The organism is Parafrankia discariae, from assembly GCF_000373365.1.
Taxonomy (GTDB): Bacteria; Actinomycetota; Actinomycetes; order Frankiales; family Frankiaceae; genus Parafrankia; species Parafrankia discariae.
On sequence record NZ_KB891148.1, the window covers coordinates 1 to 57,671 of the forward strand.

General features: G+C 73.5%; 44 protein-coding genes, 1 tRNA gene and 1 pseudogene (1 of these 46 running past the window's edge). 23 read left to right on the forward strand and 23 right to left on the reverse strand.

The features are described from left to right. Positions 1 to 354 precede the first annotated feature (354 nt). Positions 355 to 858: a group II intron maturase-specific domain-containing protein gene (locus B056_RS40385; protein WP_230202879.1), complete on the forward strand. Its 504-nt coding sequence runs from the start codon at positions 355 to 357 to the stop codon at positions 856 to 858. A gap of 135 nt (positions 859 to 993) precedes the next feature. Further along, on the forward strand, positions 994 to 1,866 hold the full coding sequence (locus B056_RS35690; protein ID WP_076784661.1) for a class I SAM-dependent methyltransferase: 873 nt from the start codon (positions 994 to 996) through the stop codon (positions 1,864 to 1,866). A 978-nt stretch (positions 1,867 to 2,844) separates the two neighbouring features. Here the strand turns inward: B056_RS35690 and B056_RS45325 are convergent. Together B056_RS45325 and B056_RS35700 are read right to left on the reverse strand one after the other, a co-directional pair. After that, positions 2,845 to 3,750, reverse strand: a complete 906-nt coding sequence (locus tag B056_RS45325) for a replication-relaxation family protein (RefSeq protein ID WP_268258357.1) — start codon at positions 3,748 to 3,750, stop codon at positions 2,845 to 2,847. Further along, positions 3,747 to 4,334 carry a hypothetical protein gene (locus B056_RS35700; protein ID WP_154676904.1) on the reverse strand — a complete coding sequence of 196 codons (588 nt, stop codon included), beginning with the start codon at positions 4,332 to 4,334 and terminating at the stop codon, positions 3,747 to 3,749. Before B056_RS35700 ends, B056_RS45325 begins: the two co-directional genes overlap by 4 nt. A 1,773-nt stretch (positions 4,335 to 6,107) precedes the next feature. On the opposite strand from B056_RS35700, the pseudogene B056_RS45970 reads away from it, so the two are divergent. Next, positions 6,108 to 7,106, forward strand: a pseudogene (locus B056_RS45970) (recombinase family protein); the annotation flags it as partial. Positions 7,107 to 7,124: 18 nt separating this feature from the next. Here the strand turns inward: B056_RS45970 and B056_RS42515 are convergent. From B056_RS42515 to B056_RS0107705, 9 genes are all read right to left on the reverse strand, one after another. Then, a complete protein-coding gene (locus B056_RS42515; protein ID WP_154676905.1) occupies positions 7,125 to 7,481 on the reverse strand; it encodes a hypothetical protein in 357 nt (118 codons plus the stop codon). A 172-nt stretch (positions 7,482 to 7,653) separates the two neighbouring features. Continuing rightward, positions 7,654 to 7,717: transfer RNA gene (locus B056_RS42520), tRNA-Phe, on the reverse strand. A 6-nt stretch (positions 7,718 to 7,723) separates the two neighbouring features. After that, complete coding sequence (locus B056_RS0107675) at positions 7,724 to 9,190, reverse strand: FAD-dependent oxidoreductase (RefSeq protein ID WP_020572375.1); 1,467 nt, start codon at positions 9,188 to 9,190, stop codon at positions 7,724 to 7,726. Continuing rightward, positions 9,187 to 10,146, reverse strand: coding sequence for an acyl-ACP desaturase (locus tag B056_RS0107680; protein ID WP_018501299.1), 960 nt, complete (start codon positions 10,144 to 10,146; stop codon positions 9,187 to 9,189). The genes B056_RS0107675 and B056_RS0107680 overlap by 4 nt, the downstream gene beginning before the upstream one ends. A 17-nt stretch (positions 10,147 to 10,163) precedes the next feature. Continuing rightward, positions 10,164 to 11,048 carry an SAM-dependent methyltransferase gene (locus tag B056_RS0107685; RefSeq protein ID WP_018501300.1) on the reverse strand — a complete coding sequence of 295 codons (885 nt, stop codon included), beginning with the start codon at positions 11,046 to 11,048 and terminating at the stop codon, positions 10,164 to 10,166. Beyond that, a complete protein-coding gene (locus tag B056_RS0107690; protein ID WP_018501301.1) occupies positions 11,045 to 11,308 on the reverse strand; it encodes an acyl carrier protein in 264 nt (87 codons plus the stop codon). Before B056_RS0107690 ends, B056_RS0107685 begins: the two co-directional genes overlap by 4 nt. Then, positions 11,308 to 11,964: a PaaI family thioesterase gene (locus B056_RS0107695; protein ID WP_018501302.1), complete on the reverse strand. Its 657-nt coding sequence runs from the start codon at positions 11,962 to 11,964 to the stop codon at positions 11,308 to 11,310. The genes B056_RS0107690 and B056_RS0107695 overlap by 1 nt, the downstream gene beginning before the upstream one ends. Further along, positions 11,961 to 12,749, reverse strand: coding sequence for a ferritin-like domain-containing protein (locus B056_RS0107700; RefSeq protein WP_018501303.1), 789 nt, complete (start codon positions 12,747 to 12,749; stop codon positions 11,961 to 11,963). The genes B056_RS0107695 and B056_RS0107700 overlap by 4 nt, the downstream gene beginning before the upstream one ends. A 34-nt stretch (positions 12,750 to 12,783) precedes the next feature. After that, positions 12,784 to 14,643, reverse strand: a complete 1,860-nt coding sequence (locus B056_RS0107705; RefSeq protein WP_018501304.1) for an AMP-binding protein — start codon at positions 14,641 to 14,643, stop codon at positions 12,784 to 12,786. Between the two features lie 280 nt (positions 14,644 to 14,923). Between B056_RS0107705 and B056_RS0107710 the strand changes: the two genes are divergently transcribed. The 16 genes from B056_RS0107710 (at position 14,924) to B056_RS0107785 (ending at position 40,981) form a co-directional block, all read left to right on the forward strand. Beyond that, positions 14,924 to 16,195 carry a cytochrome P450 gene (locus B056_RS0107710; RefSeq protein WP_020572376.1) on the forward strand — a complete coding sequence of 424 codons (1,272 nt, stop codon included), beginning with the start codon at positions 14,924 to 14,926 and terminating at the stop codon, positions 16,193 to 16,195. Between the two features lie 129 nt (positions 16,196 to 16,324). After that, entirely contained in the window at positions 16,325 to 17,278 is a 954-nt protein-coding gene (locus B056_RS0107715) for a LysR family transcriptional regulator (protein WP_018501306.1), read from the forward strand. Between the two features lie 230 nt (positions 17,279 to 17,508). Then, on the forward strand, positions 17,509 to 18,354 hold the full coding sequence (locus B056_RS0107720) for an MBL fold metallo-hydrolase (protein WP_035750671.1): 846 nt from the start codon (positions 17,509 to 17,511) through the stop codon (positions 18,352 to 18,354). Between the two features lie 88 nt (positions 18,355 to 18,442). After that, positions 18,443 to 19,072: an HAD-IA family hydrolase gene (locus B056_RS0107725; RefSeq protein WP_018501308.1), complete on the forward strand. Its 630-nt coding sequence runs from the start codon at positions 18,443 to 18,445 to the stop codon at positions 19,070 to 19,072. A gap of 238 nt (positions 19,073 to 19,310) precedes the next feature. Next, entirely contained in the window at positions 19,311 to 21,197 is a 1,887-nt protein-coding gene (locus B056_RS0107730; RefSeq protein WP_035750633.1) for an AMP-dependent synthetase/ligase, read from the forward strand. Positions 21,198 to 21,284: 87 nt separating this feature from the next. Next, on the forward strand, positions 21,285 to 22,520 hold the full coding sequence (locus B056_RS0107735) for an NAD(P)/FAD-dependent oxidoreductase (RefSeq protein ID WP_018501310.1): 1,236 nt from the start codon (positions 21,285 to 21,287) through the stop codon (positions 22,518 to 22,520). A 24-nt stretch (positions 22,521 to 22,544) separates the two neighbouring features. After that, positions 22,545 to 23,822 (forward strand): acyl-CoA dehydrogenase family protein, encoded by a 1,278-nt coding sequence (locus tag B056_RS0107740; protein WP_018501311.1) that lies wholly within the window; start codon positions 22,545 to 22,547, stop codon positions 23,820 to 23,822. Beyond that, the gene (locus B056_RS0107745; protein WP_018501312.1) at positions 23,819 to 24,394 is read left to right on the forward strand and encodes a DUF4442 domain-containing protein; all 576 of its coding nucleotides are present in this window, start codon (positions 23,819 to 23,821) and stop codon (positions 24,392 to 24,394) included. The genes B056_RS0107740 and B056_RS0107745 overlap by 4 nt, the downstream gene beginning before the upstream one ends. Positions 24,395 to 24,396: 2 nt before the next feature. Next, positions 24,397 to 25,410 (forward strand): alpha/beta hydrolase family protein, encoded by a 1,014-nt coding sequence (locus B056_RS0107750; RefSeq protein ID WP_018501313.1) that lies wholly within the window; start codon positions 24,397 to 24,399, stop codon positions 25,408 to 25,410. Then, complete coding sequence (locus B056_RS0107755; RefSeq protein WP_018501314.1) at positions 25,407 to 26,063, forward strand: SGNH/GDSL hydrolase family protein; 657 nt, start codon at positions 25,407 to 25,409, stop codon at positions 26,061 to 26,063. Before B056_RS0107750 ends, B056_RS0107755 begins: the two co-directional genes overlap by 4 nt. 175 nt (positions 26,064 to 26,238) lie before the next feature. Next, positions 26,239 to 33,198: a type I polyketide synthase gene (locus B056_RS0107760; protein ID WP_026239444.1), complete on the forward strand. Its 6,960-nt coding sequence runs from the start codon at positions 26,239 to 26,241 to the stop codon at positions 33,196 to 33,198. Beyond that, on the forward strand, positions 33,195 to 35,528 hold the full coding sequence (locus tag B056_RS0107765; RefSeq protein WP_018501316.1) for a hotdog family protein: 2,334 nt from the start codon (positions 33,195 to 33,197) through the stop codon (positions 35,526 to 35,528). Before B056_RS0107760 ends, B056_RS0107765 begins: the two co-directional genes overlap by 4 nt. Continuing rightward, entirely contained in the window at positions 35,522 to 37,213 is a 1,692-nt protein-coding gene (locus tag B056_RS0107770; protein ID WP_018501317.1) for a PfaD family polyunsaturated fatty acid/polyketide biosynthesis protein, read from the forward strand. Before B056_RS0107765 ends, B056_RS0107770 begins: the two co-directional genes overlap by 7 nt. Next, positions 37,210 to 39,015: an acetyl-CoA carboxylase carboxyl transferase subunit gene (locus tag B056_RS0107775; protein ID WP_018501318.1), complete on the forward strand. Its 1,806-nt coding sequence runs from the start codon at positions 37,210 to 37,212 to the stop codon at positions 39,013 to 39,015. The genes B056_RS0107770 and B056_RS0107775 overlap by 4 nt, the downstream gene beginning before the upstream one ends. Continuing rightward, positions 39,012 to 39,638 (forward strand): acetyl-CoA carboxylase biotin carboxyl carrier protein, encoded by a 627-nt coding sequence (locus B056_RS0107780; protein ID WP_018501319.1) that lies wholly within the window; start codon positions 39,012 to 39,014, stop codon positions 39,636 to 39,638. Before B056_RS0107775 ends, B056_RS0107780 begins: the two co-directional genes overlap by 4 nt. Then, entirely contained in the window at positions 39,635 to 40,981 is a 1,347-nt protein-coding gene (locus tag B056_RS0107785) for an acetyl-CoA carboxylase biotin carboxylase subunit (protein WP_018501320.1), read from the forward strand. The genes B056_RS0107780 and B056_RS0107785 overlap by 4 nt, the downstream gene beginning before the upstream one ends. Positions 40,982 to 41,009: 28 nt before the next feature. Here B056_RS0107785 and B056_RS0107790 read toward each other — a convergent pair whose 3' ends face one another. The 9 genes from B056_RS0107790 to B056_RS0107835 form a co-directional block, all read right to left on the reverse strand. After that, complete coding sequence (locus tag B056_RS0107790) at positions 41,010 to 41,966, reverse strand: TIGR03564 family F420-dependent LLM class oxidoreductase (RefSeq protein ID WP_018501321.1); 957 nt, start codon at positions 41,964 to 41,966, stop codon at positions 41,010 to 41,012. 104 nt (positions 41,967 to 42,070) lie between these two features. After that, positions 42,071 to 42,994: a carbohydrate ABC transporter permease gene (locus tag B056_RS0107795; RefSeq protein WP_018501322.1), complete on the reverse strand. Its 924-nt coding sequence runs from the start codon at positions 42,992 to 42,994 to the stop codon at positions 42,071 to 42,073. A 31-nt stretch (positions 42,995 to 43,025) separates the two neighbouring features. Then, positions 43,026 to 43,985 (reverse strand): carbohydrate ABC transporter permease, encoded by a 960-nt coding sequence (locus tag B056_RS0107800; RefSeq protein WP_018501323.1) that lies wholly within the window; start codon positions 43,983 to 43,985, stop codon positions 43,026 to 43,028. Positions 43,986 to 44,102: 117 nt separating this feature from the next. Next, positions 44,103 to 45,497 (reverse strand): ABC transporter substrate-binding protein, encoded by a 1,395-nt coding sequence (locus B056_RS0107805; RefSeq protein ID WP_026239445.1) that lies wholly within the window; start codon positions 45,495 to 45,497, stop codon positions 44,103 to 44,105. Beyond that, complete coding sequence (locus tag B056_RS0107810; RefSeq protein ID WP_018501325.1) at positions 45,494 to 46,717, reverse strand: ABC transporter ATP-binding protein; 1,224 nt, start codon at positions 46,715 to 46,717, stop codon at positions 45,494 to 45,496. The genes B056_RS0107805 and B056_RS0107810 overlap by 4 nt, the downstream gene beginning before the upstream one ends. A 246-nt stretch (positions 46,718 to 46,963) precedes the next feature. Then, on the reverse strand, positions 46,964 to 47,965 hold the full coding sequence (locus B056_RS0107815) for a PDR/VanB family oxidoreductase (protein ID WP_018501326.1): 1,002 nt from the start codon (positions 47,963 to 47,965) through the stop codon (positions 46,964 to 46,966). A 38-nt stretch (positions 47,966 to 48,003) separates the two neighbouring features. After that, positions 48,004 to 49,017, reverse strand: a complete 1,014-nt coding sequence (locus B056_RS0107820; protein ID WP_026239447.1) for a LysR family transcriptional regulator — start codon at positions 49,015 to 49,017, stop codon at positions 48,004 to 48,006. Between the two features lie 273 nt (positions 49,018 to 49,290). Continuing rightward, positions 49,291 to 50,568: a cytochrome P450 gene (locus B056_RS0107830; protein WP_018501329.1), complete on the reverse strand. Its 1,278-nt coding sequence runs from the start codon at positions 50,566 to 50,568 to the stop codon at positions 49,291 to 49,293. Positions 50,569 to 50,576: 8 nt separating this feature from the next. Beyond that, the gene (locus B056_RS0107835) at positions 50,577 to 51,140 is read right to left on the reverse strand and encodes a PaaI family thioesterase (protein ID WP_018501330.1); all 564 of its coding nucleotides are present in this window, start codon (positions 51,138 to 51,140) and stop codon (positions 50,577 to 50,579) included. A 334-nt stretch (positions 51,141 to 51,474) separates the two neighbouring features. Here B056_RS0107835 and B056_RS0107840 point away from each other — a divergent pair, with 334 nt between their 5' ends. From B056_RS0107840 to B056_RS0107850, 3 genes are all read left to right on the forward strand, one after another. Next, positions 51,475 to 52,716 carry a cytochrome P450 gene (locus tag B056_RS0107840; RefSeq protein WP_018501331.1) on the forward strand — a complete coding sequence of 414 codons (1,242 nt, stop codon included), beginning with the start codon at positions 51,475 to 51,477 and terminating at the stop codon, positions 52,714 to 52,716. A 169-nt stretch (positions 52,717 to 52,885) separates the two neighbouring features. Then, on the forward strand, positions 52,886 to 54,172 hold the full coding sequence (locus B056_RS0107845) for a cytochrome P450 (protein WP_018501332.1): 1,287 nt from the start codon (positions 52,886 to 52,888) through the stop codon (positions 54,170 to 54,172). Beyond that, the gene (locus B056_RS0107850; protein ID WP_018501333.1) at positions 54,172 to 54,360 is read left to right on the forward strand and encodes a ferredoxin; all 189 of its coding nucleotides are present in this window, start codon (positions 54,172 to 54,174) and stop codon (positions 54,358 to 54,360) included. The genes B056_RS0107845 and B056_RS0107850 overlap by 1 nt, the downstream gene beginning before the upstream one ends. Before the next feature lie 73 nt (positions 54,361 to 54,433). Here the strand turns inward: B056_RS0107850 and B056_RS0107855 are convergent, their stop codons facing one another. After that, positions 54,434 to 55,075, reverse strand: coding sequence for a TetR/AcrR family transcriptional regulator (locus B056_RS0107855; RefSeq protein WP_018501334.1), 642 nt, complete (start codon positions 55,073 to 55,075; stop codon positions 54,434 to 54,436). Between the two features lie 202 nt (positions 55,076 to 55,277). Here B056_RS0107855 and B056_RS0107860 point away from each other — a divergent pair, with 202 nt between their 5' ends. Beyond that, positions 55,278 to 56,141 (forward strand): alpha/beta fold hydrolase, encoded by an 864-nt coding sequence (locus B056_RS0107860; protein ID WP_018501335.1) that lies wholly within the window; start codon positions 55,278 to 55,280, stop codon positions 56,139 to 56,141. A 42-nt stretch (positions 56,142 to 56,183) separates the two neighbouring features. Here B056_RS0107860 and B056_RS35710 read toward each other — a convergent pair whose 3' ends face one another. Together B056_RS35710 and B056_RS0107870 are read right to left on the reverse strand one after the other, a co-directional pair. After that, on the reverse strand, positions 56,184 to 56,822 hold the full coding sequence (locus B056_RS35710) for a GntR family transcriptional regulator (protein WP_018501336.1): 639 nt from the start codon (positions 56,820 to 56,822) through the stop codon (positions 56,184 to 56,186). Positions 56,823 to 57,105: 283 nt separating this feature from the next. Further along, a protein-coding gene (locus B056_RS0107870) for an LLM class F420-dependent oxidoreductase (protein ID WP_018501337.1) crosses the window boundary here: on the reverse strand, positions 57,106 to 57,671 show its 3' portion. 295 nt of this gene lie beyond the right edge of the window; the window shows 566 of its 861 coding nt (coding positions 296-861); its start codon lies off the right edge, out of view — the gene reads right to left on this strand; the stop codon is at positions 57,106 to 57,108.

The window sequence follows — 57,671 nt, forward strand, 5'->3', positions numbered from 1 at the left end:
GCTTGCAATAGCAGCGCACCGACACCGGCGACAGACCCCGCTCTCGGTCCAGCCAGCCACCGAACTCCGCCAGCAGCGCCATATCCGGCTGCACGCAGCCCCGACCCGCACCCATCTCCATGATGATCTCCTCGCCTGGAGGAACACGACCACTCCAGACAGGCAGACCACCACCCGGTCCCGCAGGATTATGCCGAGATCAGGAAGCCGCTCATCGCCCTGACCAGGAAAACCAGAGCCAGGGCCGGCATAACCCGGACCTCGGCATAAGCCGACGACTGGTGTCTAATGGTGTCGGGCTCCCGGTCCGACGCCGAGGCCTTACGGGACGAGATCGCGGAAGTCCTCTCCGGAATGGGCCTGAGCCTGTCAGCGGAGAAGACGCTGATCACCCATATCGAGGAAGGCCTCGATTTCCTTGGGTGGCGCATTCAGCGCCATCACAAGAGAGGCACGAACCGGCACTACGTCTATACCTATCCGTCACGGAATGCGGTTCATACCGTGACGGGAAAGGTTAAGGATCAGTGTCGCCAGACAGGGCCAAATCTTCCGCTCGACGTCCTGCTGTTTAATATCAATAGGATGTTGCGAGGCTGGTGTACGTACTTCCGACCGGGGGTGTCCAGCAAAGCCTTCAACTACGTTGGCCACTATGCATGGGGCCGCGTGATCAGATGGTTGCGCAGGAAACACCGAAAGATGAACTGGAAGGAGCTGCGGCGCCGGTACTGCGGCGGCCGGTGGTGGCCATCGGGCGAAACAGTGGCGCTGTTTAACGCGGGGGCGGTGCATACAACACGCTACCGCTACCGGGGAGCAGCGATCCCAGCACCGTGGCCACTGGCCGGGCGATGAGGGACCGAGGCACGGCAGGACCTGTGGAGCGCCCGTTGCGGTGAGAGCCGCACGCCGGGTGCGGGAAGCGGCCCGGAGAAACGGACTGGCCGAAAGACCAGTACCGCGCTCCGGGCCGACTTTCACCTCGCGCACCTGGCCGGGCCCGGCGGGCACGTCACCACCATCGACATCGACCCCGACGTCACCAGCGGCGCGACCGCCGCCCTCGCCGCGACCGGCGTCGAGGCGGTCACGGTCCTCACCGGGGACGGTGTCTTCGGTGACCCGGACGGCCACGTTCACGATCGGCTGATCGCCACGGTGGGCGTCTGGGACATCTCCAGCGCCTGGTGGGACCAGCTCACCCCCGGCGGCCGGCTCGTCCTGCCCCTGCGCTGGCGGGGCCAGACCCGAGCGGTGGCCTTCCGCCGCGACGGCGACCGGATGATCAGCGAGTCGGTGGAGCTCTGCGGCTTTGTCCCCATGATCGGACAGGAAGGCGAGCGGACCGCCCCGATCCACCCCGGCGACCTCGTCGCGCTGCACTGGGATCAGGACCAGGCCATCGACCCCGACGCCCTCACCGGCGTACTCGCCCGGAAGCGGACGATCGCCTTGTCCGGCGTCGAGGTCGGACCCTACGACCCCTTCGACGGGATCTGGCTGCGCCTGACCGCCACCGAGCCCGGGTGCTGCCGCATCGCGGCCACCCCCGAGGCAGTGAAGTCCGCCCTGTGCGCGCCCGCGATACCCCAGCGCAGCCCGGCCCTCGTCGAGGGCGACTCACTCGCCTACCTCAGCCTCGCCCGCAACCACGCCGCGCCCGGCCGTCACATGCTCGGCGTCATCGGCCACGGCCCGAACCGCCACGACCTGGCCGACCAGCTGATCGAAGGTATCCACACCTGGAACAGCGACCGGGCAGCGATCCCCACCGTGACCGCCTACCGCAGCCTCGCCGGTCTCACGCACCAGGCATCCGGACTGATCCGCAAACCAGACAGCCCTCTCACAATCACATTCTGATACACGCGGCGGGCCAAAACTCGGCCATCGAACCGCCGGCGCCGCAGAACACTCCGACGACGCGAGCACATATCCGCGCAAGCCACGCGGGCTGACATCGCCCGGCCGGCAGCAGCCGGCGAATCCCCTGAAGACCTGAAGTTCGGCGCGGGCCGGACCCAAAACGGATAGCCGCCCGGAGGCGGAAAACCGCGAGGTGGGCCGGTGTCCGCCCCCCGGGCGGGCGCCGGGCCGCCGCACGAGTTTTCCAGCCTCCGGGCGGCGTAGCCTGGCCGACCATCAGAGGGGGCCACGGGCCACTGACCTGCTCTTTCACCGGCCAGCTCCCCCTCCACCCTTAATCGGAGGGAATACTGGAGGGAATATCCGCGGGAATAATGGAGGGTATAACGGAGGGTGGGGGTTTCGATTTAGCCTGCATGGCAGGAGGGGTTCCGGTGCATGCGGCTCGCCGGGTGGCCCGAGGCGAGGACGGTTTCTTGCGCGGCAGCGGGATGGGTAGCCTCGCGACAGGCGGTTTTGGCTTAAATTTCCACGCTAGGACTTTTCTCGCCCCGCATTAAATCATTCCACGCTACCAATGTAAATTTCGGCATGGGTAATGTCAATGGCCTACGGACCATAGAACGCGAGTATCCGATTTCCGGGGTTGTCCCTGGGGAGAGCCCATGGCCGGTCTCGACTTCGCCAACGGCGGCCAGCACGGTACGCGGCAACCCCGGCCAGGTCGCCGCCGCCGCGACCTACAGCCACGGGTAGTCGGCGGGAATCTCCTGCGCGGCGGGCCTGCGATGCTGACGGCAGCTGCTGCCGCAGTCGGCCCCGCCGCCGAGGAGCCCGGCCGCGACACCGCCAGCGAGGATCCGCAGGGCGAGCGGCAGCGCGCGCAGTCCGACGGCGCCGGCTCACGCGGGGCCGAGGGGGGACCGCGGCCCGAACTGCGGCGTGGGTGGGCGGGGTGTCGGTGCCGGGTCCGGCTCATGGCGGTGGTCGTGCGGGTCGGGGTTGTCGGCTGGGGGGCGGGTGCGGATCGGGGTGCCGTAGCGGGTGGTGAGTTCGTCGAGGTCGGTGCGGGTGGTGGTGTGCAGGGGCAGCCACACTTGCCGGGCGGGGGCGAGGTCGGGCGGGTCGGCCGCAGTCGTCGGGGCGGTCAGGGGGGCGGGGGCGGCGGTGACGATGACGACGCCGGCCGGGGTGGCGGCGAGCCGGGCGCGCAGTTCCCGTTCCCGGTAGGTGGACCGGCAGCCAGATCAGGACGGGGCTGGTCAGGCCGCTGGAGGCAGCGAGCCTCGTGTAGCCGGGGATCTTGCGCGCGATCTGAGAGAGGGATTCGGTGCCGGTGTCGAACTCGACGAAGAAGTCGAGCCGGCGCTGGCCGGCCTGCCAGGTGCCGTAGCCGTCCGGGCGGATCCACTGCCGCCACAGGGCGGCGGCACGCCGTTCGGACCACCAGACGGTCAGTCCTTCGTTGTCGGGGCGGGTGCGGCTGGCATACACCCAGGCGGTGAAGACCGCGTTGACGCCGACAAGGTGACCGAGGCGGGGCGAGCTCACCCAGGCGTGCAGTTTGTCGCGGCGGTAGCCGAGGTCGGCGACGCTCTGGCCGCGCCCGGCGGCGAGAATCGCCGCGCCGACCGGCCCGAGCATGTAGTGGTAGGGGCCGGTACCGCGGCCTTGGCCGTAGTAGGGGCGCATCCGGTCGACGGTCTGCAGCCGGTGCAGGGTCGCCAGTCGCATCCGGGCCATCCGGTCGCCGTCGAACGCGAGGCGGGTCAGATGGTGGCTGGTCAGGACCCGGTGCTCGTGCAGCATCGCGAACATCCACCGGTCCCGGCTGGTCATCCGCCCGGCCACTTCCAGCAGTCTCTGCTCGGCGCCGCTCACTGGCTGCCTCCCAGCAGGGCGGGTCGGAGATCGCGCCCGGCTTCGAGCACGCGGGTGTGCCGGCCTGCGGCGACCCGCAACGCGGCGGTGTCGGCCTGATCGATCACGAGGCGGGCCGCCGCCGCCGTCCACGCCGTGCCCTGCTCCGGAGCGCCTTCGGAGCCCTTGGGGGAGGGGCCGTCGGAGGGAGCGCGCGCATCCCCGCCGGAGGGGGACGGCACGGATGTAGATGGCTGGGCCAACTTCACGCTCTGCAGGCGGTTCACCTGCAGCAGATGGGCGTCCTCCGGGATGGTCACCTCTCGTTCGGTCGCCTGTGCCAGCAACCGCTGGGCTTCCGTCCACGGCCACGGCGTCAGCACTGCCAGCACCGGCAGGTCCATCGCAGCCCTGCGGTAGGAGGCCGCCTGCACCAGGCCCGCCCGGTGCCCGCCGAGCACCACTCGGGCCCCGATTCCCCGCACCCCGGCCGGCAGCCCGACGAAAACATCGATAAAGCCGGGCAGCGCCTCCGCGTCGAGGTCGGCGATATCCCCGCGGTAGACAGGGGCCAGCGCTGCGGCGCTATGACGCAGCACCAGCATTGCCATCCCCACTGCCGCGGCATTCCACGTGTCCGACTCCCGTGAACACGGAAGAGACGCCCGCGCAGCGGGCCGGGCCGCCAACGGTGTCTGCGGCCCAGTCATCTCCATCCGCAACTCCCGCAGGCTGAACCACCGGTCGGCCTGCCTCGGGACATCAGCGCCGTTCACCCCCGATCCACCCGGGGATTCCAGCAGCGTCAGGAAGATCTCGGACCGATCCAACGATGATTCCGCAGCGTTATCAGAGTCGCGCAGCACGATGGATGTCTCCCGTCCTTGGAGCCAGCGTTCCGTCGACTCCAAGGACGCCACACCACATCTGACGGTGATCTGACACTCGTCCACGCCCAGGTAGATGAGGCGAAGGGGCGTCCGGAAGCGACCTGACGGTGATCTGACGGTGATCTGACACATCGCCTCGGAGGACGGGAATGATCAGGTGTCAGATCTGTGTCAGATCACCGTCAGACACCCTGGAGTTCACTCGGACCCGAACAGCTACCCCGGCTGCCAGCTGCCGTTCACCAAGCGGTATCCACCGAGATCCTGTTGCGGAGAAACCGAGCTCCCCGGCCTCCGTCCCGCCCGACCCGAGGTGCCGCGGGATCAATCCATTCACCGTCCAGCCCACAACCACCCCGAAGCCCAAGGGCTCTACCCAGAAGCCACAGCCCGCCCGCACCGTTTCCCACCTCCGCCAAGATCGAAAATCTCGCTATCTGCCCAACCATAGTGAAATTCCCACCAACGCTACCGGGAACCTCGACCGTGCTATATCGCGGTCCACCGCACTCCATGGTCAGCCGCCGCCTCGGTTGTCCCGCGCTACCGGAACACGACGCCAGAGTCATCATCGACCATCCGCCCTACCGCCACGCCGCACACGTTTCTCCGCAATCTCAGTGCGCTCGCGGGGCAACCTGCCGCCCCGGGAGGGAAGCCTCCTCGCTGTCCATTTCCACCGGCGCGGCGGACGACCCGCTCGTGGACACCGTCACCGCCGCCCGCATCGTCGGCCTGGGCGGCAACCGTCTGATCCCCTCTCGGGCTCGTCGCCCTGCACAGCGCTCGCGCTGCCCAAGCGTCCGGCGCTCCCTCCACGTCACCGCCCCCGTAGACATCCCTCTTCGCGCGCCCGCCACGTAGCCCACCCGCCGCCCCTACCTGCGCCCGGCCAGCAGGCCCGACAACAGGCCTGACCTGGGAGAACGTGATCTGACGGTGATCTGACACAAGTTGCAGACGCAACAACAGTCAGATCACCGTCAGGTTCCTTCGCTCACCATAGGAGCGCAGCGCGGACCCGGCAGATCTCTCCGAGGAGTCCGGCACGGAACCCACCCAGCCCCGTAGGTCCACCCGTCACGCGGAGCAGGTCCGCCAAGACCCCGCTCCCCACCAACCGGCGGCGCCCAGTACACCGCCGCCGCCAAAAGCGGCCAGGTCGATCTCTGGGCTACCTCCCCTGCGCCCGGCTCTCCTCACCACGATGACTCCCCAGCAATTCGCCGATGCCGTTCAAGCACTCGCCGACCTCATCGCACTGCATTTCCCTCCCGACGGGCCCATTCCTCATCAAGGAAGCCCTCCGGAAATTGAGACAATTTGACACCACCGATACGGAGAGCGACAATCACCGTCGCCGATCCGACGGCGTCAATCCACAGAATGGGACCGAGAGAAGCCGATGTTCCACATACTCCCCCTGCAACTGGCGGGGGAACGCCACCCACAGGACACCCCCGCAACCGGCGACAGCCGGGACGACGAATGACCACGCCGAACTCCGGCACCCTCTGGGGATCGACCATTCCGCAACCGACTATCCGGGTGGCGCTTTCTCTTCGGGCCTCGACCGATGAGGAAAACCAGCCCTACTCCCTGGACGGGCAGGAAGCCGGGCTGAGGAAGTTCGTCGCGAGTCAGCCAGGCTGGACTATCGTCAAGATCTATCGCGACCGTAAGTCCGGTGCCACGATGGACCGGCCTGGGCTGCTCCAGGCCATATCGGATGCCCGAGCCCACCGCTACGACGTCCTTCTTGTCTACCGGGTCGACCGCATCGCCCGCTCGCTGCGGGTTCTCTGCCAGATCGTCGACGAGCTCGACAAGACAGGCGTCACGTTCAGATCGGCCACCGAGCCGTTCGATACATCCACCCACATCGGGCGCATGCTGATGCAGATCCTGGGCATGTTCGCCGAGTTCGAACGCGCCGCCATGATCGACCGCATCCGCAAGGCGCTGCGCGCGAAGTCCGCCAAGGGCGGATGGCATGCCGGCAGGACCCCATACGGCTACACCGTGGACGAGAACAAACTCTTCCTCGTCCCCGTACCCGACCACGCACTCATCATCGAGGAAATCTTCCAGCTATACACCCGACGCCATCTCGGCAGCAAAGCAATTGCGAACCACCTCAACGAGAAGGGACTGCGGACCCGCGACGGAGGACTCTGGTCCGACCGCTACATCACGACCCTGCTCCGCAACCGCGTCTACACCGGTGAGATCTACTACGACGATTCCTGGCACCCAGCCCCGCACACACCGCTGGTCGACAGCGAGACCTTCGCCAAGGCCACGAAGATCCTCGATGCCCGATCCAGAGATCACAGCTTGCGCGCCTCGAACCCCGCCGAGTACGAACTCACCGGCCGCGTCGTCTGCGACCGCTGCAACGCCGCCTACACCGGAGCCCTCGCCCACGGACGATCCCGCGAGTACCGCTACTACCTCTGCCACAACCGGCAACGCTTCGGCAAGAGCCGCTGCGACAACGACCGGCTACCCGCGGACGCCCTCGAGGACGCCGTCCTCAACGCCCTCATCAAGACCTACAGCACTTCGACGATCTTCGACGCCGCCATCGCCGCCCACCAGACCAGAACCGCGGAACCCCAGCAAGACCACAGCGAACACCTCGCCCGGCTGGAAAACCAGATCAACGCGATCCGCGGCAAGATCCGCAAATACCAGACCGCGTTCGAAGAGGGCACCATGCCTGAGGACGCCTGCGGAGAACGCATCCGAGACCTCGCGACACAGCTCACCCAGGTCCAGGACGAACACGACAAGATCAAAATCGAGATGGTGGAGGAACCACCCGATCCCGTGCCCCTCGCGAAGATCGGCGACATCCAAGGTCTCATCTTGACCTTGCTGGCGGAAGCTCCGGCGAAAGAGGGCGGCAAGCCCCTGCGCAGGGCAGTCCTACACACGCTGATCGAAGAAATCCGTGTAAGATCAAGGTCGGACATCACGCCGACGTTCCGCATTCCCGACCAGGACGCGGTTCGGGTTGTCCCAGATCCTGTGGGCAGGGGCGGGGTCGAACCGCCGACCTTCCGCTTTTCAGGTGGACGACACAAGCCGTCCACGACGGGTCATGACTGTCCATGACGGGTCAGGGCATGGCGGGCGGTCCGCAGCAGGGCCGCGGGGGTGAGCAGGATCGTCGGAGGGTCGACGAGGTTGACCACACGGATCAGGTTGCGGGCGAGGACGGGGTCGGAGCGGGTCGCCGCCTGGACCCGGGGGATGTAGGCGTTGGTGATCCTGGTCCGGGGCCCGCGGCGGCCCTCGACCTCGCGGTAGCGCAGGTCGGAGTCGGTGGCGATCGACCAGGCCCGCGAGGTCGGCTGGGCGGCCGCGGCGAAGTACCGGGCGGCGAGGTTGTCCAGGCCGCCCGAGCGCAGGCATCCGCGCAGTTCCAGGGCCTGCTGCGCGGCGACGGTCATGCCCTGCGCGTAGAGCGGGTTGAGGGTGCACAGGGCGTCGCCGATCGCGACGAAACCGGCCGCCGGGGAACGCAGCAGGTCGTAGCGCAGCCGCCGCGACGCCCGGAACCGGTAGCGGACCGGGTCGTCGAGCGGCTCGGCGCCCTGGATGAGGCGGTGGATGTCGGGGGCGGGCAGGGAGGCCGCGAAGCGTTCGTAGCCGGGAGCGTCGACCGGTGGGTGGTCGCCGAGCATGCCGGCGAGGGTCACGATCCAGCGGTCGCCCTCCTGCGCGACGGCGCCACCGCCGCGGGTGCCGGGCAGCGTCGAGATGATGACGCCGAGGTCGCCACCGAGATCCGTGGGCCGGCGGCGGTAGGTGCGGGAGGCGTAGGCGAGGTCGACGCCGACAGTCTCCGCCCGCGGGACGTCGAAGCCCAGGTCGGTGAGCCACTCCACGGCGCGGGACCCGCGCCCGGTGGCGTCGACGACGAGGTCGGCCTCGAGGGCGCGGGCCGGGGTGTCCCCGGCGAGCGGCTCGACCCGCACCCCGGCGACGCGCCCCCCCACAGCCCGCCCCCGGACAGCGCCGTCCCGCGCGGCCGGCTCGGCGTCCCGGACGAGGCCGACCGCGCGGAGTTCGGGGAGCCACCGGATCCGGTCGTGGCCGAGCGTCGCGGCTCGCAGCGCCGCCTCCAGGGCCGGCCGGCTGGCGAGTACCGAGGTGAGGCCGGTCGGCACCGGGGTGACGCGGGCGCCGTCGAAGTACCAGCGGGTGCCGACGAGGGTCTCCGCCGTCGGCACCCCGTCGGCGGCGATCTTGGCGGTGAAGTCCGGGTAGAGCTCGTCGAGGATCTGGCGGCCCCGTTCCATCAGGGCGTGCAGGTGCCGGCCCTGCGCCGCCCCGCCGCGGGCGCCGCCGGTCCCGGTGGCGGTGGGGGTGGCCGTGGCGGTGACGTCGTCGCGGTCGATGATCGTCACCTGGCCGACGTGCTCGGCCAGTACCCGGGCCGCCAGCAGGCCCGCGACGCTGGCACCGAGCACGACGGCGTGCCCCCGCCTGCCCGGGCCCGCTCCCCCGCCGGCCGTCCCGCCGCCGGCCCCGGGCACGCTTCCGCCGCCGGGCGCGGTCACGCCGAGGCCGCGGCCGGTGGCGCCGCCGCGGGGGTGGCGGGTGGGGGCGGGGCGGCCGTGCGGCAGGCCGCCACGAAGCGGTTCAGCTCGTCGACCCGGTCGGAGGGGGCGTCGACGGCGCGGTTCACGATCCGGATCAGGTGCTCGTAGGCGTCGGTGTGGTCGTAGCGGGCCGCGTCGGCGATCCGCAGTGCCCAGCGCCAGTAGCCGCGCATCGTGTCCGCCAGCGGCATCCGGAAGCGGGCGATCACGTCCCGGATCGGTTCGACCACCGCGTCGCCGTACACCCGCAGGTACCGCTCCAGGATGTCGGCCATGAACGCGAAGTGGCGGGCCTCGTCCCGGCTGAGCCGGTTGAGCAGCTCGGCGAGCACCGGGTCCCCGACGACCGCGCGCAGCTGCTGGTAGTAGATCTGGGTGGCCTTCTCCTGCACGAGCGCGTAGGCGAACAGCGCCACCGACTCGTCGTGCGGGAGCTCGAAGGGCTTGCGGCCCTCGGCGGCGAGCTCGCGGCGCAGCTCGTCGGGACGGGCGATGCCCGAGTCGGTCTGGTAGCGGAACAGGGCGCGGGCGTGGCTGTCCTCCTCGACCGCCCAGCGGACGGTGAAGTGGTACAGCTCGCGGTGGTGGGCGAAGTCCTCCGGGCTGACCTCGTCGGTCAGCGGGAACCGCCGGGTGTAGACGGCGAAGTAGCCCGGTAGGTGATCCTCGATCAGGGTGATGAAGCGGACGGCGGAACGCTGGCCGTCGGTGAGCCGGCCGGCGTCGGCCGCGGCCCAGTCGACGGCGGTCTCGACGTCCCAGCGACGCTCGGCGGCGCCGGCGCGGTGGAAGTCGGTCACGGCCTCGGCCAGGTCGCCCGCGGGCAGGAAGGGCCCGTCTACCGGGCCGCGCAGCACGGGGGCCCGGGTGGCCGTGGTGGTCGTGGTGGTCCCAGTAGTCGTGGTGGTCATCATTCGTCTCCCGCGGCTCGTCAGCGCGACTTCTGGCAGACCAGCGCGTAGTGCTTCGTGGTGAAGCCCCAGCCGGCGTTGGCGACCTGGAGGTATCGGGTGAGGGTGGCCGCCAGGCCGGGGGTGATCGCGTCGAGCCGGTCGGCCCGGTCGGCAACGTTGACCAGCCAGTCCTCGATGGTGCGGCGGTAGTCCTCGGTCAGGTCGTCCACGGAGATGATCGAGAACCCGGCGTCCTCGGCGGCGCGGACCAGCTCGGACAGTGGGCGCATGTCCCCCCAGCCGAAGATCGAGTCGCGGACGAACTCGGTGCCGCCGCGCCGGTCGAACTCCGTGTGCGCGGCCGCGTTGCGGAAGCAGGACTCGGAGACGTACAGCCGCCCGTTGCGGCGCAGCGCCGCCCGCGCCCGGCGGAACACCAGGTCGAGGTCGGGCATGTGCACGATGGACCCGAGCAGCGACACCGCGTCGAACGACGCCGGTTCGACGTCGAGGGTCTCGAAGTGGCCCTGGCGGGTCTCGACCAGCTCGGCGACGCCCAGCTCGGCGGCCCGGGCGGCGATGTAGGCGTGCTGGCGGCCGGCCGGGCTGATCCCGACGGCGCGGCAGCCGAGCTCGCCGGCCAGGTACAGCACGACCGAGCCCCAGCCGCAGCCCACATCGAGGGTCCGCTCGCCGCCGCGCAGCCCGAGCCGGTCGGCGACGAAACGCAGCTTGGCGAGCTGGGCGTCCTCCAGCGTCAGACCCTCGGAGCGGTAGAGACCGCTGGAGTACTTGCGGCGCGGGTCCAGGAACAGGCCGAAGATCTCCGGGTCGAGGTCGTAGTGCTGGTTCGTGTCCGCGACCCCGGCCGCGGCTGTCCCGGTCCTCGCCGGGCCGGCCGGGGTGGTGGCGGTGACTGTCATGCCGCCGCGCCCTCGGCCAGCGCCCGCTCGACGACGTCGGTCACCTCACGGACGGTGGTCACCGTGAAGACGTCCTCGTCGTCGAGCTCGATGTCGTAGGCCCGCTCGATACGGGCGATCATGCGCAGCACCTTCACCGAGTCGGCGCCGGCGACGGTGCGCAGGTCGAGGTCGGGGTCGATGGCGTCCGCGGTGGTCGCCAGCTCGGTGGCGACGATCTGGGTGACGGTGACGAGCACCGGCTCGGCGGTCGTGGACATCAGGACTCCTCGGAGGCGGTCGCGGGAAGGGAGGTCGTCGCGGGAACGGCGGCGGTCGCGGGAACGGAGGTCGTCGCGGGAACGGCGGCGAGGGTCGACGTACGCAGGACGTCCGCCAGCAGGCCGGCATCGCCGTCGCTGAGCGTGATGCGGTCACGGGCCGCCTCGAGGGCGACCGGGCGGTAGGTGGCGCGGGCGGTGGCGACGACCCCGCCGGTCGCGTCGAGGATGTCCGCCTCGGCGTTGATCAGGCCGGTGTCCCCGGTGCTGACGATCCGCGCCCGGCACTCGTGCGGGGCGCCGACCGGAATCGGCGCCAGGTAGCGCAGCCGCATGGCGGTGGTGAACGCCGGCGTCCCGGTGCGCAGCACGATGAGGTTGCCCATCGTCTCGTCGCAGATCACCCCGGCCAGGCCGCCGTGCACGACGCCCGGGTACGACTCGTGCGCGGAACCCAGCCGGAAGACGGTGCCGAGCCCGTCCGGGAGCACCCGGAACCGCAGCTGCAGGCCCGTGGCGTTGTGCGGGGAGCAGCCGAAGCACTGGTAGTCGTCCAGGACGGCCCACGGGGTGACCATGAGCTCCTGCTCGCCGGCGGACGCCCCGGGCTCAGCGACGGTCGTCGGTTCGACGGTGGTCGTCGGCTCGGCGGTCATCCAAGGACCTCGGCGAGGTTGCGGCGGACCCGGGCGTTGGTGGTCAGGTCCAGGCCGGTCAGCGCGCCGAAGGCCCGCCGGATCTTGTCCTGCAGATGGGCCAGCTCGCCCTCCGTCGCCACCTGGGTGAGGAAGTAGGTGAACCCGGTGTCAATGGTGTCGTGGTCCTGCAGAGCCTCCAGCTCGCCCTTGAACACGCCCACCGGGTGCTTGATGCGCTGCTCGGCGGTGTAGATGAACAGCGTCTCCAGCACGGAGGCGAGCTCGTCGGGGTGATCGGCCAGCCGGCGCCGCGTGTAGTGGATGAACTCGCGGGCGTGCGCGGCCTCGTCCAGGCTCGCCTTCGTCATGATCGCGGCCAGCACCGGCTCCTGCACCCAGGCGGCGACCGCGCGGTAGACGTGGTTGACCGTCAGCTCGGAGATGATGTTCGTCGCCAGGGTGGCCGCCGGGGTGGTGCCCGGCGCGTAGGGCTCCCGCATCGCGGCGACCGCGCCCGGCGCCACCTGGGCGTCGATCTGGTCCAGCCAGGCCCGGAACGCGAAGTGGTGCTGGAGCTCCTGGGAGCCCCACAGCGCGATGAACGCGGAGAAGTCGTAGTCGTCGACGAACTCGTCGAAGAAGCCGTGCTGGGCGGCGATCGAGTTCGCCTCGCCCATCACCGCGCCGCGCGCGATCCGGACGTACTCGGGGCGGACCAGTTCGGGCCGCACCTCGTCGAAGGGGATGTCGGCGAGCCGCCACACGTGGCGCTCGTATCGGCGGAAGACGTCGTAGCTGTGCATGGGCCTCCACCTGCCTGGGAAACGGGCCTGGGACTCAGGTCGGTACGCACGCCGCGCGCGCGGCGAGGCGCTGGAACTTCCCACTGGACGTCCGCGGCAGCGCGTCGGGCCCGACGAGGCCGACGGTGACCTCGGCGAGGCCGACCGCGGCGGTCACCGCCACCCGGATCGCGGTGGCCAGGGCCGCGCGCCCGGCGTCGTCGGTCAGCGGGGTCTCGGCGAGGACGGCCATCGTCTCGGTGCCCTCGGGGGTGCGGTCGGCGTAGGCGACGCAGCGGCGGCGGTGCACCCCGGGGACGTCCCGGGCGGCCTCCTCGGCGTCGTGCGGGTAGTAGTTCACCCCGCGGACGATCACCATCTCCTTGTCCCGGCCGGTGACGAACAGCTCGCCGTCGCGCAGCAGGCCGAGGTCGCCGGTGCGCAGCCAGCCGTCCGCGGTGAACGCGCCGGCCGGCTGCGCCCCGGTGTCGGTCAGGTAGCCGCCCGTCACCGCGTCGCCGCTGATCTGGATCTCGCCGACCTGGTCGTCGGCGAGCACACCGGTGCCGTCCCGGCCGCCGATCCGCACCCGCATGGCGCGCACCGGCCGGCCCACCCCGGCCAGCCCGCGGGCGGACGGCGCGCCGGCCGGCACGTCCCGCGCGACGCCGTCGCGGGCGAGCAGGTCACGGTCGACCCAGCGGTGCACCGGGGCGCGGCCCAGCGGCGGGAAGGTGACCGCCAGCGTGGCCTCGGCCATCCCGTAGACGGGCATCAGCGCCGCCGGCGGGAAGCCGGCCGGGGTGAAGATGGCGAGGAAGCGCTCGACCGAGGCGGGCTCGACCGGCTCAGCGCCGTTGAAGGCGACCCGCCAGCCGCTCAGGTCCAGGCCGGCCTCCCGCGGCGCCGGGACGGCCTCCGCCAGGTGGTCGTAGGCGAAGTTCGGCATGGGCGCGACGCTTCCGCCACGGCCGAGGAAGTCGGCCAGCCAGCCGGCCGGGTCCTTCACGAAGGCGGCCGGCGACCAGACGGTCATCGGCATGCCGGCGAAGATGCCGGCGAGCGTGCCGAACAGACCCATGTCGTGGAACAGCGGCAGCCAGATGCCACCGCCGTCGGCCTCGGTCAGCGCGACACCGTCGATGATCGCGGCCAGCCCGGCGAGGATGTTGCGGTGCGTCAACACGACCCCCTTGGGGGCGGCGGTGCTGCCGGAGGTGAACTGGACCAGCGCGGCCTCGTCGGGGGACACGTCCGCCGCCGGGCCGGCCGGGGCGGTGCCGGCTGGAGCGGTGCCGGCCGGAGCGGTGCCGGCTGGAGCGGTGCCGGCCGGAGCCGGGCCGCCGTCGGTGTCCGGCGCCGTGAGGTCGGCGACCCGGACGAGGCGGACGCCGTCGAAGGCCCCGGCGAAGCGGTCGGCCATCCGGGCCGTCCGGCCACCGACCAGCACGAGCCGGATCCCGGCGACGGCCACCGCGCGGGCCAGCCGGGCGGCGTAGCCGGGCAGGTCACGGGTGGAGGCGGGCAGCGGCAGGGGGCACGCGGCGGCCCCCGCCCGGCTCACCCCGGCCAGGGCGACCAGGAAGTCGGGCGCGTTGTCGCTGAGCACGCCGACCCGGTCACCGGCGACGACCCCGACCCCGGTGCCGGTGCCGGTCAGGGCAGCCGCCAGGACGTCCGCGCGGGCGACGAGCTCGCCCAGCGTCAGCGACGCCCCGGCGGAGGGGAAGTCGAGGGGCAGCCCGGGATGGCGGGCCGCGACCGCGGCCAGGCCGCCGTGCAGGGTGCCCGCCGCCAGCGCGACGGCGGCCGTCGAGCACACGGGCAGGTCACCGGCGGGCGGGGAGACGGCAGGCGGGGAGACGGGGACGGCGCGGGGCACGGGGATCGCCACCTCCGCCGGAGCGTCGTGCATCGTGGGCCCTCCATCTGCATCCGGCCGACCGGCTCACAGCGGCGCGCGGCGCGCTCGGCGCCGGTCCCGCCCGACACATTCGTGCCGCCGTTCACCGGCGGCGGTTCGTCCACACATTTCCGCGAGAATGCTTGCGCCGCCGCCCGGCGCCGTCAAACACGGATACCGGGCCGCTATTGATCCATCGGGGGCGTTAATCGTCCCGCCGGGGAACGGAAGGAAAGCGGACGATACATCGAGGCGTTATCGCGGTAACAACCGTGCGGCAATGGGAGAATCGATGACCACGTCCACCGCCGTCCCGGCGGCCGGCACCGGATCATCCGGACCGACCGGCGAGGAGTCGACCGCACTGCTGGCCGAACTGTTCGACCCGGCGACCAGACCCGACCCCTACCCCGTCTACAGCCGGCTGCGCGAGGCGGGCGCGCTGCACACGACTCCGTTCGGGCTGCCCGTCGCGACCCGGCACGCCGACTGCGTGGCCGTCCTGGCGAACCAGGACTGGGGGCACGACCTGGAAGCGCACCAGATGCACCCGACGCTGCCGGCGGAGTCGTTCCCCACCACGTTCCTGTGGATGGAACCGCCGGACCACACCCGGCTGCGCGGCCTGGTCAGCAAGGGCTTCACCCCGCGCAGCGTGCAGCTGCTGCGGCCGCGGATCACCGCGCTGGTCGACGAGCTCCTCGACAACGCGCTCGCCGCCGGTGAGTTCGACCTCGTCGAGACGATCGCCTACCCGCTGCCGCTGACGGTCATCTGCGAGATCCTCGGCGTGCCCGCCGCCGACCACCCGGCCGTCCAGGTCTGGTCGCAGGCGCTGGCCCGGGCGTTCGACCCCGACGCGCTGATGTCACCGGAGGCCCTCGCGGAGCGCAACCGGGCCATCCCCGAGTTCCTGGAGTACTTCGGCGCGCTGGTCGAGCGGCACCGGCACGAGCCCGGCGACAACCTGATCTCCGCGCTGGCCCAGGTCGAGGATGCCGGTGACCGGCTCACCGCCGACGAGCTGCTCGGCACCTGCGTCACACTGATCATCGCCGGCCACGAGACGACGGTGAACCTGGTCGGCAACGGGATGCTCGCGCTGCTGCGCAACCCCGACCAGCTCGCCCTGCTGCGCGCCGAGCCCGAGCTGATCGGGCCGGCCGTCGAGGAGCTGCTGCGCTACGACTCGCCGATTCACCTCAACACCCGCGCGGCGAAGCGGGAGCTCGAGGTGGCCGGGCGGCTGTTCGCGCCCGGCGAGGGCGTCGTCGCGCTGATCGCCTGCGCGAACCGGGACCCGCGGGCCTACCCCGACCCGGACCGGCTCGACCTGCGGCGGTTCACCTCGTCGGCGGGCGGCCCGCCGGCCCGGCACCTGTCGTTCAGCCTCGGCCACCACTACTGCCTCGGCGCGCCGCTGGCGCTGCTCGAGATGGAGCTGCTGCTCGCCGGGTTCATCCGTCGGGTCAGCGAGGCCGAGATCACCGACAACAACCCGCCCTACAAGCCGAACCTGCTGATCAGGGGGCTGGCCGAGCTGCCCGTGCGGTTCCGCGGCTGACCGTCCCGGCGCACCGCCCGGCATGATCCGGGGCAACATGCCATATTCCCGTTCCGCCGTCCACACATGCGCGTTACCGGCGGTTAGCGCCCACCGGTAACGTGAGCCACGCCCAGTGGGAGGTCGGCGGTGGAACTGAGATATCTCGCGTCGTTCCTCGCCATCGCCGAGGAGCTGCACTTCGGCCGCGCGGCGGCCCGCCTGCACCTGGCCCAGCCCTCGCTGAGCCAGCAGCTGCAGCGGCTGGAACGCGACATCGGTGTCGAGCTGGTCTCGCGCAGCTCGCACGAGGTCAAGCTGACCGCCGCCGGCCGCGCCTTCGAGACGGAGGCCCGCCGGCTGCTCGACGCCACCCGGCGGGCCGTCACCGTCGCCCGCGAGGCGGCCTCGGGGCGCACGGGGATGATCAGCATCGGCTTCAACTACCCGGCCGGCCAGCGGGTGCTACAGCCGACGCTGCTGCGCCTGGCGGCCGAGTACCCGGGGGTGTCGACGACGCTGTGGGAGGCCCGCAGCGGGCCGCAGCTGTCCGCGCTGGCCGAGGGACGGCTCGACGTCGCGCTGGTCTTCGCCGGACCGCCCTCGGCGCAGCTGCGCTCCCAGCGGGTGCTCACCGTGCCGCTGGTCGCGGTGGTCAGCCGGCGCCATCCCTGGGCGGCCCGCTCGGAGGTGCCGTTCCGGGAGCTGGCCGGCCAGCCGTGTGTCCTGTTCCGGCGGGAGCAGAGCCCGGCGATGCACGACGCGATCCTGGCCGCGGCCGATCGCTGCGGCATCGCGCTGACCGTCTCCGACGAGGTGGACGACTCCGGCGCGACCGGGATCGTGGTCACCACCAAGCCGGTGGTCGGGTTCGCCTCGGCCGCGCGCGGCGCGCATCCGCCCGGTCACGGGCTCGCCGCGGTGCGCCTGGTCGACCCGACCCCGACGGTCGGGATGTACGCCGTGTGGCGCCCGGACCCGCAGCCCGTGGTCGGCGCCTTCCTGGACTGCCTCGAGGCCGCGGGGCCGTTTACCGAGCCCGGCCCGGCCGCGGCCGCGGCACCGCCGGCGGCCGCATCCCAGGCACCGGCACCGGAGAGCTGACCCCGGTCCCCGCCCGCCCGGTGGGCGGTGCGGTGGGGTGCGGTGCCTGGCGATTGGCATCCCGAATTGCTCGTTCGTCATTCATGCGTTGCCGAGAACCGGCCCGGCGCGCAACATCGCTCGAGCGGTCGGATTCGCCTCCGCCGATCCGCCGCGCCGTACGAGGAGGTCATGGCGCCGTCCGTGGCCGTGCCGGCCGCACGGCCGGTCCGAACAGAATGGACGTGACGATGGAGTTGACTGTCCTCGGGTGCCGGTCGGGGATGCCCGCCGCCGGCCAGTGCAGCTCCAGCTACCTGGTGCAGACCGAGGCGGCCCGCGTGCTGCTGGACTGCGGTCCCGGCGCCGCCACCGCGCTCAGCGCGGTCCTCGATCCGCGCCGGCTCGACGCCGTGGTCATCAGCCACCTCCACCTGGACCACTGCTACGACCTGCTGCCCGTCGGCAAGACTCTGCTGGCCGGGCACGGCCGGTTCGCCGCGCTGTTCCCCACGCTGCCCGAGCTGGCCACGCAGGTCCAGCGGGCCCCGGTGCCGCTGTACGTGCCGCGGGGCGGCCGGGAGCGGCTGCGCGCGCTCGCCGCGCTGTTCCCCGTCACCACGATCCCGCTGCTCGACCGGGCCTTCGAGGTGGCCTTCGACGTCCACGAGTACGAGCCGGGCGACACCTTCGTCGTCGGCGACGCGACGGTCGGGCTGCACGAGCTGCGCCACGCCGTGCCCAACTGCGGCACCCGGGTGGACTGCGCGACCGGCAGCCTCGCCTACACCGGCGACACCGGGGTGACCGAGAAGCTCGTGCCGTTCGCCCGGGACGTCGACCTGCTGCTCGCCGAGGCGACGCTGGAGCTGACCGACACGACCGACCACGGCCATCTCAGCGCCACCGACGCTGCGCTGGCCGCCGCCGAGGCCGACGCGCGCCAGCTCGTCCTGACCCATTTCGTGACCGCCGAGCCGGCCTGGCTGCGGGCCCGCCAGGAGGACGCCGAACGGGTCTTCGCCGGCCCGGTGCACATCGCCACTCCCGCGAGCCGCTTCACCGCCCGGGTCGCCGAGGCGGTACCGCATGCCTGAGGGACCAGACGGTCCCGGTGCGGCGGGCCCGGCGGGTGTGACAGGTGCGGCGGGTGTGACAGGGCCGGCCGGTGCGGGGCGGGAGCCGGTGCGGGCCGTCTGGTGTGACTACGGCGGCGTGCTCAGCTCCTCCATCGCCGGCTCGCTCGCCCAGGTGGCGGGCGCGGCAGGGGTGCCGACATCCGAGCTCAGGGGGGCGATCCGGCGGGTCGCGGCGTCCTTCGGCGCGACTCTGATCGAGCCGCTGGAGCTCGGGGTGCTCTCCCAGCACGAGTGGGGCCTGCGGGTCACCGCGGAGCTGGCGCCGGCCTGGACACCGCGGATCGACCTGACCCGCTTCGGCGACCACTGGTACGCGGGCCGGACCGTCAACACGGCCCTGTTCGAGCTGCTGGACCGGGTGCGGGCCAGCGGCGTGCGCGTCGGCATGCTCACCAACAGCGTGCGGGAATGGGAACCGCACCGGCGGGCGCTGGCACCGGCCGTCGACCCGTTCGAGGAGACCGTCAACTCCTTCGAGGTGGGCCTGCGCAAGCCGGATCCGGCGATCTTCGAGCTCGCCGAGTCGCGCTTCGGGACGCCACCGCGGGCCTGCCTGCTCATCGACGACCTCGCGGTCAACTGCGCCGCGGCCCAGGCCCGGGGCTGGCGGGTGATCGAGCACACCGAGCTCGAGACCACCCTGGCCCGGCTGCGCGCCGCCGTCCCCGCCCGCTGACCGCGGACCCCCCGAACCGGCCGATGGCACCACCACGCTCCCACGCGTTCCCATCCGCCCAGCACCAACAATAAATAATTACGATCGATCAATCTCTCCCGCCCGTTGGACGGCGATAGGAGACGTTTACGGATCGTTCGCGAGAAGCACATTGCCAGCCGACCGAAGATGCATTGAGACTGGGCTCGGTAAATCCACCGGAAAATATTCGAACCCTCGTCACGAGTAGGTGGTCGGTGTGCAGCAGTACACCCTGGGAGCGGGCCGGGTCCTTCCTGACGACCGCGGCCTTTATTCCCTCGTCGACGACCGCGTCCGTACCGATCCGGACCGGGTGATCCTCAGCCGGCCCGCCGGGGCGGACTGGCACGACATCACCGTCCGCGAGCTCGACGCGCACGTGCGCCGGGTGGCCGCGGTGCTCCTCGGCCACGGGGTGGGCGTGGGCGACCGCGTCGGCATCGTCGGCCGGACCAGCTACGAGTGGGTGGTCGCCGATCTCGCGGTCCTCGCCCTCGGCGCGATCACCGTGCCGATCTTCCCGACCGCCTCGCCGACGCAGATCACCCACATAGTGACCGACTCCGGCATGTCGTGGTGCTTCGTCGAGACCCCCGAGCACCACACGGCGGTCGCCACGGCCGGCGCCGGGACGCTGCGCGCGCTGCCCTGGCCGCTGGCCGACCTGAACGGGTGGCAGGCCCCCGCCGACGACGGCGAGCCGGCCGCGGCGGACGAGTTCACCGCGCGCCGGGACGCCGTGCGGGCGGACTCGCTCGCGACGATCGTCTACACCAGCGGGACGACCGGCATGCCCAAGGGCTGCCTGCTCACGCATGGCAACCTGTTCGCCTCCAGTGCCAACACCGTCGAGCACACCGGCGAGCTGTTCCGGGTGTGGCGCCCCGTGCCTTCGCCGGACACCGCGGGCGCCGGTGCGCCGCCGGGATCGACCGAGCAGGCGTCGACCCTGCTCTGCCTGCCGCTGGCGCACGTGTTCGGCCGGACGATCCTGGTCGCCTGCCTCTACGCCGGCACGCGGACGGGCCTGCTGGCGTCGGTCCCGGACATCCTGCCCGCGATGGCGACCTTCCGGCCGACCGTGCTCGCCCTCGTCCCCTACGCGCTGGAGAAGATCCGCAAGGGGCTGCGCGGTGTCGTCGACACCGACACCGAGCTGGCGGCGGTGGCCGCCGGACTGGCCGGCGACCCGGTCGACGGCTCGTCGACCGGGCCGGCCGACGCCACGGCGGTGTCGGGGCTGCCGGCCGCCGAGCGGCGGCCCGCCCCGGCGGCGCTGGGCCGGGTCAACGGCGTGTTCGGTGGCCGGCTGAGCCACGTGATCAGCGGCGGCGCGTCGCTGGACGCGACCACGGCCGCCTTCTACCGCGGCGTCGGCGTGCGAATCCTGAACTGCTACGGCCTCACCGAGGCCGCGACGGCGGTGACCGTCAACCAGCCCGGCACCAACCGCATCGGCACGGTCGGCCAGCCGATCCCCGGCACCACCGTGGCGATCACCCCGGACGGCGAGGTGCTGGTCGCCGGGCCCAACGTCTCCCCCGGCTACTGGCGGGCCGGCCAGAACCCGCGGATCGAACCCGGCGCCGACCCGTCCCGCTGGCTGCACACCGGCGACCTGGGCCACCTCGACGCCGACGGCTTCCTCGTCATCACCGGCCGCCGCAAGGAGATCCTGGTGACCAGCGGCGGCAAGAACGTCACGCCGACCCTGCTCGAGGACCGGATGCGGCTGCACCCGCTGGTCGCCGACTGCATGATCGTCGGCGAGGCCCGCCCGTACGTCGCCGCCCTGGTGACGACCGACCAGGGCGCGCTCAACGCCCTGGCCGCGGCGCACGGCATCGACCTCGCCGCCCCCGGCTGGTGGGAGCACCCCGCCCTGCTCGACCGGGTGCGGGAGGCGGTCGACGACGCCAACGGCCTGGTCTCCCGGGCCGAGTCGATCCGCCGGTTCCGGATCCTGCCCACCCAGCTCACCATCGACGCCGGTCACCTGACGCCCTCGATGAAGCTGCGCCGCGCGCCGATCGAGGCGGCCTTCGCCACCGAGATCGAGGAGCTCTACTCCCCGGCCGCCGCGCCCGCCCCGGCCCCGGCCTGACCCGCCGTCGACGGACGACGTTCCCGCCCGCTGACCTCTTCGCCCGTATGACCTCTCCGCCCGCATGACCGACGGGAGCACTCAAGGATGTACGACGTCATCGTGGTCGGCGCCCGCTGCGCCGGCTCACCGCTGGCCATGCTGCTCGCCCGCCAGGGCCACCGGGTCCTGGTCGTGGACCGGTCGACCTTCCCCAGCGACACCGTCTCCACCCACTACATGCACCAGACCGGCCTGGCCCGGCTGCGCGACTGGGGCCTGCTGGACCGCCTGGTCGCCACCGGCGTCCCGCCGATGCGCCACCTCACCTTCTCCTACACCGGCATCTACCTGGAGGGCTTCGCCGACCCGATCGAGGGGATCAGCGAGGTCTACTCGCCGCGCCGGATCATCCTGGACAAGCTGCTGGTCGACGCCGCCCGCGAGGCCGGCGCCGAGGTGATCGAGGGCTTCACGGTCAGTGACCTGCTCTTCGACGACGGCCGGGTCACCGGCATCCGCGGCCGCGCCGGCGAGGGCCCCGAGCAGGAGTTCCGCGCCGCGTTCGTGGTCGGGGCGGACGGGCGGACGTCCACCGTGGCCGACAAGGTCGGCGCGGACTTCTACCGGGTGGTGCCGGCGGCCGGCTTCATCTACTACTCCTACTACGAGGGCCTGGACTGGACGTTCCAGCACCGGACCGGCTTCGGCGAGCAGCAGTTCGGCACCTGGCCGACCCACGACGGCCGGCACCTGCTGTCGATCATCCGCCCCCGCTCGGCGTTCAGCGAGTTCCGCGCCGACGTCGAGGGCAGCTTCCACGCCATCTTCGACGCGGTCGTCCCCGAGCTCGGCGAGGACCTGCGGGCCCGCGGCCGGCGCGTCGAGGAGTTCCGTCCGATGCGCTACCCGGACAACTACTACCGGCGCTCGCACGGGCCCGGCTGGGCGCTGGTCGGCGACGCCGGCTACCACAAGGACCCGTTCACCGGCTGGGGCATCACCGACGCCTTCACCCAGGCGCAGCTGCTCGCCGACCGGCTGCACGCCGGCCTGGCCGGCGAGCGGACGCTGGACGACGCCGCCGCCGAGTACGTCAAGATCCGCGACGAGGAGAGCCACGGGACGTTCGAGCTGACCTGCACGCTCTCGCACCTCGTGCTGCCGCCGTTCCTGCACTCGGCCTTCACCGCGACGGCGCAGAGCCCCCGCTACACGAAGAAGTTCTTCGGGATGATCGCCGGCGGTGTTCCCGGCCACGACTTCTTCCACCCCGACAACCTCGCGGAGCTCTACGAGGAGGTCGGCACGCCCGCCGAGAAGCGTCTGCTGTCGGCCGGCTGATCCAGGATCGGGAGGCATCGGCTGATGAGCACCGTTCCGGTGGCCGCGCCCCACACGGGCAACGGCACGACACCCGACGACACGCCGGCAGGCGCCACGACCGGCTCCGGTACGAGCGCCGTCGACGTCGGCGAGCTCGCGCGGCGCACGCTGGCGTTCGTGCGCGAGGAGGTGCTGCCGGTCGAGCGCGAGCTGATCGTCGCGGGCCGGCACATGGACGACGACGTCCGTGTCGACCTGCAGCGCGCGGCCCGCGCGGCCGGTGTCTTCGGGCCGCTGACGCCGGTCGCGCTCGGCGGGCTCGGCCTGGACAACGCCGGGCTCGCGCAGGTGCTCGAGGCCGCCGGGACGAGCCTCATCGGCCCGATCGCCGTGAACTGCGCGGCGCCCGACGACGGGAACATGCACCTGCTCGCCGACGTCACGACGCCGAGCCAGGCCGAGCGTTACCTGCACCCGCTGCTACGCGGCGAGACCCGCTCGGCGATCGCGCTCACCGAGCCGGCGCCGGGCGCGGGCTCGGACCCCTCGATGGTCCGCACGACGGCGACCCAGGTCGACGGCGGCTGGGTCATCGACGGCGCGAAGCACTTCATCACCGGGGCCGAGGGCGCCGCGTTCACGATCTGCATCGCCCGCACCGAGGGCGGCACCACCATGTTCCTGGTCGACCAGGACAACCCCGGTCTGACCGTCGGACGGCGCATGCCCACCCTGGACCACAGCGCCCCGGGCGGGCACTGCGAGGTGAGTTTCGCCGACTGCTTCGTCCCCGACGAGGCAGTGCTCGGTGACGTCGGCGCCGGGCTGCGCTACGCCCAGGTGCGGCTGGCCCCGGCCCGGCTCGCGTTCTGCATGAGCTGGCTCGGGGTGGCCGCCCGGGCGCACGGCATGGCGGCCGAGTGGATCCAGCGGCGGAGCTCGTTCGGCCGGCCGATCTCCGAGCACGGCATGGCCCAGGCGCACATCGCCGACAACGAGATCGACATCCTCGCCGCCCGTGCCCTGATCCGCTCGGTGGCCCTGGTGCTCGACGAGCAGGGCGTGGCGAGCTCCGCGGCCCGCCACGGCGCGGCGGTCGCCAAGACGTTCGTCGCCGAGGCGGTGTGGCGGGTCCTGGACCGGGTGGTGCAGCTCTACGGCGGCCTCGGGATCTGCGAGGACCACCTGGTGGCGCGCTTCCTCGTCGAGGCCCGCGGGTTCCGTATCTACGAGGGCTCGTCCGAGGTCCTGCGCACCTCCATCGCCAAGCGGGTGCTGCGCGCCCACCAGCCGGCCATCACCGGAGAGGACACGCGATGACACCGACGTCCGCACCGACCACGGCGTCCAATTCCGGCCAGCCCGGCGCGGCGGCGGGTGGGGAGAGCCGGCCCGGGCCGTTCGCCGTCTTCGGCGCGGCCACCGCCGACCCCGCGGCGCCCGACCTCGAGCGCATCCGGGAGATCGCGAACGCGATCGTGCCGTTCCGGCGGTTCGTCGGCATCGACATCACCGAGATCGACGCGGAGCGCTCGATGGTAATCATCCCGGACCGGCCCGATCTCACCAACCAGCTCGGCACCGTGCACGCCGGCGCGCTGTTCCTGGCCGCCGACCTCGCCGGCGCCGCGGCGGTCGCCGGGGCGCTCGCGCCGCGGCTGAGCCGGTTCGAGTACCTCGTCGTCCGCGACGCCCGCTCGACGTTCCGCAAGCCGGCCAACGGGCGGGTGCGGGCGATCGGCCTGGTCGACGAGCGGGAGGCCCGCCGGGTCCTAACCGGCACCGGGCCGGAGCGGTTCGACCTCGACGTCAAGGCGCTGCTCTACGACGACGCCGACGTGCTCGTCGCCCGGTTCCACTTCGACTACGCCTGCGCGATCGCCGGAGACTGACGATGCCGACCACCGAGTCGACGACCCCCGCCGACCCCACCGGAACCGCGGCGCCCACCGAGACGGCAGCGCCCGCTGAGACGGCACCACCCACTGAGACCGCAGCGCCCGCGGCGACCGCGGCGCCCGCCAAGCCGGAGAAGCTGCCGGTGCCGGTCTCCGCCGGGATCACGCTCATGGTCCGGGTGCTGGCGCAGCCCGACCCGATGGCACCCGTCGTCATGCTGCTGCCGGCGATGGCCCTGAAGGCCAAGTACTACCTGCCCATGGCCCAGGCGCTGTTCATGGCGGGCCTGTCGGTGGCCACCTTCGACCAGCGCGGGTATGGCGAGAGCAAGCCCGCCCTGCGCGACCAGCCGAACTTCGGCTACCGCGAGCTGATCGAGGTCGACCTGCCCGCGGCCGTCGGTACCGTCCGGGCCCGCTTCCCCGGGGCGCCGCTGTACCTGTTCGGCCACAGCCTCGGTGGTCAGCTCGCGCTCTTCCACGCGGCGGCCGCGCCGGGCGAGATCGCCGGCGTCGTGACCATCGGCACCGGCACGCCGTACTGGAAGGCGTTCGGACGGCGCAACTGGTTCGAGGCGTTCTGGAAGATCCAGACCATCGGCCTGGTCTCCCGGGTCCGCGGGTACTGGCCCGGCGGCATGCTCATCGGCGGCGCCATGGCCGGCCAGGTGATGGTCGACTGGGCGCGTCAGTCCCGGACGAGCTGGTGCCGTCCCAAGGGCTCGTCGCGGCGCCACGACGACGCGCTGCGCGCCCTGGACCGGCCGGTGCTGGCGATCTCGCTGGACGAGGACCGGCTCGGCCCCAGCTCGAACGTGGACTTCCTCTGTTCCCGGATGCCCGCGGCGCGGCTGACCCGCTGGCACGTCGTGGAGTCCTCGGGGGTCGCCCACCGCGACCACTTCGCGTGGATCAAGGACAGCGCGGTCATCGGACGGGCCGCGGCGAGCTGGATCACCAGTGGACAGCTGCCGGCCGGGCAGGCCGCCGAGGAGAGGAACGCGCGATGAGCAGAACACGGCTGACGGTCCTCGGGGACAGCTTCGCGGAGGGCCGCGGGGACCCGCGGCCCGGCGGCGGCTACGCCGGCTGGGTGCCCCGCTTCGCCGAGCTGTTCGGGATCCCGCGCGGCGGCTACCGCAACCTCGGCACCCACCAGGCCACCACGCAGCACATCCTGGACCGTCAGGTGCCCGCCGCCCTCGTCACCAGGGCCACCGTGATCGGTGTCATCGGCGGGGTCAACGACCTGGTCAGCGACTACGAGCCGGCCCGGTTCCGGCGCAACCTCGCCGCGGTCCTCGGCCGGCTCTCCGGGCCGGACACCGTGCTGTTCACCGCCACCTACCCCGACATCCCCGGGAACCTGGCCGTCCCGGCCGCGTTCCGGGCGCTGCTGCGCGACCGGTTCGCGCAGGCCAACGCCTACCTGCAGGAGGCGGCGGCCGCCAGCGGCGCCGTGTGCCTGGACATCGCCGCGGCCACCGAGTGGCGCGGGCCCACGCTGTGGGACCCGGACGGGCTGCACCCGAACCCGGCCGGGCACCGCCACTTCGCCGAGACCATGGCCGACCATCTCGGCCGCCACACCGGCATGGCACCGGTCGGCCGCGAGCCGGCCGGAATGGGCGCCGGTGCCGGGGGCGGACTGCTGTCCTACTGATCCCCCGGCCAGCTCCACCGAACAGCGCCACCTACCAGTTCTACTGACGCCACCATCCCTCGGGCCCGCCCCGCGCACCAGCCAGCAGCGCACCCGGCCAGCCCGGCCCGTGCGGCCGGTCCGGCTGATCCGGCGCGCCCGAAACCAGCCGAACTTATGTTCCGAAAGGGTCATCGTGAGCGAGAGCGGACCGCCTCGGCGACTGGCCGACACTCCCATCGCCATAGTCGGAATGGCGGGCCTCTTCCCGCATGCCCACGACTTCCGGGAGTTCTGGCAGAACATCGTCGACGCCCGGGACTGCATCGAGGACATCCCGGCCAGTCGCTGGAACATCGACGACTACTACGACGCCGACCCGACCGTGCCGGACCGCACGTACTCCCGGCGCGGCGGGTTCGTGCCCGACGTCGCCTTCGACCCGCTGGAGTTCGGGCTGCCCCCGAACCAGCTCGAGGTGACCAGCACCCTGCAGACGCTGAGCCTCGTCGTCGCCCGCGACCTGCTGCGCGACGCCGGAGCGCACGCCGAGGAGTGGTACGACGCCGACTCGACCGGCGTCGTGCTCGGCGTCACCGGTCCCGTCCCGCTGATGCACCCGCTCGCCGCCCGGCTGACGACGCCGGTGCTGCGCGAGGTCGTCCGCGCCTGCGGGCTGACCGAGGACGACGCGGAGGCGATCGCCACCCGCTACTCCGAGGCGTTCGCGCCCTGGGAGGAGAACTCCTTCCCCGGCCTGCTGGCGAACGTCACCGCCGGGCGGATCGCGAACCGGCTCGGCCTCGGCGGGATGAACTCGACGGTCGACGCCGCCTGCGCGGCCTCGCTGTCCGCGGTGCGGATGGCGATCGCCGAGCTGGTCGACGGCCGGGCCGACATGATGATCGCCGGTGGCGCCGACACCGAGAACTCGATCTTCGGCTACATGTGCTTCAGCAAGACTCAGGCCCTGTCGAAGTCCGACCGGATCCGCCCGTTCGACGAGGGCGCGGACGGCACGCTCATCGGCGAGGGCATCGGCATGCTCGCCCTGCGCCGCCTCGCCGACGCCGAGCGCGACGGCAACCGGATCTACGCCGTCATCCGCGGCCTCGGCTCGGCCAGCGACGGGCGCTCGAAGAGCATCTACGCGCCGCGGGCCGAGGGCCAGGAGCGCGCGCTGCGCCGCGCCTACGCCGACGCCGACTGCTCGCCCGCCTCGGTGGAGCTGTTCGAGGCGCACGCGACCGGCACCGCGGTCGGCGACCGCACCGAGCTGACCGCGCTGGACGCCGTCCTGCGCGACGCCGCCGGAGACGAGGCCCGCTTCGCCGCGATCGGCAGTGTCAAGTCGCAGATCGGGCACACCAAGGGCGCGGCCGGCACCGCGAGCCTGATGAAGCTGGCGCTCAGCCTCTACCAGAAGACGCTGCCGCCGACGATCAACGTCGAGCGCCCCAGCGGCCCGCTCGCCGACGACCAGGCCCCGCTGTACGTCAACACACACACCCGGCCGTGGGTCCGTGACCCGCGGCGCCCGGTGCGGCGCGCGGCGGCGTCCGCGATGGGCTTCGGCGGGACGAACTTCCACGTCGTGCTGGAGGAGCACCGGGCCGAGCGGCCGGCGGGCGGCCTGCTGCATCGCACCGCCCGCGCCTGGGTGTGGCACGCGCCCGACCCGGCGGCGCTGCGCGCGGCTCTCGACGCCGGCGAGCCCCCCGCCGACGGGCCGATCCCCGCCGAGCACGCCCGGGTCGGGTTCGTCACCCCCGCCGCCGGCCACGACGGCGTCGCTCCCGACGGCGCGGACCTGCGCCGCATCGCCCTCGAGCAGCTCACCGCGGCACCCGACGCCGAGCAGTGGACGCACCCGGCCGGCGTGTACTACCGCCGGGCGGCGCTGCCCGACCCGCGGGTGGGCGCGCTGTTCGCCGGGCAGGGCAGCCAGTACGTGGAGATGGGCCTGGACGCCGCCCTCGGCGTCCCGACCGTCGCGCAGGCCCTCGACGACGCGAACGCCGTGTTCGCCGACGACGACACGCGGCTGGGCGCCGTGATGTACCCGCCGCCCGTCTCGGACCCGCAGGTTCGCCAGGAGCAGGAGTCGCGGCTGCGTGCCACCCGGTACGCCCAGCCGGCGATCGGCGCGCTCTCCGCCGGGCAGTTCCGCTACCTGCGGGAGCTCGGTCTGGACTGCGCCGGCTACCTCGGCCACAGCTTCGGCGAGCTGACCGCCCTGTGGGCGGCCGGTGCCCTCGACGACACCGAGTTCTTCCGGCTGGCCCGGGCCCGCGGTGCCGCGATGGCACCCCCGGAGCCGGTCACCGGCGGCGAGCCGGGTGCCGATGAGGACTCGGGCACGATGGCCGCCGTCCAGGCGAGCCGGGAGCAGATCACCGAGATCCTGGCCGACTTCCCCGACGTGGTCGTATGCAACAACAACGCCCCCGACCAGGTGGTCGTCGGCGGTGGGACGCAGGCCGTCGAGGCGGTCGTCGAGGAACTGGCCCGGCGCGGGATGACCGGCCGGCTGCTGCCCGTCTCGGCCGCGTTCCACACCCGCTATGTCGCCCACGCGGTCGAGCGGTTCGCCGAGGACCTGGCGCAGGCCCGGATCGGCGCCCCGACCGCTCCGGTGTACGCGAACACGGCCGGCGCCGTCTACGGCCCCGACCCCGACGCGAACCGGGCCGTGCTCGCCGGCCAGCTGCTCGCCCCGGTCGACTTCGTCGCCGGTGTCACGGCGATGCGCGAGGCCGGGTGCAACATCTTCGTCGAGTTCGGCCCCAAGCAGGTGCTGGCCCAGCTCACCCGGCGCATCCTCGACGACGCGCCGGTCGCGGTCGTCTCCACCGACGGCGGCCCGCTGCGCGACGGCGACGTCGTGCTCAAGCAGGCCGCCGTGCAGCTCGCCGTGCTGGGCCTGCCGCTGGCGGGCCTCAACCGCCACGACGCGACGGCCAACCCGGCGGGCGACGCCGAGCCGCCGCGGCGCGCGTCGATGACGGTCACCCTCACCGGCGCCGAGTACGTCCCGCAGTCCCGCCGGGCCCTGTACCAGGCGGGTCTGACCGACGGCTTCCAGGTCTCCGCGGTCGCCGCGGCCGCCGCCCCGGTCGCCGCGGCTTCGGTGCCCGCGGCGGCCACGAACGGCGCGGCGGCGCACCCGACCACGACGCACACCGCCGCCGCGCACGTCACCGTGCCGCCCACCGCCCTGACCGAACCGGTCCAGGCCCCGCTGCCAGCCCTCGTCGCGCCCGCGCCCGTGGCCGCCGAGCCGCCCGCGGCTGCTGCCGCTGGTCCGGCCGGCGCCGGGGTCAGCGAGGCCGTCGCCCTGCATCTCGACCTGCACGGCCGCTACCTGGACGGTCAGCTCCGGGTCACCGAGGAGCTGGTGGGCCTGCTGCGCGACGGCGCCCGCAACGGCGACCAGGCCGGCTGGGTGCCCGCCGCGGTCGAGCAGGTCCGGGACCAGAGCCTCGCGGCCGGCCGGGCGCACATCCACGCCAACGGGGTCCTCGCCGCGTTGGCCGGCCTCGAGCTCGCGGCGAGCGGGCACGCCCCGGCGGAGCCAGCCGCGGGTGCGCCCGCCCGGCTGGAGCTCACCGCCCGTTCCACCGGCGCGGCCGGACCGGCCGCTCTCGCGCCGCCGCCCGCGGCGCCAGTCGGGCCCGCAGCGCCAGCCCCGGTGATCGCCGCCGCGCCCGCGATGGTGCCCGTCGGCGCCGCCGACCTCGTCGCGGTGCCGGCACAGCCGACCGGCAACGGCCACCACCCGCCCGCGCCCACCGGTTCACCCGCCCCCGGCACGCCCACGGCGGCCGACACCGGACCCGACGCGGACACGGTGCGCACGGCCCTGCTCAGCGTGGTCGCCGACCGCACCGGCTACCCCGCCGAAATGATCGACACCGGCATGGACCTCGAAGCCGACCTCGGCGTCGACTCCATCAAACGAGTCCAGATCCTCGGCGCCCTCCAGGAACACTTCCCCACCCTCCCCAGCGTCGGCCCCGAACACCTCGCCGAAATGCGCACCCTCAACCACATCACCGACTACGTCCTCACCTCCCTCGCCGTTCCGACCACCGCCGCCGGCGCCGGGACGTCCACCCAGCCCGCGACCGCGGCGCCCGCCGCGCCGGGTGGCACCGGAGTCGACGCGGACACGGTGCGCACGGCCCTGCTCAGCGTGGTCGCCGACCGCACCGGCTACCCCGCCGAAATGATCGACACCGGCATGGACCTCGAAGCCGACCTCGGCGTCGACTCCATCAAACGAGTCCAGATCCTCGGCGCCCTCCAGGAACACTTCCCCACCCTCCCCAGCGTCGGCCCCGAACACCTCGCCGAAATGCGCACCCTCAACCACATCACCGACTACGTCCTCACCTCCCTGGGACCGGTGAACCCGGCGCCCGACGGCACCACGAACGGGGCCGCCTCCCCAAAAGGAGGTGAGCCGACTGCGACGACCGGCCTGAACGGTCATCGCAGCGGCACCGCCGACGCGCTCCCGCACCGGCCGGTCGAGCTGGTCCCGGCCGCCCCGGTCGACGTCCTGGACGCCGCCCCGTTCGGGCCCGACCCAGTCGCCGTGCTCGTCGACGCGACCGGCCCCGACACGACCGGGCAGGACACGCCAGCAGCCGGGCTGGCGGCGCTCGCCGACGGGCTGACCGCCCGCGGGTTCACCGTCCGCACCGTGCGGCTACCCGACCACGGCGGCACGGCGGGCAACGGCGGCACGGCCGGCGACGACGCCGGCCAGGCCGACCCGCTCGACGGGTGGGATTCGGCTGAGGTCGAACGGGCCCTGGCCGGCGCGCTCGGCGGCGACGGCGCCGTCGACCTGTGCGCCCTGCTGGTCAACACGGACGGTGGTGGCGACGCCTGGTCCGCGGGGATCCGCCGGCTCGCCGACACCGTCCTGGTCGCCAAGCACGCCGCCGGGCCGCTGTCGCGGGCCGCGGCGCGCGGCGGGCGGGCGGCGTTCTGCGCCGTCACCCGGCTCGACGGCGGCCTGGGGCTGCGCGGCGACGCCCCGGCGGTGGAACGCCTCGTCGGCGGCGCGGCCGGGGTGGTCAAGACGCTGCTGCGCGAGGAGCCGGCGCTGTTCTGCCGCGCCTTGGACGTCCACCCCGCCCACGCCCCGGCCGCGGTCGCGGAGCTGGTGCTCACCGAGCTGTGGGACCCGGCGACCGGCCTGGCCGAAGTCGGCCTGGACGAGCAGGGGGCACGCTGGACCGTCCGGCCCGGACCCTTCGGCGACGGCGCCGCGGGCTCGGCCAGCCTGACCTACGAGGACGGCCTGGCCCACGAGGACGCCCGGGGCCGGGAGGCCGGCACCGCCGCCGCCCTCCCGGCCCTCGGCCCCGACGACACCGTGGTCGTCACCGGCGGGGCACGCGGGGTCACCGCGGACTGCGTGCGCGCCCTCGCGGCGCGGACCAGGGCCCGGTTCGTCCTGCTCGGCCGCACGGCGGCCGGCAGCGACCCCGAGTGGGCGACCGGTGTCGCCGACACCGGCCTGCTCGCCGCCGCCGCGAAGGCCCTGGCCGCTCAGGCAGGCCCCCGCGGGCCGCGTCCGACGCCGCGCCAGGCCGAGGCGGCCCGCCGCGACGTCCTGGCCCGCCGCGAGATCCGGGAGACCCTGGCCGTGCTCGCCGCGGCCGGCTCCGACGCGGTCTACCTGGCCGTGGACATCGCCGACGCGGCCGCGGTGCGCGCCGCGCTGGAGCCGTACCGGGGCCGCGCCGCCGCGCTGGTGCACGGCGCGGGCGCGCTGGCCGACAGCGCGCTGACGGCCAAGACGCCCGACGCGGTCCGCCGCGTCCTCACGCCGAAGCTGACCGGACTGCGCAACGTCCTCGACGCGCTCGGCGACAGCACATCCGGCGGCGAGCCGGACTCGCCCCTGCGTCACCTGGTGCTGTTCGCCTCGGTGGCCGGGCTGATGGGCAACCCCGGCCAGGCCGACTACGCCGCGGCGAACGAGGCGCTGGGCCGCCTCGCCGCGGGGTGGAAGCACGCCGACCCCGGCCGGCACGTCACCGCGATCGACTGGGGTGCCTGGGACGGCGGGATGGTCGACGCCGACCTGCGGGAGCTGTTCAAGTCCCGCGGCGTCGCGCTGATCGACCGGGTGGCGGGCGCCGAGGCGTTCGCCGCCCAGTTCGAGCCGGCCCGGGTGGACGACGTGTGCGTCCTGGTCGGCTCCGCCGAGGCGCTGACCGGCGGTGCGGACGTCCGCACCGCCCCGGCGCTGGTCGCCCGCCGCGATCTGGGCGAGATCGCCGGGCACCCGGTCATCCGCGACCACCAGGTCGGCGGGTTCCCCGTGCTGCCCGCGACGTTCGGGCTCGGCTGGATGGTCAACCTGGCCGAGCGGGCGCACCCGGGGCTGACGGTGGTCGAGGTCCGTGGGTTCGACGTCCACAAGGGGGTCGTGTTCGACGGGACGGGCGAGCTGATGTTCCGCGTGCACACCGCGGCCGCCGAGCTCGAGGGCAGCGGCGCGGATGGACGGGTCGTCGTGAAGGCGAGCGTGCGCAGCCCCGGTGCGCTGCCGACCGGGCTCTCCCGGTACGCCGCCACGCTGGTGCTCGCCGCCGCCCCGCCGGCACCCGCCGAGGTCGAGGACTGGCCCCGGTTGCACGCCGCGTGGACGGCGCCGGGCCCCGAGGACGGCCTGGAGATCTACACCGGCGCGACGCTGTTCCACGGCCCGCTGCTGCAGGGCATCCGACGGATCGTGACGCGCGGCGACGACCGGCTGGTCGTCGAGTGCCGCCTGGACGGGTCGGCGGTGGGCCGGGGCGCGTTCGCCGGCGCGCTGCACGACCCGGTGCTGGCCGACCTGCTGCTGCACGGCCCGTCCGTGCTCGGCCGGTGGCTGACCGGCCAGGCATGCCTCCCGCTGGCCGTCGGACGGATCGACTACCGCGCACCGCTACCCGCCGGCGAGCCCTTCGCCGTGGTGATCGACAACGCGGTGGTGCGCGACACCGGGGTCACCAGCCGGGTGACCGCGGTCGGGCGCGACGGACGGATCCTCGTCCGCCTGCACGACGTGGCGATGATCGGGACGCCCGACATGGCGACGAAGTTCGCCGAGGGCACCGCGAGCTGGCACGAGGAGGTGTCCGCATGACAGTCGAGATGACCGGACCGGTACCCGCGACCCCGTTCGTCGCGGACCTCGCGGACGACGAGCTGTCGTTCGACGGGGAGCCCTTCGACAGCCTGCGGCTGACCGTCGCGGGACCAGGAGCACCGGCCGCACCGGCGGCACCGGCCGCACCGGCCGCCGTGCCTGCGGCCGGCGCGGAGCCGGCCGGCTCCGCCGGGCGGATCGCGCAGGTCGTACGCGAGGTGCGCGCGGTCGTGGTGGCCGCGCACGAATCCGCGCTGAACGCGCAGCTCGCGCTCACCCGGCTCAGCCTCTCCGGACCCGGCCGGCCACTGGCCGCCAGCCGGCCAGCCGCGCCGTCCGCGCCGTCCGCGCCGTCCGCGCTCACCGCACCACCCGCGGGGCCCGCCGTGACAGCCGGGCCCGCCGTGGCAGCCGGTGCGGCCGGGCCGGCTGTTCCGACCGGGCCGGTCGCACCGGAGGTCGCGCCTACGGATCCGGTCGCGACGGAGGCGGCGTTCAAGCCGCTCGCCCGCTCCGAGCGCCGGGAGCTCACCGAGGCCGACCTGGCCGCGCTGGCCCGCGGCGACGTGGCCGGCGTCTTCGGGCCGGCCTACGACCAGCAGGGCGTCAACCCGGACGTCCGCCTCACCGAGCCCGGCGAGGCGACGCTGCTCACCTGGGTGGCGGACCTGCGGCTGCGCGGCGGGAGCCGCACCGCGGGCTCGCTGCACGCCGGACTGCGCCCCCTGGCCGGCCCGGCCGGCGCCGGTTCACCGGCCGGCCCGGCCGGCGCCGGACCGCTGGCCGAAGCGCTCCAGGCGGCGGCCACGCAGGCCGCCAAGGTGTTCGCCCTCTACGCCGGCCTGCACCTGTGCCTCGCCGACGCCCGGTTCGTCCCCGGCCCGCCGGCCGAGGACGCCGACGGCGGCCCGCGCACCGGCGCCCCGCCGCCCGCCCCGACGGTGGCCCTCACCGCCGACGGCGGCGGCTGGGACGGCACCGGCGGTGAGCTCGTCCTCGACGTCACCGCCGTCGACCTGATCGCGCGGCCCTGGCTCGCCGTGCGCGCGATGATCCACGCGGGCGGCCGGCTCGTCGCCGAGGTCCGCGACGTCGCGGTGACCGTGCGGGAGCGGCCGGGCGCGCCGATCGGCCCCGAGCACGGCGGAGCCGTCCCGGCGTTCCTGGGCCGGCGCACCACGACCGGTGAGCGGGCGCTGCTCAGCGAGTTCCACATGGCCCACTGCGCACGCGGTGACCAGGGCATCGGCCTCGGGCCGGAGTTCGCCGGCTACCGGGGGCGGCGCGCGACCCGGCTGCCCGGCGGCGGCCTGCGCCTCGTCGACCGGGTGATGGCGATGGACTCCCGGCGCGGGGACCTGCGCGGCGGGGCGACCCACGTCACCGAGTACGACGCGGCGGCCGACTGCTGGTACTTCACCGAGACGGCGAACGCGTCCATGCCGAACTGCGTCTACATGGAGACCAGCCTGCAGGCCGCGCTGATGCTGGGCTACTACCTCGGCGCCACCGTGGCCGAGCCGGCGGAGGACTACAGCCTGCGCAACCTCGGCGGCAGCGCGACCGTGCTGCGCGAGGTCGAGTTGCGCGACGCGACGATCCGCCAGCACTCGACGCTGCTGTCGACCAACCCGATGCCCGGCACGGCCCTGCAGGACTTCTCCTACTCCCTCGCCGTCGACGGCGAGCCGTTCTACACCGGCGAGTCGATGTTCGGGTATTTCAACGCCCCGGCGCTGGCCCGCCAGACCGGCCTGGACGGCGGCCGGCTGGAGCCGACCTGGCTGGACGCCCTCGACGAGCGGGACCGCCCGCCGGTGCGGCTGATCGACGTGGCCGCGCGCCGCGCCGACCCGGCCGCGCCGCTGTGCGCCCGCGGCCACCTGGCGCTGCTCGACGACGTCGAGGTCGTGGACGGCGGCGGCCGGTTCGGCCGGGGCTACCTCCGGGCGCAGCGGCCGATCGACCCGCAGGACTGGTTCTTCGCCCGGCACTTCTACCTCGACCCGGTCATCCCCGGCTCCCTCGGGGTGGAGGCCGTCGTCCAGGCCATGCAGGAGTGGGTCATCGACGCCGGCCACCTCGCCGGCCTCGCCCGGCCCGGCTTCGTGCTGCCGGTGGGCGTGCCCCTGCAGTGGAAGTACCGCGGCCAGCTCCTGCCCTCCGACGGGACGTTCACCCTGGAGGTCCACATCAAGGACGTCAGCCACCGGCCCGGACGGGTCCGCGTCACCGCCGACGCGAGCCTGTGGAAGCCGACGATGCGCATCTACGAACTGACCGACATCGCCGTGGAGCTGCGCGACGAGGGGGCCCCGGCATGGTGACCCCGGTCGCGCACGCCGCCCGCCCCGGCCCCGGCCCGACCGCCACCACGGCGGACGGCGCGACCCTGCCGGGCGCGGCCCCGCCCGGCACGCCCGGCGTGCCCGGGGCTCTCGCCCGCCGGCCGGCCGACATCCACCGGGTGCTCGCCGATCTGGACCGGCCCTGCTACGTCGTCCAGGACGCGGCGGGGCTCGCCGTCACCGGAGACGAACGGGCCGCGGCGGCGGCCGGGCGGGTGCTGGCAGCCGTCGGCCCGCTGCCGCCGGAGCGGCTCGGCGCTCCCGCGTTCCGCCGCGACCACCAGGTGACCCAGGCGTACATGGCCGGGTCGATGGCGAACGGCATCGCGTCGGCGGACCTGGTCGTCGCGCTGGCCCGGGCCGGTTTCCTGGCCTCGTTCGGCGCGGCCGGCGTCGTCGCCGCCCGGGTCGACGAGGCGCTCGCCGACATCCGCCGGCGGGCGCCGGGGCTGGCGTTCGGCTGCAACCTGATCCACAGCCCGACCGAGGCGGCGATGGAACGCGAGGTCGTCGACGCCTGCCTGCGCCACCAGGTGCGCTGTGTCGAGGCGTCGGCGTTCCTGGCTCTCACCCCGCAGGTGTTGCGCTACCGGGCCGCCGGGCTGCGCCGCGGTCCCGACGGCCGGGTCGTCGCCGACAACCGGATCGTCGCCAAGGTGTCGCGCACCGAGGTCGCCGAGCTGTTCCTGCGGCCCGCCCCGGCCGCGCTGCTGCGTCCACTGGTCGAGCAGGGGCTGGTCAGCGCCGAGCAGGCGGAGCTGGCGGCGACGGTGCCGCTGGCCGACGACGTCACCGCCGAGGCCGACTCCGGCGGGCACACCGACCGCCGGCCGCTGCCCGTCCTGCTGCCCGAGCTGCTCGCGCTGCGCGACAGCCTGCGCCGGGAGTCCGGCGGGCGGGGCGTGCGGATCGGCGCGGCCGGCGGGCTCGGTACCCCGCGCGCCGTCGCCGCCGCGTTCACCCTCGGCGCGGACTACGTGGTGACCGGCTCGGTCAACCAGGCCTCCGTCGAGGCGGCGCAGTCGCCGGCCACCAAGACGCTGCTGGCGCAGGCCGGCGTCACCGACTGCGTCCAGGCGCCGTCGGCGGACATGTTCGAGATCGGCGCGGAGGTCCAGGTGCTGGGCCGGGGCACCATGTTCGCGTCGAAGGCGCGCCGGCTCCACGACCTCTACCGCCGTTTCGACAGCCTCGACGAGATCCCGGCCGACGAGCGCGCCGGGCTGGAGCAGCGGATCTTCCGCCGTTCCCTCGACGAGGTCTGGGCGGACACCGTCGCGTTCTTCAGCACCCGTGACCCCGAGCAGATCGAGCGCGCGCGGGAGAACCCGAAACGGCGGATGGCGCTGGTGTTCCGCTGGTATCTCGGGCTGTCGTCGGGCTGGAGCATCAGCGGTGTCCCGGACCGGGTCGCCGACTACCAGGTCTGGTGCGGCCCGGCGATGGGCGCCTTCAACACCTGGGTGCGCGCCAGCGCGCTCGAGCCGCTGGCGAACCGGCACGCCGCCGCGATCGCCACCGAGCTGATGCGCGGCGCGGCGTTCACCAGCCGGGTCGCGGCACTGGCCCAGGCCGGCGTCCGGCTTCCGGCCCCCGCAACGACCTACGTGCCGCGGCCGCACCCGCCGCGACCAGACTCCGATCCGGGAGAGCAGGCACCATGACAGCATCGGCAACCCGGCAACGGCCCGCGGCGGATCTCGACCCGGCGGGCCTCGACACACCGGCCTGGCTCGTCTGTGACGGCTGCCGTCGGATGATCTACGGCCGGCGGTTCGCCCGCGGCGGGCACGTCTGCCCCGAGTGCGGCTGGCACGCCCGGCTGACCGCGCCGCAGCGGGTCGCGCTGCTGCTCGACGAGGGCTCCGTCGAGGTGGTCGACACCCCGGTCACCGCGGCCGACCCACTGGAGTTCGTCGACACCCGGCCCTACGCCGACCGGCTGCGTTCGGCGCGGGCGTCCACCGGGCTGTCCGAGGCGGTCGTGGTGGCCCGCGGACGGATCGAGGGTGCCCCGGTCGTCACCGCGGTGATGGACTTCCGCTTCCTCGGCGGCAGCCTCGGCGCCGCCGTCGGTGAGGCGATCACCGGGGCGTGCGAGATCGCGCTGCGTGAGCGCACCCCGCTGCTGCTGGTGACCGCCTCCGGCGGCGCGCGGATGCAGGAGGGCGCGCTGTCGCTGATGCAGATGGCGAAGACGGCCCAGGCGATCGGCCAGCTCGACGAGGCCGGCGTCCTCACCGTCTCCCTGATCACCGACCCGACGTTCGGCGGGGTCGCCGCGTCGTTCGCGACGCTGACCGACGTCATCATCGCCGAGCCCGGGGCCCGGCTCGGCTTCGCCGGGGCGCGGGTGATCGAGCAGACCATCCGCCAGACGCTGCCGCCGGGTTTTCAGACCGCCGAGTTCCTGCTGGCGCACGGCGTCGTCGACCTGATCAGCCCGCGGGCGCAGCTGCGCCCGACGCTGGCCCGCCTGCTCGGCGTCGCCACCCGCCGCCCCGGGTCCGTGCCGGTCACGCCCGGCGACGAGGGTGACGGTGTGGTGCGGGATCCGGCGCGGCTGGCGGACCGCCATCCGTGGGAGGCCGTGCGGCTCGCCCGCCGGCTGGGCCGGCCCAGCACACTGGACTACGTCGGCGCGCTGGTCGAGGACTGGACCGAGCTGCACGGTGACCGGGCCGCCACCGACTGCCCGGCGATGGTCGCCGGGCTGGGCCGCCTCGACGGGACACCCGTCGTCGTCATCGGGACGCAGAAGGGCCACACCGCCACCGAGCTCGCCACCCGCTCCTACGGGATGCCCTCCCCCGGCGGCTACCGCAAGGCGGCGCGGGTGATGCGGCTGGCGGCCAAGCTGGGCCTGCCGGTGATCACCCTCATCGACACCGCCGGCGCGCACCCCGGCATCGAGGCCGAGCAGAACGGGCAGGCCGTCGCCATCGCCGAGAACCTGCGGCTGATGGCCGGGCTGCCGGTGCCCGTCGTCGCGGTCGTCACCGGTGAGGGCGGCAGTGGCGGGGCACTGGCCCTGGCCGTCGCCGACCGGGTGCTGATGTGCGCGAACGCGATCTACTCGGTGATCAGCCCGGAGGGCTGCGCCGCCATCCTGTGGAAGGATCCCTCGGCCGGCCCCGACGCCGCGGCGGCGCTGCGGGTCGACGCCCGGGCGCTGCTGACCGCCGGGATCGTCGACGGGGTCATCCCCGAACCCGACGGCGGCGCGGACGTCGACCCGCTGGCCGCGGCCGACGCGCTGCGGGCCGCCCTCACCGGCACGCTCGCTGAGCTGACCCCGCTGGACCCGCCGACGCTGGTGACCGCCCGGCGGGCCCGGTTCCGCCGCTTCGGCACCCCGGCCCCGGCCGGCGGGGCCACCCCGGCACCCGTCGTCCCGGCGGCACGGCCACCACTCGGCGCGGGACGCACCCCGGCCGATCTCGACGAGGCGAGGCGCGTGTCATGACCACGTCCACGGCCAACGGCCGGATCACGACGACGGCGAACGGGGATGGTGACATCGGCGCGGTGCTGGCGGTGCTGCGCCACGAGGCGCTGGAGATCGGCGCCCGCGGCACGCGGCCGGCCAGCCGGGTGCGGCTGTCCGTCGGTGACGTCTCCCTCGAGGTCGACTGGGCCGTGCCCGGCGCGGCCACCGGCCCGGAGGGTCCCGGTCACCACGGCACACCCCCGCGGGCCAACGGCTCCGCCGGCCTCGGCGCGGGCGGCGGCGCGGCGCGCGACAGCGACAGCCCCGCCGCGTCGGCTGCCGCGGCCGGCACCGGAGCCCCGGCCGCGGCTCCGGCCGGTCCGGCGGACGACGGGCTCGCGTTCGTCGTCCCGGCGCACACGGTCGGGGTCTTCTACCACGCGCCCGAGCCGGGCGCGGACCCGTTCGTCCGCCCCGGGGACACCGTCGTCGCCGGCCAGCAGGTCGGGATCATCGAGGCGATGAAGCTGATGATCCCGGTCGAGGTGGAGCGGGGCGGGCGGGTCCGGGAGATCCTCGCCGCCGACGCCACCCCGGTCGAGTACGGCGAGCCACTGCTCACCCTGGACGTCTCGACACCCGCCGGCAGCACCTCGTGATCAAGAAGGTTCTGATCGCGAACCGGGGGGAGATCGCGCTGCGGGTCGCGCGCACCTGCCGCGAGCTGGGCATCGCCACGGTCGCCGCGCACTCGTCGGCGGACCGGGACTCCGCCGTCGTCTCGTTCGCCGACGAGTCCGTCCAGATCGGCCCGGGGCCGTCCCGGGACAGCTACCTCAACATCCCGGCGGTCGTCGAGGCCGCCCGGATCCGGGGCGCCGACGCCGTCCACCCCGGGTACGGGTTCCTCTCCGAGAACCCCGACTTCGCCGAGATCTGCGCGGCCGAGGGCCTGACGTTCATCGGCCCGCCGGCCGAGGTGATGGCCCGCCTCGGCGACAAGGCCGTCGCCCGGCGGATCATGTCCGAGGCCGGGCTGCCGCTGCTGCCCGGCAGCCGGGGCACCCCCGACGATCCCGAGCAGGCCGCGCAGGTGGCGGCCGAGATCGGCTACCCGGTCATCATCAAGGCGGCGGCCGGCGGCGGCGGGCGTGGGATGAGCGTCGTGCCCGACCCGGACGGCTTCGCGCGTGCCTACCGGCACACCCGCTCCACCGCCCAGGCGGTGTTCGGGGACGGCCGTCTGTACGTCGAGCGCTACCTGGCCTCGGCGCGGCACGTCGAGGTCCAGGTGCTCGCGGACGCGCACGGCAACGCCGTGCACCTGGGCGCCCGGGACTGCTCGCTGCAGCGCCGGCACCAGAAGCTGGTCGAGGAGACCCCGGCCCCCGCCCTGCCGGCCGAGATCGTCGAGCCGCTGTGCGCGGCGGCCGTCCGCGGCACCCTGGCCAGCGGGTACGTCGGCGCCGGCACCTTCGAGTTCCTCGTCGACGGCGCGGGCCGGTTCTACTTCATGGAGGTCAACTGCCGGCTCCAGGTGGAGCATCCGGTCACCGAGATGGTCACCGGGCTCGACCTGGTCGCCGAGCAGATCCGGATCGCCGCGGGCGAGCCGCTGGGCTACACCCAGGACGACGTCGACCCGCGCGGGGTGTCGATCGAGTGCCGGATCAACGCCGAGGACCCGCGCCGCGACTTCGCCCCCACGCCCGGTTCCCTCACCGAGTTCACCGTCCCGGCCGGCCCGTTCGTCCGCGTCGACACGCACGCCGCCCCCGGCTACCGCATCCCGGCCTACTACGACTCGCTGGTGGCGAAGGTGGTCGTCTGGGCGCCGGACCGCCCCCGGGCCCTGGCCCGGATGCGCCGCGCCCTCGACGAGCTGCACGCCGACGGCCCCGGGGTGGTCACCACCGCCGGCTTCCTGCGCCAGCTGCTCGACCACCCCCGCTTCGTGGCCGCCGAACACGACACCGTCCTGATCGAGTCCCTGGACCGCTGACCGGAACCGGGACGGTCCGGCGCCGCGCTCAGAGCTCCGGGGCGAGCGTCGCGAGGAACTCCGTCGTCCGGCGCCGGGAGGCGGCGCGGGCGGCGGGGTCGGCACCGAGCGGGATGGGGCGGGCCGCGAGGTCGGTGACGCCCGCGTCGCGGTAGGACCGCAGCCGGTCGAGGATGGCGGCCTCGTCGCCGGCGGCCATCACGTCGCCCACGCCCCGGGCGTCGCCGCGCTCGAGCAGCCGCAGGTAGTTCGGTGAGGTCTCGGCGTGGCCGAGGGTCCGCTCGGCCAGCTCGCGCGCGGCGCCGGCCTCGCCGTTCGGGCACAGCGCCACGGGGATGCCGGCGACGACCCGGGGTGCCGGGCGGCCGGCGTCGAGGGCGGCCTTCGTGATCCGCGGGACCACGTGGTCCCCGACGGCCCGCTCGTCCGCCATCCACAGGACCGTTCCGGCGGCGTGCGCCCCGGCGATGCCCAGCATGACCGGCCCGAGCGCGGCCAGCAGGATCGCGGGCGGCGCGCCGTCGGTGACGTCGAGCGGGCTGTGCACCCGGTAGGTGTCGTTCTCGACGTCGATCCGGTTCCGGCCGGCGAACGCCGCGTTCAGCACCTCGAGGTAGTCCTGCGCGAGATGCGCCGGGCGCTCGTAGCGCAGGCCGAGCTGCTCCTCGACGATCCAGTGGTGCGACGGCCCGACTCCCAGCGCGAGACGCCCGCCGCAGACCGCCTGCGTGGACAGCGCCTGCTGCGCGAGCGCCACCGGGTGCCGGGTCTGGAGCGGGACGACCGCCGTGCCCAGCTCGATCCGCCCGGTCGCGTACCCCATCAGCGCGACGACGGTCAGCGCGTCGAAGGCGCCGGGGACCTGCGGAATCCACATCGAGGCGAAGCCCAGCCGCTCCGCCGCCCGCGCGTCGGCGACGAAGCCGGCCACCCGCTCCCCGACCGCGCGGTCCCGGTCCGAGCCGATCATCAGACCGATGCGCATGCGGTGACCCCCGGGACGTCGGACCTGCGGCGAGCGGGTTCCACGCCGGCACGCACCCACGGGAACAGCACCGGACGATACCGCCGGATGGGTACCGGCGGCCCTTACTTGAGACCGGAGCGGACGAAGGCGCCGACGACGTGGCGCTGCAGGAGCAGGTAGATCCCGAAGATGGGCAGGCAGGCGAGGCCGGAGCCGGCCATCAGCCCGCCCCAGTCGGGGCCCTCCACGCCGACGAACAGGCCGCGCAGGCCCAGCTGGACGACGGAGTCGGCACGTTGGAGCACCAGCGCCGGCCAGAAATAGTCGTTCCAGGCGTTGATGAACAGCACGATGCTGAGCGCGGCCAGCGGGGCGCGCAGGTTGGGCACGACGACCGTCCACAGGACCGACCAGGACGACCGCCCGTCCATCCGGGCGGCGTCGAGCAGGTCGCGGGGGAAGCTCGCCATGTGCTGGCGCAGCAGGAGCACGCCGAGCGCCGAGGCGAGGTTCGGGACGATCACGCCGGCGAGCGTGTTCAGCAGGCCCAGGCGGTAGAGCAGCGTGTAGTTCGGCAGCATCGTCACCTGGAACGGAACCAGCCACGTCCCGACGAAGGCCAGGTAGAGCAGGGTCTGGCCGCGGAAGCGCCAGGCGGTGAACGCGTAGGCCGCGAGCAGGCCGACGAGGAGCTGACCGAGGGAGATCAGCGCGGCCACCGCGAACGTGTTGAGGATCAGCCGGCCGATCGGGATGACGTCCCAGACGTGCGTGTAGTTGCCGACGGAGAGCGGCCACGGGAACAGGGAGACGTTGTAGACCTCCTCCGGCCGGCGCAGCGAGGTGGCGTACATCCAGTAGATCGGGAAGACGCAGGCGAGGCTGAGCGCGGCGAGGACGCCGTGGCCGACGGCGGTGCGCAGCCACACCCGCGCGCCGGTCTCGCCGGCGAGGTCCGCGACGGCGGACGGCTCCCCGCGCGCCGGTTTCCCGCGCGATGGTCCCCCGCGCGCCGGTGCCGGCGCGGTCGTGTCGGCCACCGCCATGACGAGCCCCCTGGTCAGTCGTCGTGGAAGGTCAGTTGTCGTGGAAGGTCAGCCGGTCGGAGAGGCGGACGAGCCCGACGGCGACCACCCCGAACGCGACGAAGAACAGCAACCCGGCGCTGGCCGCGAAGCCGGCGTCGAAGTTCTGGAAGCCCCACTCCCAGAGCAGGTAGTAGACGTTGGTCGTGGCCGAGTCCGGGCCGCCCTGGGTGAGGGTGTCGATGAGCGGGAAGGTGAGCTGCCCGGACATCAGCACGGTCATCAGCGCGAGGAACACCAGCGTCGGCGAGAGCAGCGGCAACGTGATCCACCGGGTGGTCTGCCAGCGCGACGCCCGGTCGAGCATCGCCGCCGCCGTGTACTCGTCGTCGATGCCCGCCAGCCCGGCGCTGACCACGAGGACGGCGAAGCCGAGCAGGTGCCACCCGGTGATCACGACGATGGCGATCTGCGCCGGCCCCGGCTCGTGGATCCAGTTGATCGGATGTCCGATCAGCCGGTCGACCGCGCCGCTGGTCGGGTCGAGCATCCACTGCCACACCGCGGCGCCCGCCACCGGTGGGACCAGGACCGGCGCGAAGATCAGGGCCCGGTAGACGGCCCGGCCGCGGCCGCGGATGGCGGACGTCCACAGGGCGACGACGGTCGGCAGCACGACGGTGAACAGCAGCAGCGCCAGCGTCATCGCGGCAGTCAGCCACAGGGCGTGCCACAGGTCGGGCAGTTCGAGCAGCCGGCGGTAGTTGTCCAGGCCGACGGGGTCCTTCGGGGTGGTCGGCAGCAGGTTCCAGGAGAAGAACGACAGGTTCACCGCGGCGGCCAGCGGCCGGTACGTCCACACCGCCAGGCAGCCGACCGCGGGCAGCAGGAACAGGTAGGGCGGCAGCGCGCGCGCCAGCCGCCGGGCCGGTGACGGCCGCGCCGCCGCGACCGGGACGGCCGTCGCCGCCGGCCGGGGCAACGCGTCGATCTCGACGAAGGCTCCGCTCATCGCCCTTTCTCCAGGTCGCTACGGCAGGTCGGTGCGGACGGCGTCCCGCCCGCCGCGCGGGACAGGCACGGCGGGCGGGACGGGCACGCGGGTGGAACAGACGGAGCCGGCGGACGCTCAGGACCGGGGCAGCAGCTTCGCGGCCTGGTTCTGGGCGTCGGTGAGGGTCTTCTGCGGGTCGGCGCCGCTGTAGACGACGCTCTCGACCGCTTCGAGCATCCCGGTGCGGATCTGGACGTAGTTGTTGCCCGGGAAGGACACCCACGGCTTCAGCTTCGCGAGCTGGTCGACGTTCGGCTGGACCAGCGGGTTCTGCTCCGCCCAGGTCTTCAGGCCGTTCGGGTCGTCGAGCAGCCCGGTGCGCAGCGGCAGGTAGCCGATCTTGCTGGTGATCTGCGTGTAGGCCGCGTCGCTGGTCAGGTAGGTGATCAGCTCCCAGGCGGCCCGCTGCTTCGCCGGGTCCTTGGCGAACATGAACAACGCGGCGCCGGAGTTCGTCGGCACGACCGGCTTGCCGGTGAAGCTCGGCATGACGGTGGCGCGCAGCGTCCACGGCGGCTTGGCGCCGCCGGCGCCCTTGATGAAGGTGCCCTGCGCCGCGCTGGTCTCGAGGATCATGCCGATCTCACCGCGGGCGAACCCCGGGTAGGCCTGGTCCTGGGAGAGCTTCGGGCTGGCGCCCGAGTTGACCAGGTCCTGGGCCATCTCGACCGCCTGCACCGCGGGGGCGTCGGCGAAGGTGAGCTTGGTGCCGTCCGCGGAGAGCACCGAGCCGCCGTTGGAGGCCACCATCGCCTGGTAGCACCAGTCGCCGGAGACCTTGGTGAAGCAGTCGATGTACCCGCCGTCCTTGCCGGTCTTCGCCTTGATGGCCAGCGCGTCGGTCTTGAACTCCGCCCAGGTCGTCGGCGGCTTCTCCGGGTCGAGGCCGGCCTTGGTGAACAGGTCGGCGTTGTAGTAGAGCACCGGGGTCGAGAACACGAACGGCACGCCGTAGGTCTTGCCGTCGACGTCGCCGAGGGTGCGCGCCGTCGGCGCGAACGGGTGGGTGCCGGCGAAGTTCGCCTGGACGGCGTCGTGCCCGACGACGTCGTCGAGCGGCTTCGCTCCGAGCGCGGTCGTGGTGTAGCCGAGGTCGCCGAAGGTGAGCTGGGCGACGTCGGGGGCGTTCCCGGTGGCGAGCTGGGCCTGGATGCTGGCGGTCGCCGCCGAGCCGTAGCCCTTCAGGGTGGAGGACTGCGGCTTCTGCGCGGTGACCGAGATGTTCGGGTGGGCCTTCTCGAAGTCGGCGATCAGGCCGTTGAAGGTGTCCGTCCACGGGCCGGGCTGGGCGAGGTTGTAGCTCTCGAAGACGATCGAGACCTTCTGGTCCGGCCCCAGCTCGGGCACGACCCCGGCGGTGGACGTCCCGGCCGCGCCGTCGCCGTCGTCGGAGCCGCAGGCGGCGAGGGTGAGGGCGAGCGCGGCAGCACAGGCGGCCGCCACGCCCCGGGCAAAGCGCCGTCGTTTCACGTCGAGCTCCTTTGGTGAGTGGTCATGCCGTCCTGAAGTGCCACGGCCGGCTCGGCGTCCCCGGCCCGGTGGCCGGCGGGCCGGTGGTCCGCCAACGGGTGCCAGGCCAGTCGCCGGCCGCTGTGCCGGTCGAACAGGTGGATGTGGTCGCGCGCCGTGGTGAGCGCGACGGGCTGGCCGGCGGCCAGCCCGAGGGGGCGGGCGCCCCGGAAGTGCACGAGGGCGCCGCCGACCGCGCACTGCGCGGACTCCTCGGCGCCGAGGTTCTCCACCGCCCGGACGACTCCGCGCAGTCGCGGCAGCCGGCCCGGACCCACCGGGCCGTTCGGGCCCGTCAGGCCGTTCGGGCCGTCCGCGGCCACCTGGTGCAGGTGTTCGGGCCGGATCCCGAGGATCACGTCGCGGGCCGCGACGTCCTCGCCGGGCCACAGGTCGACCTCGACGTCCTCGGCGCGCACCCGCACCCGGCCGTCGTGGCACTCGACCCGGGCCGGCAGCAGGTTCATCGGCGGGGAACCGAGGAAGCCGGCCACGAACACCGAGGCCGGGGTGTCGTAGACCTCGGTCGGCGTGCCGAGCTGTTCGAGGCGCCCGCCGTCGAGCATCGCGATCCGGGTCGCCAGGCTGAGCGCCTCGACCTGGTCGTGGGTGACGTAGAGGACGGTGCTGCCGAGGGTCTCGTGCAGCATCCGGAACTGGGCCCGGGTGGCCTGGCGCAGCTTGGCGTCCAGGTTCGACAGCGGCTCGTCCATCAGGAAGGCCCGCGGGTCGCGGATGATCGCCCGGCCGACGGCGACCCGCTGGCGCTGGCCGCCGGAGAGCTCCCGTGGCCGCCGGTCGAGCAGCGGGCCGAGTTCGAGCAGGGCGGCGACCTCCTCGACCCGGCGGCGGACCTCGGCGCGGGGCGTGCGGGCCGCCCGCAGCGGGAAGCCGATGTTGCGGGCCACGGTCAGGTGCGGATACAGGGCGTAGCTCTGGAAGACCATCGCCAGGTCACGCCGGGCGGGCGGGGCGTGGGTGATGTCCCGGCCGTCGAGCAGCACCCGGCCACCGGACGGGGTGAGCAGGCCGGCGACCAGCCGCAGCAGGGTGGACTTGCCGCAGCCGCTCGGGCCGAGCAGCACCAGGAACTCGCCGTCGGCGATGTCGAGGCTGACGCCGTCCACGGCGACGACGTCGCCGTATCGCTTCGTCAGCCCGTCGAGCTCGATCCTGCCCACAGTGGTGGCTCCTCCCCGACACAGCACTGACGTTCCGCCGTCCACATACCTGGGACGGGTCGCCCCATCGGCATTTGTGCCGGCCGTCCTCCCTGGTCAGAGCCCTGGTCCGGCGGCTGCAGAATATGAGCGGAACAAGTTTTCAGGGAAGGCCAATCACACATTCGGATGAATCGATTAACGGAATTAATCGCGGATCGCACAGAACAACCTGGAAAACAGCGGGGGGAATCCTCGGGGTGTCTTTCAGATGTCCAGGACGAGACTTCCGCCCACGCCGCGGGAGACGCAGACCATCATCGTCCGGCCGCCGGCGCGCTCGGCCGGGGTCAGGACGGTGTCCCGGTGGTCGACCCCGCCCTCGAGTACCGGCGTCTCGCAGGTGCCGCACGTACCGTCGCGACAGGAGGAGGTGACGGCGGCCCCGGCCGCCTCCAGCACCTCCAGGACCGACTGCCCGGGCCCGACCCGCAGCACCCGCCCGCTGCGGGCCAGCCGCAGCTCGAAGGCGCCGTCGGTGTCCCGGTGGGCGGGCTCGGCGGGATGGAACCGCTCGACGTGCAGGGCGCCGGCGGGCCATCCCGCGCAGTGCTCCTCGACCGCCCCGAGCAGGCCCTCGGGCCCGCAGCAGTACACCGCCGTCTCCTCGTGTTCGCCGCTGGCGCGCAGGCCGTCCAGGACGGGGCCGAGGGGCAGCAGCCCGTGGGTGTCCTGCGGGTGCAGGACGACCCGGTCGCCGTGGCGGGCGAGGTCGTCGGCGAAGGCCATCGCCGCGCGGTGCCGCCCGCCGTAGAGCAGCCGCCACTCGGCGCCGCGCGCGGCGAGCTCGCCGATCATCGGCAGCAGCGGGGTGACACCGATCCCGCCGGCGACCAGCAGGTAACGCGGCGCGGCGACCAGGGGGAACGCGTTGCGCGGGTGCCCGACCGACAGCAGCGCGCCGGCGCCGACCCGGTCGTGCAGGTGCGCCGAGCCGCCACGGCCGGCGGCCTCGCGCAGCACCGCGATCCGCCAGCGGTGGCGGTCCGCCGGATCGCCGCACAGCGAGTACTGCCGCACCACCCCCGGCCGGACCGTGACGTCGACGTGCGCGCCGGGCGTCCAGGACGGCAGGGCCGCGCCGGTCGGATCGGCCAGGTCGAAACAGACGACATCCTGCGCGACGTGGCGGCGGGCGCGGACCGTCAGCGTCAGCGTCTGCCGCTGTCCGGTTCGATCCGCGGTGGACGGGGACGGGGACGAGGACACAGACGACCTCCGACGGAAATCCCTCTTCGGACCGGTGCCTAGTTCAGGCGATTTCCTGCGACGGTAACGGCGTTCACCGCCGGGCGGCCCGCCGTGGGCGCGGCCATCGGGATGTCCGATCGCCCCCACCCCCGCGCCCAATCGACGTTCTCGTCGGGGGTTTCGGCGGATTCCCAGTCGCCGGCCGCGCTTTCCAGGCTGGCGAGGAGCGTTTCGACCAGCCGGGTGCGCGGCGGGCGCCACACGACATGGACGGGCAGCGTTGGAACGGGGTCGACCAGTGGAACGGCGCGTGATCCGGCGATTCCCGACGCGCGTTCCCGGGACGCGAAGCCGACCACCGGACGGGTGGTCACCAGCAGCGCGCTCGCCCCGGGATCGTCGACCTCGGCGACGACCCGCAGCTTGATCCGGGCCCGGTCGGCCGACTGGGAGATCGTGTCGTACAGCGCCGGACACTGCGCCCGGTGGAACAGCAGGCAGCCCTGCCGTTCCAGCTCGGAGAACGGCACCTGGTCCCGCCCGGCCCACTCGTGGTGCTCGCCGACGACGGCCAGGATGCGGACCCGCAGCACCTCCATCGAGTGCAGGCTCGAGGTCGGCGGCAGCCCGAAGATGAAGCCGACGTCGAGCTCCCCGCTGAGCAGGCTCTTGATCTGCGGCCCGGTCCGCCGCTCCCACAGCCGTGGCTGCAGGCCCGGGTGGGAGCTGTGCAGGCGGGCCAGCGTGGGCGGGAGGATCCGGTGCCCGGCCGGCAGGTTGAAGCCGATGTTGATTTTGCCGGCGCGGCCGGCGGCGGTGTCACGGGTGATTTCGAGGGTGCGGCGCTTCAGCTCGAGGATTCGCTTGGCCTCGCCCCGGAAGGCCTGGCCGGCCGGAGTGAGACGGACCTCACGTGAGGTGCGGGCGACCAGTTGCACGCCGACCTCGCGCTCGAGACGGGCGAGATGCTGGCTCAGCGAGGGTTGGGTCAGGTTCAGCCTCCGGGCGGCCCGACCAAAATGCACTTCTTCGGCGATGGCGAGGAATGAGACCAGATGTCGAAATTCCACGAACTTCCTCCCTAATCCCCCAATCGGCCAGTCTAGCCAGCACGGCTAACGGGCGATGAAGTCGGAGTAAGGCGTGAGTAATTGTTCGGAATACAGGGTGCTGCGGGCGATCACCACCGGGACGACCCACGACCGTTCACATTGCGGCAATCCAGCGCGGAATTGTGTTCTCCGCCTCAATTCATGGAATTGCCGTGCCGGCGGGACCGGGCCGCGGTTCGGCTGGTTTCGACCTGGCCGGCCAGGCCGGCCAGGCCGGCCAGGTCAGCCAGGTCAGCCACCGGGTCGGCCGGTGACCCGCACGGGCAGCGACGACATCCCACGGACGACGATGTTCGGCCGGTACGGCGGCGGGTCGGCCAGCAGGGTCATCCCGGTCAGCCGGGTGGCGACGCCCCGCAGCGCCTCACCGACCTCGAGTCGGACCAGCGGGGCGCCCAGGCAGTAGTGCAGGCCCATCCCGAGGGCGAGGTGGCGGCTCACCCGCGCGCCGCCCGCGTAGCGGTCGACGAGGAACTCGTCGGGCCGGTCGAAGGCGCGGGGGTCCCGGTTGGCCGAGCCGAGCATGCAGATGACGGCCTCGCCGGGACTGAACGTCCGGCCCGCCACGGTCACCTCCGCCCGGGCGGTGCGCGTGGTCACCTGCGCCGGGGCGTCGAAGCGCAGGATCTCCTCCACCGCGGGCAGCGCGAGTCCGGGATCGCGCCGCAGCGCGTCGAGCTGCGCCGGGTCGCGCAGCAGCGCGAGCACCCCGTTGCCGATCAGGTTGACGGTCGTCTCGTGCCCGGCGACCACGAGGATCAGCAGCGTGCCGAGCAGCTCGGTCGTGGTGAGCCGGTCGCCCTCGGCGTGTACCTGGGCGAGCGCGCTGATCAGGTCGTCGCGCGGGTCGGCCCGGCGGGCGGCGACGAGCGCGCCGAAGAACTCGCGGAACTCCTCCACCGCGGCGGTCCGCGCGGCGAGCTCGTCCGGGGAGAGCAGGACGTCGGGGTCGAGCCCACGGGCGATCCCGGCCGACATCCGGCGCACCGCGGGGTGCTCGGAGGCGGGCACGCCGAGCAGCTCGCAGATCATGGTCAGTGGCAGCGGGTAGGCGAGCCCCTCGATCAGGTCCAGCTCCCCGGCCGCCAGCGCGTCGTCGATCAGCCCGTCGACGACACGGCGGGCCAGCGGGCGGGTCGCCTCGATGGTCCGCGGGGTGAACGCCCGGCTCACCAGGGCGCGCAGCCGGGTGTGGTCCGGCGGTTCCATCCACAGGAACGAGCCGGGCAGCTCGACGTCGCTGTCCGGGTGGAGCAGCTCCGACTCCTCGGCGTGGCTCCACACCGGGTCGGCGAGGATCGCGGCGCACTCGGCGTGGCCGGGGACGAGCATGGTGCCGGGCAGCGGGCCCGGCAGAAACACGCCGGCCCGGCGCAGCGTCGCGTACGCGGGGTAGGGGTCGTGCCGCCACGCCGGGTCGAAGGACTCGACCACCGCCTGCGTGACCGCCGCCGCCGGCTCGGGCGCCGCGCCGGCGGCGGCCGGCGCGGCGTGTGGCGCGTTCGTCATCGGGCTCGTCACGCCGGCTCTGCGGCCGGCGCCGTGCTCGGCTCCGCGGCCGGCGCCGTGCTCGGCCCGGCGGCGGGGCCGGCGACCTCGAACAGCAGGCAGGTCGAGGAACCGTGGGCGACCAGGGCGCCCGCCGGGTCGGTGACCCGGGCCTCGACCGTCGCGGTGCGGCGCCCGACGTGGACGGCCGTGGCGACACAGGTGAGCAGACCGCCGTCCAGCGCGACCGGCCGGACGAAGTTCACCTTCAGCTCCAGCGTCGTGTACAGCACGCCGGCGGGCAGCCGGGTGTAGACCGCGCTGCCCATCGCGGTGTCCATCAGGGTGCTGATGACTCCGCCGTGCACGGTCATCATCGCGTTCGCCGCGGCCGGCGACGGGGTGAGCGTCCAGGTCGAGGAGCCGTCACCCAGCTCGGCGAGCAGGACGCCGAGGGAGTGGCCGACGCCGATGCCGGCCCGCAGCCCGTGCTCGACGAGATCGGCGAGATCCCGCAGGCGCCGGGCCCGGTCAGGCGGGTCGGCCACGACGACGGTGTCGGTGGTGCGGTCCCGGTCCAAGGTTCGGTCCATGGTCGGCGGTCTCCCGGTGCGTCGGTGTCGACCAACGAGTCGTCGCGCTGCATCGTGACCCCGGCCGGGCGCGGCTGGCGAGCCCCATTGGCAACTCGCATCGATCCATCAACGGCGACTCACGGCCCACGGCCCGCCGCCGACCTCCGACCGCCGACCGCTCGCTGCCGGCTGCCGGCTGCCGGCTGCCGGCGGGACGCAATCGTCCGATTGGACTCGACACGGGACGCTGTTCCCGGGCGGCGCCGTCCTGCATCGTGCGTGCCGCGGAGTGAGTGCATCCGGGCGCGCGGGCGCGGCCGCACGCGCCGCGCCGACGCAGGAGTGGAGAGCGATGTCCGCCGCAGAGGTCACCACCGAGTCCGCTCCGGTGGAGTTCACCGCGTTCCATCCCGCCCACAAGGCCGATCCGTACGCCGTCTACCGGCGGGTGCGGGAGGCTCGGCCGCTGTGCCCGTTCCTGCTCGGCGACATCCCGGTGACGGTGCTCACCCGGTACGCCGACTGCGAGGCGGTGCTGCAGAGCGACGACTGGGTGCACGGCTACGACGCCGGCATCAGCCCGTTCCGGGACGGCGCCGCCAGCGCCCCGCGCTCGTTCCTGCGGATGGACCCGCCGGACCACACCCGGCTGCGCGGGCTGGTCAACAAGGCGTTCACCCCGCGGATCGTCAACCGGATGGCGCCGGGCATCCAGGCCCTCGCCGACCGGCTGGTGGACGGCGCGCTGGCCACCGGGAGCCTCGACGTCATCGGCGGGTACGCGGCGCTGATCGCGAGCGCGACCCTCGGCCACCTGCTGGGCGTCCCGGACGACGTCGGCGCGTCGCTGCGCGGCTGGGCGCTGGCGATCGCCCGCGGCACCGACCCCGACAACCTGCTCACCGAGGCCGAGCTCGTCGCGCGCCGGCAGGCGACCCAGGACTTCCAGGCCTACTTCGAAGAGCTGATCGCACGGCGCCGGGAGAACCCCACCGACGACCTGGTCAGCCGGATGGCCGCGGCCCGCGACCGCGACGACGCGCTCAGCGAGCTCGAGCTGCTCGGCGTCTCGTCGCTGCTGGTCGTCGCCGGGATGGAGACGTCCATCAACTACGTCGGGTCGGCGGTGCTCTCGCTGCTGCGCCACCCCGACCAGCTGGCGCTGCTGCGCGCCCGGCCGGAGCTGCTCCCCTCCGCCGTCGAGGAGGTGCTGCGCTACGACCCGCCGACCCAGTTCACCATGCGCACCGCGTGCCGGGAGACCGAGCTCGCCGGGCGCACGTTCGCCCGCGGCGACGGCGTCCTGCTGATCAGCGCCGCCGCCGGCCGCGACCCGGCGGCGTTCACCGACCCCGACCGGTTCGACATCACCCGCTACCACGGCCCGCGCCCGGCCCGCCGGCACCTGGGCTTCAGCGTCGGCATCCACTTCTGCCTGGGCGCCCCGCTCGCCCGGATCGAGGCGGCGGCGGCCATCGGGGCGCTGGTCCACCGGACGAGCGCGCTGGAGCTGGCCGTCGACGAGTCGGAGCTGGTCTACCTGCCCAGCCTCATCCACCGCGCGCTGGCCACGCTCCCGGTGCGGGTGCGCTGAGGCGGCAGGCGTCCGCCGCACCGTCCCGTCGGGCCTACTACGATCCGTGCCATACCCACCCCGATGGGCCCACCCCATTGGGCCGGTACCTAGCCGGACGGGTCGTTTGTCTTGCCCTCACGCCGGTGTAAGACTGGCGTGGAGGACGTCGAAGGGAGCGGCACAGACCGTGAGTGACCTCGAGGCCAAGGACTTCTTCCGCGACGAAGAGCTCGTCGCGGATCCGTACCCATACCTCGACGCGCTACGGGGGAAGTGCCCCGTGCAGCGAGAGAATCATCACGGCGTGGTGATGGTGACAGGGTACGAGGAAGCGGTGGAGGTTTTCCACGATTCCGCGACTTTCTCCTCGTGTGTCTCGGTGACGGGGCCGTTCCCCGGCTTCCCCGTCCCGCTCGAGGGTGACGACGTCACCGAGCTGATCGAGCGGCACCGCGGTGAGCTGCCGATGAACGACCAGCTCCCCACGCTCGACCCGCCGACCCACACCGCCCACCGCGCGCTGCTGATGCGGCTGATCACCCCGAAGCGCCTCAAGGAGAACGAGGCGCACATGTGGCGGCTCGTCGACCGGATGGTGGAGCCGTACCTGGCCGCCGGCGAGGGCGAGTTCATCACCGGCTTCGCCGGGCCGTTCACCCTGCTGGTGATCGCCGACCTGCTGGGGGTGCCCGAGGAGGACCAGGAGGAGTTCCTCGACCGCCTCCAGCGCCAGCCGCAGGAGAGCGGCATCGGCAGCACCGGCGACGACCACATGGCGCACAACCCGCTGGAGTTCCTCTACACCAAGTTCACCGAGTACATCGAGGACCGCCGGCGACAGCCGCGTGAGGACGTCCTCACCGGGCTGGCGCAGGCGACGTTCCCCGACGGGTCGACCCCGGAGGTCATCGACGCGGTCCGGGTGGCGGCGAACCTGTTCTCGGCCGGGCAGGAGACCACCGTCCGGCTGCTCTCCTCGGCGCTGAAGATCCTCGCCGAGGACCGCGAGCTCCAGCAGCTGCTGCGGGCCGAGCCCGAGCGCGTCGGGAACTTCATCGAGGAGACGCTGCGGCTGGAGAGCCCGGTCAAGGGTGACTTCCGGCTCTCCCGGGTACCGACCACCGTCGGCGGCGTCGACCTGCCCGCCGGCACCACGGTCATGGTCGTCAACGGCGCCGCGAACCGCGACCCGCGCCGCTTCGAGAACCCGAGCGTGTTCGACGTCGCCCGCCCGAACGCCCGCCACCACGTGGCGTTCGGCCGCGGCATCCACACCTGCCCCGGCGCCCCGCTCGCCCGGGCCGAGGCGCGCGCGAGCATCGAGCGGCTGCTCGAGCGCACCACGGACATCCGGATCTCCGAGAGCGTGCACGGCCCCGTGGACGACCGCCGGTACAGCTACCTGCCCACCTTCATCCTGCGTGGGCTGACGCACCTCAACCTTGAGTTCACCCTCGCAGAGAGCAAGATCTGATGAAGGTCACCGTTGACGCCGACGGCTGCTGCGGGCACTCCACCTGCTGCACGCTGTGCCCCGAAGTCTTCACCCTCAGCGAGGACGGCTACGCCGTGGTCGAGGTCGACGAGGTCCCCGCGGAGTTCGAGAAGGCCGTGCTGGAGGCCGTCGCGAACTGCCCCGAACGGGCGATCACCGCGAGCTGAGCGCACGCCGGGCCCGCGGTGGGCGGATGAGTGCCACGGGCCCGGCGCTCATCCGCCTGTCCACGCGTTCCGCTCAGAGCGGGTTGAGGTCGCCGATGGTCAGCGCCCGGCCGGGCAGCGCGCCGCCCGGCCGGGCGCGCAGACCGTCGAGGATCACCCCGCGGGCCCGGTCGTAGGCGGCGTCGGCCAGCGCGCCGGGCATCTCCTTCAGCCCACGCAGCAGCAGCCAGAACAGGTGGATGACGTCGCCGGTGCCGACGTCCGGGCGCAGTGAGCCCTCCCGCTGCGCCGCGCGCACGAGGCCGTCGATCAGCGCGGTGAGCTCGCCGCGGATCTGCATGACCACCGGGTCCGCCCGGATCGCCTCGCCGGTCACCGGCAGGAACAGGTTCGGGATGCGCAGTGTGAGCCGCAGCTCCTGGGAGCCGGTCATGGTGCGCACCAGGGCGTCCCAGGCGCGCGGCTCCTCGGCCTCCGCCTCGCGGGCCCTGGCCAGCATGGTCTCCAGGCTGTCCCGGACCACCGCCACGATCAGCGCGTCCCGGTCGGGGAAGTGCCGGTAGAGGGTGCCGACGCCGACACCCGCCCGCCGGGCGATCTCCTCCATGGGCAGGTAGGGGCCGTCGTCCCCGAACGCCACCACCGCCGCCGCCACGATCTTGTCGCGGTTGCGGCGGGCGTCCGCGCGGAGCCGGGCCGGAGGTGACGCCGCCATGGCCCGTGACTCCTCTCCTCGCCGGGCGGTACCGGCGCGACGACCGCGGGGCCGCCTCGGTCGTGGCCGCTGTCCGGATGGCCGCCGGCGGGACCGGTTCGGCACCGCAGAAGGTTACGCGCTGGACGTACGCGGCGGCAGCCCGATCAGCCGGTGGGGCGATCGCTTTCTCCGGCTGGGCGCTGCCACTACTGTCCGTTTGATGGCATACGCGAACGCCAACGGCCTGCGGATCGGCTACGACCTGATCGGCGACGGCGGGCGGACCTGGGTGCTGACCCCGGGTGGCCGCTTCACCCGGCGGACCCCCGGGCTGCCGGAGCTCGCCCGGGCCCTCGCCGACGCGGGCGACCGGGTGCTGCTGTGGGACCGCCCGAACACCGGGGAGTCCGACGTGTGCCTGGCGGGCCCCAGCGAGCCGCGGATGCAGGCCGACACCCTCGCCGCGCTCCTGACCGAACTCGACCTCGGGCCGGCGGTGCTCGCCGGCGCCACGGTGGGCTCGCACGTCTCGCTGCTCACCGCCGCGCATCACCCCGAGGTCGTCGCCGGCCTGTCCCTGTGGTGGATCAGCGGTGGCGTCATGGGACTCATGATCCTCGCGAACGTCTATTACACGCCGGCCATCACCGCCGCGTGGACGTCCGGCCTGGACGCGGTCGCCGCGCTGCCCGACTGGGCCCCGCTGCTCGACGGCAACGAGCGGAACCGCCGCCTGGTCCTCGAACAGGACCGGGATGCCTTCCTCGCCACCCTGCAGCGGTGGATGGCGGCCTACTGCCCGCGGCCGGGCGAGCCGGTACCGGGCCTGCCGGACGAGCTCGCGCGGGCCGTCACCGTCCCGGCGCTCGTGTTCCGCGGCGGCGCGAGTGATCCCTTCCACCCGCGGGCGACGTCGGAGGCGCTGGCCGGCCTGCTGCCGAACGCCCAGCTGGTCGAGCCGCCGTGGGGAGACCGCGAGTACCTCGACCGCCAGGCGGAGCAGAAGAGCGCCGGGGGCCTGTTCGTCCGCTGGCCGCTGCTGGCGCCGGCGATGCGGCATTGGGCCGCCGAGGCGCTCGGCTGAGAGCCGGCCCCGAACCCGGCCCGGCCGGGCCCCCGGGGGGAGTCAGGACGTCGCGGCCTCGTCGGGGATCCAGAGGATGTTGCGGGCCCGGAGCAGGTCGACGACCCGCTCCCCGTGCTGCTGGAGGAGGGCGACGAACGCCGCGTTGGAGCGCTCCCCGTCGCGCGCCCGCACGGCTCGGGAGACCGCCGTGATCCCCTTCTTCTGCAGGTCGATCGTGCCCGGCACCAGCTCGAAGAAGTTGCCGGGGATGATGCCGTTCGTCTGCCGGCTCATCGCCTTCAGCCGCGACGACCGGGCGAGCGCGAAGATCTGGCGCAGGAACGCCTCGTTCGCGTCCCGGACAGCGCCGGGCCCGGTCGCGGCCCGCAGCGCGCGTTCGGCCGTCTGGACCCGGGCCAGCCCGTCGTCGTCGCCCCGTTCGGTGGCGCGCTGCGCGGCGTAGCCGTAGAGCAGGCCGATGAGCCCGTAGTGGTCGCGGACGGAGTTCTCGTCCAGGCCGTGGACGAACGCGCCGCGGTGCAGCTCATTGGTCACCCAGCCCTCCTGGTCGAGGACGATGACGGCCTCGCGGACGGGAATCCGGCTCACCCCGAGATCCTCCGCGATCTCGTCCTGCCGGACGTGGTCGCCCTGGCGCAGCTCACCGGAGAAGATCAGGTTCCGGATGTGGTCCGCCACCTGGGCGCCGCTGCTGCGACGGTCGATCGGGCCGCGCCGCGCCGTCGCGGTCGGGGTCGACGCGGCTCGGCCTTGGGGAGGTATTGCGGGCTCCTTCGACGTGCGGCGCCGGGGCAGGAGACACCCCCACCGCGTCACCCGGCGCCGAGGCGGCCGCAGCCGGTCGATCGTATCGATCGACCGGCCGGGTGAGCGAACCGCTCGCCCGGCCCACCGGGCTCGCCCGGCGGGCCGGGCGGTGCCCGGACCAGGGACAACGGCCCGGCAGCCGGTGGGGCCCGGCCTACCGGAGCGCGGGAGCGAGCCGGCGCCACTGCTCGCGCGGGAAGGCCTTCTGGTCGGCGGTGAGCACCTGCACGCAGACGTGGTCGGCACCGGCGGCCAGGTGTTCGTCGACCCGGCGCCGGATCGCCGCCTCGTCCCCCCAGGCGATCAGGGCGTCGAAGAGCCGGTCGCTGGCGTCCGCGACGTCGTCGTCGGTGAAGCCCAGCCGGCGGACGTTGTTCGCGTAGTTCGGCAGCCCCAGGTACCCGCGCAGCCAGTCCCGGCCGATCGCGTGGGCCTCGTCGGCGTCGGTGGTGAGGATCACCGTCTGCTCGGGGAGCACGAGCGGGCCGGTGCCCAGGCTCTCCCGGGCCAGCCGGGTGTGGTCGGGGGTCACGAGGTAGGGATGCACGCCGCGGGCCCGGCTGCCGGCCAGCTGGAGCATCTTCGGGCCGAGCGCGGCCAGCACGCGGCGCTCGGGCGGGACCGGCTGGTCGGCCTTGTCCAGGCCGTCGAGGAACGCCGTCATGGCGGCCAGCGGCCGGCGGTAGCGGCCGGGTTCGGAGGCGTCGATCAGCGGGGCGT

What these genes read in the sequence shown, in the direction of transcription:
- B056_RS0107850 (WP_018501333.1), top strand. Translation starts at nt 54,172, where the DNA reads ATGAAGGTCACCGTTGACGCCGACGGCTGCTGCGGGCACTCCACCTGC.
- B056_RS0107790 (WP_018501321.1), bottom strand. Translation starts at nt 41,966, where the DNA reads ATGCGCATCGGTCTGATGATCGGCTCGGACCGGGACCGCGCGGTCGGG.
- B056_RS0107695 (WP_018501302.1), bottom strand. Translation starts at nt 11,964, where the DNA reads ATGACCGCCGAGCCGACGACCACCGTCGAACCGACGACCGTCGCTGAG.
- B056_RS0107750 (WP_018501313.1), top strand. Translation starts at nt 24,397, where the DNA reads ATGCCGACCACCGAGTCGACGACCCCCGCCGACCCCACCGGAACCGCG.
- B056_RS0107705 (WP_018501304.1), bottom strand. Translation starts at nt 14,643, where the DNA reads ATGCACGACGCTCCGGCGGAGGTGGCGATCCCCGTGCCCCGCGCCGTC.
- B056_RS0107830 (WP_018501329.1), bottom strand. Translation starts at nt 50,568, where the DNA reads ATGACGAACGCGCCACACGCCGCGCCGGCCGCCGCCGGCGCGGCGCCC.
- B056_RS0107680 (WP_018501299.1), bottom strand. Translation starts at nt 10,146, where the DNA reads ATGATGACCACCACGACTACTGGGACCACCACGACCACCACGGCCACC.
- B056_RS0107745 (WP_018501312.1), top strand. Translation starts at nt 23,819, where the DNA reads ATGACACCGACGTCCGCACCGACCACGGCGTCCAATTCCGGCCAGCCC.
- B056_RS0107780 (WP_018501319.1), top strand. Translation starts at nt 39,012, where the DNA reads ATGACCACGTCCACGGCCAACGGCCGGATCACGACGACGGCGAACGGG.
- B056_RS0107835 (WP_018501330.1), bottom strand. Translation starts at nt 51,140, where the DNA reads ATGGACCGAACCTTGGACCGGGACCGCACCACCGACACCGTCGTCGTG.
- B056_RS0107775 (WP_018501318.1), top strand. Translation starts at nt 37,210, where the DNA reads ATGACAGCATCGGCAACCCGGCAACGGCCCGCGGCGGATCTCGACCCG.
- B056_RS0107770 (WP_018501317.1), top strand. Translation starts at nt 35,522, where the DNA reads ATGGTGACCCCGGTCGCGCACGCCGCCCGCCCCGGCCCCGGCCCGACC.
- B056_RS0107700 (WP_018501303.1), bottom strand. Translation starts at nt 12,749, where the DNA reads ATGCACAGCTACGACGTCTTCCGCCGATACGAGCGCCACGTGTGGCGG.
- B056_RS0107855 (WP_018501334.1), bottom strand. Translation starts at nt 55,075, where the DNA reads ATGGCGGCGTCACCTCCGGCCCGGCTCCGCGCGGACGCCCGCCGCAAC.
- B056_RS35700 (WP_154676904.1), bottom strand. Translation starts at nt 4,334, where the DNA reads ATGCTGGTGCTGCGTCATAGCGCCGCAGCGCTGGCCCCTGTCTACCGC.
- B056_RS40385 (WP_230202879.1), top strand. Translation starts at nt 355, where the DNA reads ATGGGCCTGAGCCTGTCAGCGGAGAAGACGCTGATCACCCATATCGAG.
- B056_RS0107755 (WP_018501314.1), top strand. Translation starts at nt 25,407, where the DNA reads ATGAGCAGAACACGGCTGACGGTCCTCGGGGACAGCTTCGCGGAGGGC.
- B056_RS0107685 (WP_018501300.1), bottom strand. Translation starts at nt 11,048, where the DNA reads ATGACAGTCACCGCCACCACCCCGGCCGGCCCGGCGAGGACCGGGACA.
- B056_RS0107795 (WP_018501322.1), bottom strand. Translation starts at nt 42,994, where the DNA reads ATGGCGGTGGCCGACACGACCGCGCCGGCACCGGCGCGCGGGGGACCA.
- B056_RS0107710 (WP_020572376.1), top strand. Translation starts at nt 14,924, where the DNA reads ATGACCACGTCCACCGCCGTCCCGGCGGCCGGCACCGGATCATCCGGA.
- B056_RS0107740 (WP_018501311.1), top strand. Translation starts at nt 22,545, where the DNA reads ATGAGCACCGTTCCGGTGGCCGCGCCCCACACGGGCAACGGCACGACA.
- B056_RS0107840 (WP_018501331.1), top strand. Translation starts at nt 51,475, where the DNA reads ATGTCCGCCGCAGAGGTCACCACCGAGTCCGCTCCGGTGGAGTTCACC.
- B056_RS0107860 (WP_018501335.1), top strand. Translation starts at nt 55,278, where the DNA reads ATGGCATACGCGAACGCCAACGGCCTGCGGATCGGCTACGACCTGATC.
- B056_RS0107690 (WP_018501301.1), bottom strand. Translation starts at nt 11,308, where the DNA reads ATGTCCACGACCGCCGAGCCGGTGCTCGTCACCGTCACCCAGATCGTC.
- B056_RS0107735 (WP_018501310.1), top strand. Translation starts at nt 21,285, where the DNA reads ATGTACGACGTCATCGTGGTCGGCGCCCGCTGCGCCGGCTCACCGCTG.
- B056_RS0107720 (WP_035750671.1), top strand. Translation starts at nt 17,509, where the DNA reads ATGGAGTTGACTGTCCTCGGGTGCCGGTCGGGGATGCCCGCCGCCGGC.
- B056_RS0107765 (WP_018501316.1), top strand. Translation starts at nt 33,195, where the DNA reads ATGACAGTCGAGATGACCGGACCGGTACCCGCGACCCCGTTCGTCGCG.
- B056_RS0107800 (WP_018501323.1), bottom strand. Translation starts at nt 43,985, where the DNA reads ATGAGCGGAGCCTTCGTCGAGATCGACGCGTTGCCCCGGCCGGCGGCG.